We start from the raw sequence: 57,671 nt of genomic DNA on the forward strand, positions 1-57,671 counted from the left end.
GTCAATGCCAATTAGGAACTGGGGCATTATTTTAAATCAGTTCCTTACGATCTATGAAAAAAGGGTCAGACTTTAAAAAGTCCAACCCCTGTTATTTTAACTTTACACACTTTGCGGGATAGTGTCTAATAAATCTAATTTTTTAAGTTTTTCGGAAAAAGAAAAACCCGTTTCCATAAAGAAACGGGTTTTTAATATTTGTTATGGCCGGGCCATTACATCATTCCGGGCATTCCGCCGCCCATTCCGCCTGGCATACCTCCGCCACCTTTGTCGTCTTCTGGAAGATCAACAAGAGCACACTCGGTAGTTAAGATCATTCCGGCAACAGAAGCAGCGTTTTCAAGCGCAACTCTTGTTACTTTCTTAGGATCTATAATTCCGGCTTTCATCATATCTACAAATGTGTCGGTTTTTGCATCGTAACCAAATTCTTTCTTGCCTTCAAGAACTTTATTGATTACTACAGAAGCTTCACCACCTGCATTTTCTACGATGGTTCTAAGTGGAGACTCAATTGCTCTAAATACAATTTGAACTCCGGTTGCTTCATCATCATTTTCAGTCTTGATCTTGGCAAGAACGGCTTGTGCTCTTACTAACGCAACACCACCACCGGCAACAATTCCTTCTTCTACAGCCGCACGGGTTGCGTGAAGGGCATCGTCTACACGGTCTTTCTTCTCTTTCATTTCAACTTCTGAAGCTGCACCTACATAAAGTACGGCAACACCACCGGCTAGTTTAGCCAAACGCTCCTGAAGTTTTTCTTTATCATAATCTGAAGTAGTGGTTTCGATCTGAGCTTTGATCTGGTTTACACGTTCTTCAATTTGCTTGTTGTCTCCAGCACCGTTTACAATAGTAGTGTTATCTTTATCGATAGCTACTTTTTCAGCAGTACCTAACATATCAATAGTAGCGTTTTCTAAAGAGAATCCTCTTTCTTCAGAAATAACAGTACCACCGGTTAGAATAGCGATATCTTCTAACATTGCTTTTCTACGATCTCCAAATCCTGGCGCTTTAACAGCAGCGATTTTAAGAGAACCACGTAATTTATTTACTACTAAAGTTGCAAGGGCTTCGCCATCTACATCTTCAGCAATAATTAAAAGTGGCTTTCCAGATTGTGCTACCGGTTCAAGAACAGGAAGCAAATCTTTCATAGAAGAGATCTTTTTGTCGAACAATAAAATGTACGGATCTTCAAGATCTGCAGTCATTTTCTCTGAATTTGTTACGAAATATGGAGAAAGATAACCACGGTCAAACTGCATACCTTCAACTACTTCAACGTGAGTCTCGGTACCTTTTGCTTCTTCTACAGTAATTACACCTTCTTTTCCAACTTTCCCAAAAGCCTGGGCGATAAGATCACCAATATGCTCGTCATTGTTTGCAGAAATAGAAGCTACCTGCTTTATTTTTTCTGAAGAATCACCAACTTCTTTGGTTTGTTTCTCTAAATCTTTAGTGATTGCAGTTACAGCCTTGTCTATACCTCTTTTAAGGTCCATTGGGCTAGCGCCTGCTGCAACGTTTTTAAGGCCCTCTTTTACGATAGCCTGGGCAAGTACAGTAGCGGTAGTAGTACCGTCTCCTGCAAGGTCATTGGTTTTAGAAGCAACTTCTTTTACCATTTGAGCGCCCATATTTTCTAAGGCATCTTCCAGTTCAATTTCTTTTGCTACAGTAACACCATCTTTAGTTACGGTTGGTGCACCAAAAGATTTGCTTATTACTACATTACGTCCTTTAGGACCTAAAGTTACTTTTACGGCATTTGCCAATGCATCTACACCGCGCTTAATTCCGTCGCGGGCTTGAATGTCAAACTTTATATCTTTTGCCATTGTAAATTATGTTTTGTCATTTCCGTGAAGACGGAAATCTAATTAATACTATTATTTATTTTGAAAGTTTCCCCGGGAGTGGGGAAAAGAAGTCTTATACTATTGCAAGGATATCGTCTTCTCTCATCATTAGATAGTCTGTACCCTCAAGTTTTAATTCTGTACCGGAGTATTTTCCGTAAAGCACAGTATCACCAACTTTCACAGTCATATCGTGGTCTTTATTACCCTTACCTACAGCTACAACTTTTCCACGTTGTGGTTTTTCTTTAGCTGTTTCGGGAATGTAAATTCCAGATGCCGTTTTAGTTTCGGCTGCTTCAGGCTCAATAAGAACCCTGTCTGAGAGCGGTTTAATGTTTAGTCCCATTTTTTTATAAATTTATTTAGGTTAATTAATCTTTGAATAAGCGACTAAGCCTATTTCTAAAATTATGCCACCCCGCTTTTACTGCCAATTACAAACAAAAAATGCCAGCTTGTCATAAGCTGGCATTTGTAAATTTTATAAAGAAAGAAGCGATTATTGATCGCTGTCAGATCCTGATTGTTGTCCTGGCATTTGTGCCGGTGGGGTAGCGGTATTTTCAGGCATTGCATCTTCGTCAAAAACCCTTGATTCGCCGTAGCTTGAATCGTCCATAATAGTTACATTAGAAAGTAAAATAAGGACTAATAAAAGTGTTGCTAAAGTCCAGGTACTTTTATCTAAAAAGTCTCCGGTCTTCTTTACACCACCTACTTGTTGTCCACTACCACCAAAAGAGGAAGATAGGCCACCGCCTTTAGGGTTTTGTACCATAATTACCACTACCAGTAAAAAGGCTACAATAACTATTAATGCTAAAAAAATCGTGAATGTGCTCATTCTTGCTTTGTATTATTTTCTTGTAATTTTTCGATTGCCCGAATTTGGTCAGCAAAGAAACCACTTTTTTCGGGATTTTTCAAAATTAATATTTTATATGCCTGGATTGCTTTTTTATAATTTTTTTGTTCCAAATAAACCCGTGCTAAAGTCTCGGTCATTAACGACTCTGGCGGGGTTGTGCTTACTTCTGCCAGGTTGGATTTATTGCTGGGTTTGCCCGGTTTTATTTTCGGACTTTTGGATATGAACCTGTCTATAAGTTCAAACTTTTTATGCTGAACCTCATCTTTCGGATTTTCTTCTTCCGATTCTTCTCTTTTTATAGGTTTTGCTGAAGTAAGTCGCAACCATTCTGAAAAAGAATGTGATTCTGAAGCATCAAACTCTAAAGGTTCACCCAATTTCAATTGGTCTTCAGATAAATTTTCTTCGGTATGTTCCTTTGCTTCCTCACTTTTCTCAGAAAACAAGTCGGGATCCATCACCTGTTCAGATTCAGATTGCCTCATTTTTATGGCTTCATCTATGGCCATACTTCTTTTGGCAAAAACTTCTTCCGGTTCAAAAACGGTAATATTTCGCAATTGTTCTTCCTGCTCCTGGATTTGCCTTGCAATTTTATTCTGATTAAATTCTATCGAGGTTATAAAATCAAAAAGTACACTACGATTAGTGGTATAAGCGGCAGTTTTTTTTAGTGCACTGTTGTAGCTGAATTCCTGATGCTCTTTTAAACCTTTAAGCCTTACTGCACGTGCCGTCTGGAAATATGGTGCTTTCTGAATAAGTTTTTCCAGAGCACTGGTTTGCTCGGCAGTGATTTCGGCTGGGTTTTGCAGCAGTTGTATGAATTCGTTTGCTTCCATATTACCAATCGGTTAAAGCGGCATTAAAAATATCCTGGGTTAACCTGTTGTAAATTTCATCTAAGGCAGTGGCCAACACATCACCAACTAATTGCGCATTGGCGGGATAATCGTAATAAAAAGAAAAGCGTCTTTCAAAATCTTTTTCGGGTTCCAGGGTGTTATAATAACGAACATTCACTACAATGGTGAGTCGGTTTTGTGCCGCCGTATTTTCAGCGGTAGCGGTAATAGGTGCTACATAAAAATCAATAATTTCTCCTTCAAAAATAAGATCGGCGTTATTGTTGGCCAGGCTTAAACTGGTTTGATTCTGAATAAGGTCCTGTAACTGTAAAGTGAAAGTCCTGTCTATTCCCGGTTCTACTAAATCGGCCTGGTTTTGAAAGAAATTCACCTGGAACGATTCAGCATCACCAGTATCTGCGCCCGTAAAAGAGTAAATTCCGCAAGATTGGGTGCTAAGCAGGAGCACAAAACATAAAAGAAAAGCAGTTTTTTTCATATAAGCGGGCTAAAATTACAGGTTGTATTGTTTTATTTTTCGGTAAAGTGTGCGTTCACTTATCCCTAATTCCTCAGCGGCAGCTTTGCGTTTTCCGCTATGCCTTTCTAAAGATTTTTTTATAAGTTCTAATTCTTTATCCTGCAAAGAAAGGGTTTCTTCTTCCTGAATCTCTTCTGCAAAATAATATTTATCCTTTTCCCTGCTAATTTCAGATTTCGGACTGTTCTGCGGAATTTGAAGTACTTCCAGCCTTTCATCATTTAAAGCTTCTAATTCTTCTGCATCAACATCTTCCCCATCATCGTCGCCATAAAGTTTTTGAATTAAGCTTTCGTTTTCATCCTGAACTTTTTGCGTATTCCCACTCTCCATAAGTTTTAGGGTGAGTTTTTTGAGATCGGTCAGGTCGCTTTTCATATCAAAAAGCACTTTGTAAAGAATTTCCCGTTCGTTGCTAAAATCGCTTTCTTTCTTTTTTTCTGAAATAACTGCGGGTAGATTACTGCCAATATCGGGTAAATATTCTTTTAAACGCTCGGGGCCAATAATACGCTCCTGCTCTAAAACTGAAATTTGCTCGGCAATATTTCTTAACTGCCGAATATTCCCGCCCCATCGGTATTTTTTTAATAAACCTACCGCATCATCCTGAAGTTTAATGGTTGGCATTTTATATTTCAGCGCAAAATCTGAAGCGAATTTTCTAAACAATAAATGAATATCGTCCTTACGATCCCGCAGTGGCGGAAGGTTAATTTCTACTGTGCTTAATCTATAATACAGGTCTTCACGGAAGCGTTCTTTTTTAATAGATTCCTGCATATTAATGTTGGTAGCCGCGATAATGCGAACATCAGATTTTTGCACTTTGGAAGATCCAACTTTTATAAATTCGCCGTTTTCTAAAACACGCAATAATCTAACTTGTGTGGGAAGTGGTAATTCTCCAACTTCATCTAAAAAAATGGTCCCGCCATCGGCAACTTCAAAATAACCGCTTCGGGTTTGGGTGGCACCGGTAAAAGCGCCTTTTTCGTGACCAAAAAGTTCAGAATCTATAGTGCCTTCTGGAATTGCACCACAGTTTACTGCAATATATTTCCCGTGTTTTCTATGAGATAATGAATGGATTATTTTTGGAATACTTTCTTTCCCAACCCCACTTTCCCCTGTTACCAAAACCGAGATATCTGTAGGCGCAACCTGGATTGCTTTTTCTATAGCGCGGTTAAGGCGTTGATCGTCGCCAATTATTCCAAACCGCTGTTTTACTGCCTGAATTGATTCCATATATAAATCCTGTTATTTCAGAAGGAATTAATCTAGTTACTAAACCTGATTCCTTTAGACTGAATAACTATTTTTTAATTATTTTCACTATATCCAACGGCTTCACCAATTAGGGTTGCGCTGGTACAGTCATTAATTTTTACGTTTACAAAGTCACCAATCTTGTAATTCTTTTTTGGGAATACCGCCACGGTGTTTTGAGTGATTCGGCCGCTCCAGTGTTCGCTAGACTTTTTAGATTCTTTTTCAACTAAAACTTCTACGGTTTCTCCAAGAAATCTTTGCGTCCTAAAATGATTATGTTCACGCTGAAGCGCTACTATTTCGGCTAATCTTCTTTGTTTTGTTTCTGCAGGCACATCGTCTTCCAATTTACGGGCCGCCATAGTACCAGGTCTTTCAGAATATGCATACATATACCCAAAGTCATATTTCACATATTCCATTAATGATAAAGTATCCTTATGATCCTCTTCAGTTTCAGTTGGGAAACCAACAATTAAATCCTGGGAAATAGAGCACTCTGGCATTAATTCTCTTATATAGTCTATAAGTTTAAAATATTCTTCGCGGGTGTGCAGCCTGTTCATCTCTTTTAAGATTCTATCACTTCCGCTTTGAACCGGTAAATGAATATGCTTGCAAATATTGGGATAAGCGGCTACAACTTCAATTACCTCCAAAGTCATATCCTGCGGATTTGAAGTTGAAAACCTAATCCTCATTTTTGGTTGTGCTTCGGCGACCAGTCTTAAAAGTGCGGAGAAATCTGTGGCTGTAGCTTTTTGAATTTCAGAAGCATTTTTAAAGTCTTTTTTAAGTCCGCCGCCATACCATAAATAGCTATCTACGTTTTGGCCCAGAAGCGTAATTTCTTTGAAACCTTTATTCCAAAGATCGTTTACTTCCTCTACTATACTTTGTGGGTCGCGGCTTCGCTCTCTTCCCCGGGTAAAGGGTACCACGCAAAAGGTACACATATTATCGCAGCCCCTGGTGATAGAGACAAATGCTGAAACTCCATTGCTTTGTAATCGAACAGGAGAAATATCACCATAAGTTTCTTCTTTAGAGAGAAGAACATTTATTGCATCCCGGCCTGCTTCAACTTCATTTATAAGATTTGGAAGGTCTTTATAGGCATCTGGCCCAACTACAAGATCTACTATTTTTTCTTCTTCCAGGAATTTTTCTTTAAGACGCTCGGCCATACAACCTAATACGCCCACTTTCATCCCGGGATTTATTCTTTTTACTGCGTTATATTTTTCAAGCCTTTTACGAACGGTTTGTTCAGCTTTTTCTCTAATAGAACAGGTGTTTACCAAAACCAGATCTGCTTCTTCTAAGTTTTGAGTAGTATTAAAACCTTCTTTTGCAAGAATAGAAGCAACAATTTCGCTATCGCTAAAATTCATTGCACAACCGTAACTTTCAATAAAAAGCTTTCGGGTATTTTCTTGCTTAGGCTCCATTACGAGCGTGTTTCCCTGTTGTTTTTCGTCTATTGTCTTCTCCATAATTCAAATCTTCCTTTTCAGGATTAAGAAATGCAAAGATAAGGGTAAAACGAACTTCTGACAAAGTGACAGCAATATTTTTAATTTTCTCACGCAACCTTTTTGTAATTATTGCATCTATATAGAAACCAACCAGATAATTATGAGATTTTTCTACAGTTTAATTACGTTGCTTCTTCTGGCTTTAATGGCTTTGTTCACTTCTTGCGAGAAAGACGCAACCGAAGAAGAATTTTATAATGTAGCCGTTCCCGTAGTAAAGCCTATTGAAGAATTTAGGGCTATGGTTAAAATTTCTGAGCCAAGAGCAATTACCGAAGCTGGCAAGATCTATTCTTATGGAGATTATGTTTTTATAAACGATGATCAAAAAGGTGTGCATATTATAGATAACAGTGATCACCGAAACCCTGTAAAAATGAAATTTCTTGAAATTCCGCAAAATACCGATATCGCTGTAAAAGATGATATGTTATTTGCAAATTCTGCTATGGACCTGGTGGTTTTTGATATTAGTGATATGAATAATATAACACAAGCGGAAAGAATGAAAAACGTTTTTCCCAACCATAATAACCGTATTCCTGCAAGTGCATCTTTTGTAGATAGCGATAATTTTAATGCTGAAACCGAAGTAGTGATAGGTTACGTTATGGAAACCCGAAAAATTGAAATGGCAAACGATACAGAATGGTTAACTAATGATAGGGCATCTTTTTCTGAATCAGGGAATTCATCAGGCGGTTCCGGTACCGGAGGTTCTTTGGCTCGTTTCAATATTCATGAAGATTATTTATATGTAGTAGATCAAAATAATTTATCGGTTTTCAATATTGCAGGATTAAGTAACCCCGAATTATTAAAAACTGAATGGATTGGGCCAGATATAGAAACTATTTTTTATAAAGAAAATCATTTATACCTGGGAAGTTCTACCGGTATGTATATCTATAGTGTAGAAAATCCAGCTACGCCAGAATATAAATCTATGTTTAGACATATTCTTGGTTGCGATCCCGTTGTAGTAAAAGGGGATATGGCTTATGTAACTATTAGAGGAGGAAATATATGCGGGCAGGAATGGAGCCAGTTGGATGTAATAGATGTAACCGATAAGTCCAATCCGCAGTTATTGCAATCTTACCCAATGAAAAATCCTTACGGCCTTGGCGTAAAAGACGACTGGCTTTTTGTTTGCGATGGTACTGCCGGATTAAAAATATATGACACAAAAAATACCCCCAACCTGGAACTTATAGACCATTTTCAGGACATTAACACCTATGACGTCATCCCTTTAGAAGATGTGCTCTTAATGGTTGGGGATAATACACTTTTCCAATATACTTATAAAGGTAATGAGATCAATTTACTAAGCACTTTCAGCCTTAATTGATTTTATTTTGTTTGGTTTTTTAAGGATGCCCCGCAATACTGCGGGGTTTTTTTATAAATTATTGAGAAAAGAATTTTTTTATACGTGAAGCCGTGAATGTGGCTGTTTTACAAGCTATTTCTACTTGTTTTGTAAAATCATTTAGGATGTTAAAAAAAAATTGATATACTTTTGCAGCTAGAAAAAAGAGAGTTATGGCAAAGAATTTAGTGATTGTAGAGTCCCCTGCCAAGGCGAAAACCATCGAAAAATTTTTAGGAAAAGATTATAAGGTGGCTTCCAGTTTTGGACATATTGCCGACCTGCCTACAAAAGAATTAGGTGTTGATACCGAAGGTAATTTTAAACCAAAATATATAGTTTCTAAAGACAAAAAAGATGTAGTTAGAAAACTAAAAGGTTTTGCAAAAGATGCTGATATGGTATGGCTGGCAAGTGATGAAGACCGGGAGGGAGAAGCTATAGCCTGGCACCTTGCCGAAGAGCTTAATCTTAAAAGTGATAAAACCAAAAGGATTGTTTTTCACGAGATCACTAAATCGGCTATTCTTAAAGCTATTGACAATCCCAGGGATATTAATTATAACCTGGTAAATGCCCAGCAGGCCCGTAGGGTTTTAGACAGGTTGGTAGGTTACGAACTTTCGCCGGTTTTATGGCGAAAAGTTAAAGGAGGTCTTTCTGCCGGGAGAGTACAATCTGTTTCAGTGAGACTTATTGTAGAAAGAGAAAGAGAAATTCAAAATTTTACTGCGGAAGCTTCCTTTAGAATAGACGCCGAATTCACTACAGAAGACGGTAAATCTTTTAAAGCAAAAATCCCGAAAAATTTTGATACCCGTAAAGAAGCCGAAGCATTTCTTCAGCAAAACTTAGGATCAGATTTTAAAGTAGCAGAACTTACTACCAAGCCTGCAAAAAAATCTCCTGCACCACCGTTTACCACTTCAACTTTGCAACAGGAAGCTGCCAGGAAGTTGTATTTTTCAGTAAGTAAGACCATGACTATGGCGCAACGTTTATACGAAGCAGGTCATATTACTTATATGAGAACAGATTCGGTAAACCTTTCAGAAGATGCACGAAAAGGAGCTAATGAAGAAATTTTAAAGGCTTACGGAGATAAATACGCAAAATCAAGACAATTTAAAGGAAAAACTAAAGGCGCTCAGGAAGCTCACGAAGCAATTCGCCCAACAAATTTTGCCAGCCACTCGGTAAGGGCAGATCGGGACGAACAACGCTTATATGAGTTGATCTGGAAGCGAGCTATCGCTTCACAAATGAGTGAAGCCCAATTAGAGCGTACCAATGTAAAAATTGAAGCTTCTAAACACGATAAGCAGTTTACTGCAAATGGAGAAGTTTTGAAATTTGACGGTTTCCTGAAAGTTTACCTGGAAAGTACCGATGATGATGAAGATGCAGAAGAGCAAAACGGAATGTTACCGGCTTTAAAGGAAAATCAGCCGCTTAATAACAAATATATTACCGCAACAGAAAGATTTACAAGACCGCCATATAGATATACTGAAGCTTCTTTAGTGAAAAAACTGGAAGAATTGGGAATTGGACGTCCTTCTACTTACGCACCTACAATTTCTACTATTCAGAATAGGAATTATATAGAAAAAGGGTCGGTTGAAGGTACAGAGCGCGAGTATTTGCAATTTGTATTGAAAGGTTCTGACATCAAAGAGAATAAATTAACTGAAACCGTAGGAAGTGATAAAGGAAAATTAGTGCCAACTGCCGTAGGTATGGTGGTGAACGATTTTCTTGTGAATCATTTTTCAAACATTCTTGATTATAATTTTACCGCGAGAGTTGAGCAAAGTTTTGATGATATCGCGGAAGGAAATGAAGAATGGACGCATATGATGAAAGAATTCTATGAAGACTTTCATCCGCAGGTTGTAGATGTAGCCAAAAATGCCGACCGAGAGGTTGGAGAAAGAATTTTAGGTGAAGATCCTGAAACCGGCAAGCCTGTAAGTGTAAGGTTAGGAAAATTTGGGCCTATGGTTCAAATTGGTTCCGTAGAAGATGATGAAAAACCAAAATTCGCCAGTCTTGGTCCAGACCAAACTTTAGATTCGGTTACTTACGAAGAAGCGATGGATCTTTTCCAGCTTCCGAAGGAATTAGGAGAGTATAAAGATGAAAAAGTTGAGGTAAATAATGGCCGTTTTGGTCCTTATGTGAAATTTGGCAAGAAATATGTTTCGCTTGAAAAAGGCGAAGACCCATTAAACGTAGATTTTGATCGCGCAATGGAGCTGATCAAGGAAAAAGAAAAGGCGGATGCTCCAATTCACCACTACGAAGATATGCCGGTGCAAAAAGGTGTAGGCCGTTTTGGTCCTTTCTTAAAATGGAATGGTATTTTCATTAACGTAAATAAAAAATACGATTTTGATAATCTTTCTATTGAAGATATTGAAACCCTAATTGAAGATAAAAAGCGTAAAGAGCGTGAGAAGTTGATCCACAACTGGGAAGAAGAAGGAATTAGGGTTGAAAAAGCACGTTGGGGAAGGTTTAATATTATAAAAGGCAAGACTAAAATTGAGTTGCCAAAAACCACAGATGCCGAAAACTTAAGTTTGGAGGAAGTAAAAGAAATTCTTGAAGAGAAATCTAAAAAGAAAAAAAAGACTACTAAAAAGAAAGCTCCGGCTAAAAAAACGACTGCTAAGAAGAGCACGGCAAAAAAGAAAACCACTACAAAAAAGAAGAAGTAATATATGGATTTAGATTTTCTGAGTCCCCTTTCTGAAGAGTTGCTTAGGGAAATTGCCGGTTTTGGTGAACATTCCCTGGGAAATTCAGTAAAAAAACATACCGCCTCTCACGGTTTGCCAGATTTAGATGGCGTACAAATGGCAGTGGTGGGTATTAAAGAAAACCGGCTGGGAGAAGAAATAGACTTTCTTGATTTTGTAGATGTAAGAAAGGCTTTTTATAGTTTATTCCCGGGAAACTGGCACATTAATATTGCCGATTTGGGGGATATTGAAAAAGGCGAGACTGTAGAAGATACTTATTTTGCAGTGCAAACCCTGGTGGCGCAATTAGTGAAAAAAGATTTGATTCCCGTGCTTTTAGGCGGAAGTCAGGATTTGGTTTACGCACAATACCGGGCTTACGATACTTTAGATCAAATGGTGAATCTTGTAAATATAGATAGCCGTTTTGATTTAGGGGATGCCGAAAACCCTATAGGCAATCGCTCTTACGTGGGTAAGATAGTGGTTAATCAGCCTTATAATTTATTTAATTATTCCAATATTGGCTATCAAACCTATTTTAATTCGCAAGATGAAATAGAATTAATGGAGCGCCTGTTTTTTGACGCTTATCGTTTAGGAGAAGTTAGTAATAATATAAAATTAGTAGAACCGGTAATGCGAGATGCAAATATGGTGGCTATAGATTTAGCAGCTGTAAGTGCACCTTCATCGGGTTCTCGTGATATTGCTTCCCCTAATGGATTTGATGGGAAGGAAATTTGTGCGCTTTCACGATATGCGGGGATTAGCGACAAAGTAAGCTCTTTCGGGATTTATGAATATGATAATTTAAAATTCGGAAATTTGGGCGCCATGTTAATGGCACAAATGATGTGGTATTTTGCCGAAGGGGTAAATTACCGGACTAACGAAAATACTATTTCGGCAAAAAAAGAGTTTATAAAGTATCAGGTTCCTATAGATGATGAGGTTTTAGTGTTCTACAAAAGTCCTGTTAGCGGGAGGTGGTGGATAGAGATTCCGTTTCTTGAACATGTAGATACTAAATTAAAAAGGAGTACGTTATTACCTTGCAGTGAGGAAGATTACCTGGAAGCTTGTAATCAGGTAATTCCAGAAAGATGGTATAAAGCAAAAAGAAAAAACGAAGTTTAAAATAATTTCAGGCATTCTTGGTATTTACTGTATTTTTACCTAAAATATTGTTTTTTAAAAAATAATTAGATAGGTTTACTGCCGTAAATTGAGATGTCTTAACCTAAGAGAAACTATGAAGAAATTTATTTCGCTAATAGCTGTTCTGGCCTTGCTTTCAAGCTGTGGGCGTGGAGATCGTGGACAGCTGGTTGGTGCGAAAGGGGAGAAGTGGAATCCGGAGAAACCACTTGGGATGACATTAATTCCTGGAGGTTCATTTATAATGGGAAAGTCTGATGATGATATCGCAGGCCAACGCAATGCCCCGCCTAAAACGGTGACCGTGCGTTCTTTCTATATGGATGAAACCGAAATTACCAATGCCGAATACCGTCAATTTGTTAATGATGTAAAGGATTCTATTGTTAGAACCGAATTAGCAATTATGGCTGAAAACATGGGCGAAGCAGAAGGCTCAGGCGGAATTGGAGATTACGCTTTTATGGATGCCGATGAAGGTGACATGACGCCTTATGAAGAATATATGCTGAATACCTACGGCCAGGGTGGCCCATCTGATACCTACGAGAACCGCCGTTTAAATAAGGATATTGATATTATTTGGGATACAGAAGATTATCCAGATGTATATTATGCGGAGGTTATGGATATGATGTATATCCCCATGGAAGAAGTTTATAACGGCCAGCGTACCATAGATGTAGAAAAATTAAAGTTCACTTATACCTGGATGGATGTGCAGGGTGCAGCTAAAAAGCAAGGAAATAGAAGTGATTATATAAAAAGAGAAGAAATTCAAATTTATCCCGATACTACAGTTTGGATAAGAGATTTCAACTATTCATATAATGAGCCTATGCATAATGATTATTTCTGGCATAGTGCTTTTGACGATTATCCTGTAGTAGGAGTTACCTGGAAACAGGCAAGGGCTTTTACTCAATGGAGAACCTTATATCATAATTATTACCGAAGAGAAAAAGGTGAGCACAACGTGCCTTCATACCGTTTACCAACCGAGGGTGAATGGGAATACGCAGCTCGTGGTGGTTTAGAAGGAGCTACTTACCCGTGGGGAGGTCCTTACGCCAAAAACGACCGTGGTTGTTTTATGGCCAACTTTAAGCCATTAAGAGGGGATTACGCCGCAGATCAGGCGCTTTATACTGTTGAAGCTCAATCTTACGATCCAAATGATTATGGTTTGTATAATATGGCCGGAAACGTGGCAGAGTGGGTAGATTCGTCTTATGATCCCGCTTCTTACGAATACATGTCTTCAATGAACCCAACGGTTAATAATCCCGACGATATGCGAAAAGTAGTGCGGGGAGGTTCCTGGAAAGATGTAGCTTATTTCCTTCAGGTAAGTTCAAGAGATTATGAATATGCAGATTCTGCAAGAAGCTATATTGGCTTTAGAACAGTTCAAGATTACCTCGGAACAGATGTTACCCTAAATCAACCAAACAGATAATTAACAACAACCTATTTAACCAGTAGAAAATCTAAATCTATTTTATTATTATGGCAAAATCGAATTCAACAAAGAGAATAACTAACATGGTGTACGGTTTAGGTGCATCAGTTGTAATATTAGGTGCGCTTTTTAAAATTATGCACTGGCCATTTGCAAACCCAATGCTTATTGCAGGTCTTGTAGTAGAGGCTTTTGTATTTGCATATTCTGCATTTGAACCTACAGATGACGACCTTGACTGGTCTTTAGTTTACCCTGAATTAGCCGGTGGACAAGGAACTCGACGTAGCGCAACAGTAATTGAGGAAGACAAAGAAACTCAGGGCCAACTTTCTAAGAAATTAGATGAAATGCTTAAAGAAGCTAAGATAGATGCTAATTTAATGAGCAGTCTTGGAGACAGTATCCGTAATTTTGAAGGAGCGGCAAAAGGAATTGCTCCTACTGTAGATGCTATGGCTTCTCAAAAGAAATACAGCGAAGAGCTTACAACAGCTGCTACGCAAATGGAAACCTTAAATAATATTTATAAAGCTCAGGTAGAATCAGCTTCACGCCAGGCAGAAATCAACCAGGAGGTTGCAGAAAATGCCGGTAAATTAAACCAGGAAATGGGATCTCTTGCAGCTAACCTTTCTTCTTTAAACGGAGTTTATGGAGGTATGCTTACAGCTATGAACGGTACCCGCAGTGGTGTGCCAACTAATTAGTGAATTTATTACCCCTGAAAACCTAAATTATTAAAGAACAAAACTAATTAGCACATGGCGTCTGGAAAACAAACCCCAAGACAGAAGATGATTAACCTGATGTATCTGGTGTTCATAGCAATGATGGCACTAAATATGTCTAAGGAAGTATTGACAGCCTTTGGTCAAATGAATGAAGACCTTGAGGAATCTAATGCTACTACATCTCAACGTAACGATATGGCAATGGCCGGTTTAGCCGCCAAAGCCGAAGAACAACCTGCAAAATATGAAGAATTAAAAGCTAAAGCCGAACAAATTGGTGTGCTTTCAGATAATTTATACAATACGGTAGGTAATCTTAAGGATGAATTATTAGCCGATTATGAAGGTGAAGATAGAAACAATTATGAATCTATGGATCGCTCTGATAAGTTAGACAACTTATTTTTTGCGAGTGGAAGAGTAACACCAAGAGGAGAAGAGTTTGTTGCAGCTATAGATACTTATAGAAATGAAGTACTTAATATTCTGGGAGATGGTTTTCCGCAGATTAGAAGTGAAGTTGCAAACGATTTTTCTACGGAAGAAATTACTGATAACGAGAATGTAACCAAACCCTGGTTGATGTACAACTATCAGGGATTTCCGTTAATTGCTTCTCTTACAAAATTAACTCAGATACAATCTGATGTTAGAACAACAGAAAACGATATTTTATCTTCAATGCTTGAAGGGCAATTGCAAAGTGACGTTTCCTTAACTAATTATCAGGCCATAGTAGTGCCAGACAAAACGGCCTTTTTTAGTGGTGAAAACTTTAAAGGTAAAGTAGTTTTAGGTCGTGTAGATCCTACTTTAAAATTTGAAAATGTTACTATAAACGGCAATAATGTAGAGAGCACACAGGCGGGACAGGTTATGTTAGATTTCCCTGCAGGTAATGTAGGTGAAAAAGAAATTAACGGAGAGCTTCAGTTTAAAGAAGGTGACTCTATTGTGAGAATCCCTATTAATAGTTCTTATGCTGTTATTCCAAAGCCTAATTCAGCAGTTATTTCGGCTGATAAAATGAATGTACTTTATCGCGGAGTTCAAAACCCAATGACGATTTCTATTCCTGGTGTAGGTAGTATTAGTGCTCAGGCTCCAGGACTTTCACCAGCTGGTGGTGCGGGACAATACGTGATGAACGTTACTAATTTACAGGCTAGAGAAGTAGCAATTAATGTAAGTGGTAAGCTTCCCGGTGGAGAAACCGTTTCAGATAGCAAAACATTTAGAATTAAAGATATTCCAAGACCGGCAGGTACGGTTAGGGGAGAAGATGGATCGGTGCAAATGCAACGTAATAGTTTAGAAGTTTCTACTATTGGTGCAACACTTCCAGATTTTGATTTCAATCTTGATCTAAACGTAACAGGATTTAGTTTTAAAGTACCGGGACAACCAACTATTCAGGTTAATGGTAGTAGGTTAGACGATAGAGCAAAAGCTGCTCTAAGAAGAGCAGGACGAGGAGAATCTGTGCAAATTTTTGATATTCAAGCGGGTATCTCTGGTAACTCTGGATATAAACTGAAGAAAGTTTCTCCAGTTGTTATAGAGTTAACAAATTAATAAAATTTAGAAGATGAATTGGAGAGGATTTTTATTGAATGCTTTGGTGTTTTCTTTCACAATAACATCTTTTGGGCAGGCGAATATTTTAAACGCTAAAGACCCTGAAGATATTGGCAGGAAAACCGAAGCCCAGATTCAAAGTGATATTAATGATAAACCACTTGAATATGGATACATTGAAGATCGTGATGTATTATGGTCTAAAAACGTATGGGAAAAAATAGATCTTGATGAAAGGGTTAATTTCCCATTGTATTACCCAATAGATACTAATAATATTGGGAATAACCGTAGGGCCCTGTACGATGTTTTGGTTTCTGCTATTAAAAGTGGTAAAATTCAAAACATTTATGCCGATTCTTACTTTAAAGAAAAGAGAACCCTTAAGGATATTGAAGCAACCTTATCTAAAGTAGATACTACAGATCTTGGAATTGAGCAGTATAATGCCGGGGAACAGGTTGAGGAACAATTTATAGATAGGCGGGATTTAAGTGCCGCTGATATCGCAGAATATCATATTCGCGGAATGTGGTATTTTGATAAACGCCAGGCAGAATTGAAGTATAGAATACTCGGTATAGCTCCCGTAGCTCCCGATGTAAACTTTATAGATTCTGGTCAAACCGATCTGGTAGAATTATTTTGGGTTTGGTTTCCCGATGCCAGGCAGGTTTTGCATGATAATAAAGCCTTTACCGGCAGTAGTTCGGCGCAAACCGTCACCTTTGATCATTTACTGAATTCCAGAAGATTTGATGGGATGATCTATAAAGAAGATAACGTTTATGGAGATCGTGAAATTGATGAATACATTGTAGATAATGCGTTTATGGAACTTTTAGAAGCCCAGCGTATTAAAGAGCAAATAAGAAACTTTGAGCTGGATATGTGGAATTACTAATTCCTTTAAAAGCTTCAAAATTTATTAGAAAAGCGTTTCTTATGGAGCGCTTTTTCATTTTTAATAGGGAGGTTAACTATAAATTTTTAATTTTAAACTATGTTAGATTATATAGTAGTTGGTTTAGGCCTAAGCGGAATTGCAATAAGTCAAAGGCTGGAAGACAGAAATAAGAAGTTTGTAGTTTTTGAAGATAATTCTCAAAAATCTTCCCTGGTTGCCGGTGGGCTGTTTAACCCGGTAATTCTTAAACGTTTTACCCTGGCCTGGAATGCGAATGAGCAAATGAAAATCGCACTTCCGTTTTATAAAGAAATGGAAACAAAATTACAGGCTAAGATTCTTTATCCTGTAGAAATTTATAGAAAATTCTTTTCAGCTGAAGAGCAGAACAATTGGTTTGGAGCAGCCGATAAACCTTTACTTTCAGAATATTTAGATACCGATCTGGTTAAAAATATTAATCCTTGCATTCCTTCGGAATACTCCTTTGGGAGGGTTCGGCAAACCGGGGTAATTGATACCGATGTGCTTATAAAAGAATACCGAAATTATTTGAAAAATAATAACAAAATTCAATTTGAAAGATTTGATTATTCGGCGCTTCAGATTAATGAAGATTCCGTTAACTATAATGGAGTTTTAGCCAAACAAATCGTTTTTTGTGAAGGATTTGGAATGCAACATAATCCTTTCTTTAATTACCTTCCGCTACGCGGAAATAAGGGAGAATATATCACTATTTATTCAGAAGAATTAAAATTGGAAGAAGCAGTAAAGTCTTCGGTTTTTATTATTCCGCTAGGGAATAATTTATATAAAGTTGGGGCCACTTATAACAACAAGGATACAGATCCGCAACCCAGTAAAACTGCACGGGAAGACCTGGAAAATAAAATTAAGAAGTTAATTACCTGTAAGTTTGAAGTTGTAGATCAGTCAGCAGGAATTAGACCTGCCAGCAAAGACCGCAAACCAATGTTAGGAAGACATCCTGAATATAAAAACCTGTATTGCTGCAATGGATTTGGCAGTAGAGGCGTGCTTATTTCTCCAATGGTTTCAGAACAATTAATCAGGTTTATTGAAGAAAATGTTCAGCTTCCGCAGGAAATAGATTTACAAAGATTCAATAAGAAACATTATGAGGCTTAGCGTTTCCCCGCATTGGGTTTGTAGTTAAGAAAGAAATTAATCCAAATATTTCTGGAAAGCCTTATAATAATAGGCATAAATACCACTAGCGTTCCTATTATGGCCCAAAAGGAGGTCATTAATCCACCTCCAAAAAAGAAATAGGCAATCACAAATGCAGCTACAGAAAATGCGATGCCTACCGCATAGCTTACATACATAGCTCCAAAAAAGAAAGAAGGCTCTATTTTATATTTTGTTCCGCAGTTAGAACAGTGCTCGTGCATTTCAAAAATACGTCCTAATTTATAAGGATTGCTTTCAACATACATACTCTCTTCGTGGCAAACAGGGCAGGTTCCTGTAAGTATACTGTAAAGCTTGGTTCCTTTTAAAAATTCCATAATTGATAATCAAGGGGTTATAAGTTTCGTTGCGGCTTTAGATTGGGAGTAAACATATTTTTTTCACGTTGTAAATTTAGGCATATTTGCAAAAATAAAATCAACAAATGCTTAATATTCATAATCTCTCTGTTTCCTTTGGCGGAGAATATCTTTTTGAAGAAATAACCTTTAGACTGGGCGCGGGAGATCGCGTTGGTTTAATAGGAAAGAATGGTGCCGGAAAATCTACAATGCTTAAAATTCTTGCCGGCGAGCAGGAATACGATGGTGGGCAGATTGCGCGTGATAAAGAACTGAATATTGGTTTTTTAAAGCAGGATATAGATTTTGAACAGGGTCGCAGTGTTTTAGAAGAAGCGCAACAAGCTTTTGTTGAAATAAAGAAACTTGAAAAGCAAATTGATGAAATTAACCATCAATTAGCAACCAGAACCGATTACGAAAGTGAATCTTACACCCAACTTATTCAGGATTTAAGTGAGATTACACATACTTACGAAATAATTGGCGGGTATAATTACGAAGGCGATACTGAAAAGGTCTTGCTGGGGCTTGGTTTTCAGCGGGAACAATTTGGTAAACTTACCGAAACTTTTTCGGGAGGTTGGAGAATGCGAATAGAACTCGCTAAACTTTTACTTCAAAATAACGATATTCTATTGCTGGATGAGCCTACCAACCACCTGGATATTGAAAGTATTATCTGGCTGGAGAATTTCCTTAATAATTATTCAGGCTGTGTGATTATTGTTTCGCACGATAAAATGTTCCTGGATAATGTTACCAATAGAACCATAGAGATTTCGCTTGGCCAGATTTACGATTTCAATAAGCCGTATTCAAAATACCTGGTGCTTAGAGAGGAATTAAGAGAGCAACAACTGGCCGCACAGAAGAATCAGCAACGTGAAATTGAGCAAACCGAAAAACTCATCGATAAATTTAGGGCAAAAGCTTCAAAAGCTTCTATGGCACAGTCGCTCATCAAAAAACTTGATAAAATAGATCGGATTGAGGTGGATGAAGATGATAATGCGGTGATGAATGTGAGTTTCCCTATTTCTATTCAACCTGGGAAAGTAGTTATAGAAGCAGAGGGAATTGGCAAAGCTTATGGTAATAATCAGGTTTTAAAAGATATTGATCTTTTAATAGAACGTGGAAGTAAAATTGCTTTTGTGGGGCAAAACGGGCAGGGTAAAACCACGCTTGCTAAAATTATTATTGATGAAATTCCATATGAAGGACATTTAAAACTGGGGCACAATGTTCAGTTAGGATATTTTGCGCAAAATCAAGCCGATTACCTGGACGGTGAGAAAACCGTTCACGATATTATGATTGATGCTGCTAACGAAAAAAACCGAAGCAAAGTTCGAGATATGTTGGGCTCCTTCCTCTTTAGAGGTGATGAAGTAGAGAAAAAGGTAAAAGTACTCTCTGGTGGTGAAAGAAACCGTTTGGCGCTTTGTAAGTTAATGCTGCAGCCTTTTAACGTGCTTATAATGGATGAGCCTACCAATCACCTTGATATTAAATCTAAGAATGTATTAAAGGAGGCTTTGAATAGGTTTGAGGGAACTTTAATAATTGTTTCTCACGACAGGGATTTCCTTCAAGGACTTTCTAATAAAGTTTATGAGTTTAAGGATACCAAAATAAAGGAATATCTGGGCGATATAAATTACTTTTTAGAGCAGCGTAAGCTTGAAGATATGCGCAGCGTAGAGAAAAAAGATAAAGCAGCCAAAGTGCAAAAGGATGCTGCCGGTTCTAACAACAAAAAAGCCTACAAAGACCAGAAAAAGGTAAAATCCTTAAAAAATAAATTAAACAATACCGAATCTAAAATCACTAAGTTAGAAAAAGAACTCGAAACGCGTGATATGGAATTAGCTACAAATTACGATGAAGTTGCAGCGAAACCAGGATATTTGGAGAAATATAAAACAAAGAAAAAAGAGCTAAACTCTCTTATGAAAGAATGGGAAGAAATTCAGGAAAGCCTGGATAGTTTAGCATAAACAATTCTTATAATTTCAAGTTTAAATTAAACCAATTGGGCAAATAGGTGTCTTACACACATGGATAAACGCAAAATTATACTTTCTATACTTGGAGTATTACTTATTGTTTTAGCAGTTTTTGGCGCAAAAGCAATTATTGATAGTAATGTGAAAGAAGTTCCCGAGACTACCAAAGTGGTAAAAAATGTATTTGTAGAAACTGTTGAAAACCGAAGGGTTCCCATAATAGTTCCCGCCAATGGTAATGTTACCGCGCTTAAAAAAATGGAGCTTTTTTCTGAAGTAGAAGGAATTTTCCAGTACAGCAGTAAAGATTTTAGACCCGGGCAGCGTTATAATAAAGGCCAGGTGCTATTAAGTATTAATTCAGAAGAATATGCTGCAAGTGTGCGTTCGGCTAAAAGTGAATTATTCAATAATATCACTTCCATTATGCCCGATCTTAGAATGGATTATCCAGATTCTTTTCAGAAATGGCAAGATTACCTGAATAATTTTGATGTAAACAGTACAACTAAACCTTTGCCTGAGCCAGATTCAGATAAAGAAAAATATTTTATTACCGGCCGCGGAATCCAATCGGCTTATTACGAGATAAAGAACCTGGAAGAACGCCTTAGAAAATTCAATATAGTTGCCCCATTTAATGGAGTTTTAACTGAAGCTTCCGTAAACCCGGGAACTTTGGTAAGACCCGGCCAGAAACTAGGTGAATTTATAGATCCTTCGGTTTACGAACTTGAAGTTGCTGTTGGGAAAAAGTTTTCAGATTTATTAAAAATCGGAGAAAATGTAGCGCTCCAGGATCTTGACGGGAATCAGACATACACAGGTACTGTAAGCAGGATAAATGCCCGGGTAGACCGCACCTCACAAACCATCCAGGTTTTTATAAGAATTGAAGATCCCGATATTCGGGAAGGAATGTACCTGGAAGCAAAATTAGATGCTCGTGATGAGGATAATGCCATTGAGATTGCCAGGGAGTTGTTGGTAGACCGGTCTAAAGTTTACGTGGTAAAAGATAGCGTGATGGTTTTAGAAGAAATTAATCCTGTTTATTTTTCTAGCAATAAAGTGGTGATAAAAGGCCTCGAAGATGGCGATAAGCTTGTTTCGGCCCCTGTTCCCGGCGCACATCCTGGAATGAAAGTGCAAATACAGGAAGAGAAAGATACTGCTAAAGCCGAGGAATTTTGAGAAAATTAATTAGTTATTTTATAAAATATGAGGTAGCCGTTAATGTGGTAATCCTCGCTTTTGTAATTTTTGGCCTGGTAGGTGTATTCAGCTTAAATTCTTCCTTTTTTCCTTTAGAAGAATCTCGCATCATCAATATTAGTGTAAATTATCCGGGTTCAGCTCCAGAGGAGATTGAAGAAGGGATTATTCTCAAAATTGAAGATAACCTTAAAGGCCTGGTGGGTATAGAACGAGTAACTTCTACAGCACGGGAGAGTGGCGGTTCAATCACAGTAGAAATAGAGCAGGACGAAGATATAGATGTCATGCTCACCGAAGTAAAAAACGCAGTAGACCGCGTGCCTACTTTTCCTGGCGGAATGGAGCCTTTAGTGGTTTCTAAAGAAGAAAGAGTGCGCCCATCTATTAGTTTTGCTATTAGCGGCGATGGCGTGCCGCTAGTAACGCTGAAACGTATTAGCGAGCAAGTAGAGAACGATCTAAGGCAGCTTGACGGAATTTCGCAAATAGAAATTTCTGGATTTCCTGAAGAAGAAATTGAAATTGCAGTTAGCCAGGACGATCTTTTAGCTTATAACCTAACTTTTGAAGAAGTTGCCAGAACCGTTGGCGCAGCAAATATCTTAAGTACCGGCGGAACTATTAAAACCGAAGCAGAAGATTATTTAATTAGGGCAAACAGCCGTAGTTATTATGCCGATGCTTTAAACGATTTGGTTATAAGATCTTCAGCTACCGGTCAAACTACCCGCTTAAGCGATGTGGCCGAAGTTAGGGATCAATTTGGTGAAACTTCTAACTCTTCATATTTCAACGGCAATATTGCTGTAAATGTGGCGATAAGCAATACCAATAATGAAGACCTTTTATCGGCTGCAAAAAAGGTAAAAGAATACGTAAAAGATTATAATGCGAAAAGCAGTAATATTCGCCTGGATGTAGTATCAGATTCTTCAATTACATTAGGTCAAAGAACCCAACTCCTGCTGGAAAATGGGGCAATGGGAATATTTCTCGTATTATTGTTCTTGTCGATTTTTCTAAATACAAGGCTGGCATTTTGGGTGGCTTTTGGGCTTCCTATTGCGTTTTTGGGGATGTTTATGTTTGCCGGTCAGTTTGGGGTAACTATAAACGTACTTTCTTTATTTGGGATGATTATCGTAATTGGGATCCTGGTAGATGATGGGATTGTAATTGGGGAAAACATTTATCAGCATTATGAAATGGGGAAAACTCCCGTTCAGGCAGCTTTAGATGGTACAATGGAAGTTATTCCTCCTATAATTTCGGCTATTTTAACTACGGTTTTAGCTTTTTCGACATTCTTATTTTTAGACAGTAGAATTGGTGAATTTTTTGGCGAAGTTTCCACAGTGGTCATCCTTACTTTAGTGGTTTCATTGGTAGAAGCACTTATTATCTTACCGGCCCACATTGCTCATTCAAAAGCATTACAAGCCAGAAATGTTGAAGAAGATAACAAGAAAACTGGCCTGGCTAAGTTCTTTGTTAAAATGCGGGTAGTAAACCGCACCGGGGATAAGGTTATGAGCTATTTAAGAGATAAATCTTATAGCCCCGTATTAAAATTTGTGCTTAAACAACAAATGCTTTCTTTAGGAATTTTGGTTGCTGTTTTAATCCTAACCATTGGCGCAATTGGTGGCAATTGGATTAGGATAACCTTATTCCCAAGTATTGCCAGTGACAGGGTGAGTATAGATCTTTTAATGGCTGAAGGAGTGAATCCCGAAAAAACAGACTCCATTATTTCTATGGTTGAAGCAGCTGCCTGGCGCGTAAATGAAGATTTTAGCAGTCGCCAAAGCGGAAATAAACAAGTTGTAGAAAATACTATTAAAAGAGTTGGCCCCGGAAATAATAAAGCTTCTCTACAGGTAAATTTACTACCCGGAGAAGAAAGAGATATTGGATCGCCAGAAATTACAAATGCTATTAGAGATGAAGTAGGGCCTGTTTTTGGTGTAGAGAACCTTACTTTTGGCTCTGGTGGTAATTTTGGAGGAGATCCGGTTTCGGTGTCTTTACTGGGGAATAACCTCCAGGAACTGGAGGCTGCAAAAGAAGAATTAAAAGATAATTTTGAAAATAATGCGCTTTTAAAAGATGTTAAGGATAACGATCCGCAGGGTATAAAAGAGATTAATATTAAACTGAAAGAAAGTGCTTATGCACTTGGCCTTGATCTTAGTGAAGTGATGCGCCAGGTAAGAAACGGTTTTTTTGGAACTCCGGTGCAGCGTTTTCAGCGGGGCCAGGATGAGATTAGGGTTTGGGTTCGCTACGATCTTGAGAATCGTTCTTCTATAAACGATTTAGACGATATGCGATTAACCACACCAGATGGTGCCCGTGTACCGTTTAATGAAATTGCAAATTATGATATTGTGCGCGGTACCGAATCTATAAGCCATTTGGACGGACTTCGGGAAATTAGGGTGAGTGCAGATATGGAAGATCCCAACGGAAGTTCTACCGAAATTTTAGCAGACATCAGAAGTAACGTAATGCCCGATTTGCTTGCAAAATATCCCAGTCTCTCGGTTTCTTATGAAGGGCAAAACAGGGAAGCCAACAAGCTAACCGATTCCGCTAAGGGAGTATTACCGGTGGTGTTATTCCTTATTTATGCGGTAATAGCTTTTACCTTTAGAAGTTACAGCCAGCCATTATTATTAATGATAATGATTCCTTTTAGTATTATTGGGGTTGCCTGGGGACACTGGATTCACGATTTTCCGGTAAATGTACTTTCCGCTTTAGGAATTATTGCTTTAGTAGGAATTATGGTGAATGATGGGCTGGTGCTTATAAGTAAATTTAACGGAAACCTGCGAGATGGGATGAAGTTTAACGATGCACTTTACGAAGCCGGCCGGGCAAGATTTAGGGCTATTTTTCTAACCTCGCTTACCACTATTGCGGGAATGGCACCATTACTCCTTGAAAAAAGCAGGCAGGCGCAATTCTTAAAACCTATGGCAATTTCTATTTCTTATGGAATCGCTATCGCAACGGTACTAACCTTACTGCTTTTGCCATTACTTCTATCTATCAGTAATAATATTAAAGTGAGTGGAAAATGGCTCGCTAGCGGAAACAAAGTGACGCACGAAGAAGTAGAAAGAGCTATTAAAGAACAAAAAGAAGAAAAAGCACATGGGGAGATCGGTTAATTTAATACTTGTGGTCGCTATTTTTTGTATGGGCAGTATGGTTGCCCAGGAAGAAAATGTCTTAACCAAGGAAGAAGCTATAGCACTGGCGTTAGAGCGTAATTACGGTATTAAAATGGCTAATAACGATGTGGAAATCTCCGAAAACAATCAGGGAATCCTTAATTCTGGCTATTTACCATCGGTAACCGGGCGAGCAGGTGCCGGTTACGATCTTAACAACAGGCTTACTGAGCCCGAAGAAGGTGAACCGCTAGATCAACAAGGCATAGAAAGCAATTCTTATAATGCATCTATAAATTTAGATTACACTTTGTTTGATGGTTTAGGTAGGTTTTACAACTACAAAAGTTTAAAAGAACAATACGATTTATCTAAACTACAGGCCCGGGAAACCATAGAAAATACTATGCTTCAGTTGTTAACCGTTTACTATGAAATTGCACGGCTAAGCGAAAATGTTGAAGTATTAATAGATGTTCTGGAAACTTCAAAAGAGCGTGTAACCAGAGCACAATACCAGTTTGATTACGGGCAAAGTAATAACCTGGCGGTGCTTAATGCCAGGGTAGATGTAAATAACGATAGTGTGAACCTGCTGCAAACCCGTCAACAACTGGATAACACCAAACGAGATTTAAATGTTTTGGTAGATAGACAAATAATGAACAAGGATTTTGAGGTAGATACCACGGTTACTTTTATTCCAAAATTACAATTAGAAGCCTATATTGATGAAGCCGAAGCTAATAACGTTTCCTTGCTTCAGCTGGATAAAAATTTGGCTATTACAGAATACGATATTAAAATTAGCAAATCTGGTTATTTGCCTACTATAGATCTTAACGGCTCTTATGGGTGGAATTTTAATAGAAGTGCTGCAACAGCTTTCTTTCCCGGAAGCCGCCAAACTACTGATGGTATTTCTGGAGGTGTAAGTTTAACCTGGGATCTTTTTGATGGTGGTACTACTTCTGTGCAAATTCAGAATGCTAAAATAACCCACGAGAACCAGGAGTTGCAAAAGAAACAGGTAGCTCTGGGAATTAGGAGGGATATTGCTAATGCTCTGGGAAATTATGAAAACCGGTTATATATTTTAAGGGTTCAGGAAGAAAACGTAGCTACAAACCAGGATAATTTTGAGCGTTCCCAGGAACAATTTAACCTTGGAAGAATTACTTCTATTGAATTTAGACAGGCCCAGGTGAATTTACTGGATGCAAGAACGAGTCTTAATCTCGCAAAATATGATGCAAAGATTGCTGAATTGGAGTTGCTACAGCTCACCGGCCAATTGTTGAATATTGAATTGTAATTTATGTTTGAACACTTTTTTCAATGTCCCTATTGCTGGGAAGAAATCTCTGTACTTCTAGATCCATCGGTTAGCAGCCAAACCTATATTGAAGACTGCGAGAATTGCTGTAACCCTATAGAAATACGTGTCTCTTTTGAGAATGGAGAATTAACATCCTATGAGGCCGTGAATATTGAACAGTAAGCTTCTAAATTACTTTTCATCTACTTCCAAATTCATTTTCTTTTTTTAACTTAGGGAATATACTAACCATTCTATAACCCAATGGAAAAAACTTTTGAGTTTGCCGATAATGTTGTCGGTTTCATGATTAAAGAAGAAATTGATCAGGAAAAAATGAAAGAGATCCTTTCAAAAATAGAAAATCGTTTAGAAAAAATAAGGCCAATATGTCTTTATTTAGAGGATGAATCTGATGAAGGAATCTCACTGGGAGGTTTTTTTAAGGCAGTAAAATTTCATTTTTCACATCCTGAAGATCTAAAAAAAATAGCTATTGTTACTGATGATAAGATGTTTAAGAAATCTATGAAAATAAAAGATTTTATTGTTCCTGCAGATGTAGAAGCGTTTAAAAAAAAGGAGCGAATGAAAGCTATGAATTGGGTAATGATTTAATTGAAAAAAAGCTTTGGAGAAACAAAAAATGACTGTATATTTGCAGTCGATATCGCGGGATAGAGCAGTAGGTAGCTCGTCGGGCTCATAACCCGAAGGTCACTGGTTCGAGTCCAGTTCCCGCTACTAGCAATGACAAGGCTTTACAGAAATGTAAGGCCTTTTTTTATGGACTGGGTACAACATAGGTACAACATTTTTGGAAAGCCAAATTTGAATAGAAAATAATGTTAATTAACATTATTTGGGGATATTTCCTATCTCATTCGAAGTGTAACTTAGTAATTTGAAGGATTTGTATAATTCTCTATTTCATTAAATAGCTTATTAAAAAACAATGTTCTAATTCTTCAGTATAAGATCTTGGTAATTTTTTAATTGAAATTATTATCAAATTATGTGATAAACCTTTTGAAATCTGTTCCTATTCTTTTTGCACAATCTGTGCATTGATTTTTTTTTATCTTTGTAGTGTGAAAATTATCGCTGTCATATTATCTCTATATATATTCGGGCTTAACTTATTAGCCTGTAATGATAGTGACACTTCACAAGTGATTTCTGATTCAGAAGTAACAGTGGTTGCTACGCAGAATTTAGATATCGACTATTCACATGATAAAGTAGCAGATTTATGCCCTCCTTTTTGTAGTTGCCATTGCTGCCATGTGCATACAGTAGATTTCGGTTCTTCAAATTTCAAGGCTTTGATTATTGAAATTCCATCAAAAGCCTTTGTCCATTTTGACAGCTCAGTGGAAGAACCTATTCTTTCCTTTTTAGATCCTCCAAAAGTTTAATTCAGTTTTTTTAAAGGATAATTATATCCTTTTTTGACCAAATCCTGGTTCTCATACTAGATCCTTGGTCCTATTGATAGATTTTGTTAGGCACAAAATTATTATCAAGAATTTTAACTGAATTAAATTTTTATTTATATGATTAATAAGATAATCGCATTTTCCATTAATAATAAATTTATTATTGGACTACTTACCTTAGCGCTGATAGGGACGGGTATTTGGTCCATGATGACCGTCAACCTGGGATCGGTGCCAGATATTACTAACAACCAGGTTCAGGTGATCACCCAATCACCTAATCTTGCAACAGAAGATATTGAACAATTTGTAACCTATCCTGTAGAACTCTCAATGGGGAACCTGCCCGGGGTTACGGAAATACGATCTGTTTCCCGATTTGGCCTTTCCGTGGTTACAATTGTTTTTGAGGACGATATGGGCATTTACAAACCCCGTCAACTGGTTCAGGAAAAACTAAACGAAGTCAGGGACCAAATACCTGAAAAATTTGGAAGTCCCGCTATGGGACCCATTACTACAGGTTTGGGTGAGATTTATCAATATACGATAAAGCCCCAAAAAGAGTATGACACCGTTTATTCCCCTACGGAATTGCGTACCATCCAGGATTGGATCGTAAAGCGTCAAATGACCCTCGTCGAAGGTGTAGTAGAGGTAAATTCATTTGGGGGCTCTATAAAACAATATGAAATTGCCATTAATCCCGAAAAACTGAATGCGTTAAACGTTTCTATTTCCCAAGTCTTCGATGCCCTGCAAAAAAATAATGTTAATACAGGCGGTGCATATATAGAAAAAAATAATATGGCCAATTTTATCCGTGGTGAGGGTTTAATCAGGTCACTAGATGATATAAAATCTATTGTTATCAAGAATGAAAATGGAGTGCCTGTAACAATTGGAGATGCAGCTGAAGAGGTCCAGTTTGGTAGCCAGGTACGCTATGGTGCTTTTACCCAGGATGGCCGTGAAGCTGTTGGCGGTATGGTGCTCATGTTGAAAGGTGCAAATCCTAATAAAGTAATTGCAAATGTTCAGGATCGTATGGAGACGGTAGAACAATCTTTGCCTGAAGGTTTATCAATAGAACCCTTCCTTGACAGAAGTGTTTTAATTGAAAGAACTACGAGTACCGTGACCCAGAATCTTCTGGAAGGTGCTTTAATCGTGATTTTTGCCTTAGTAATATTATTAGGTAGTCTGAGAGGCGGTCTTATAACTGCTACTACCATTCCATTATCACTTCTTTTTGCTTTTATATTGATGAAGCAATTCAATGTCTGGGCCAATCTAATGAGTTTGGGAGCTATTGACTTTGGAATTATTATAGACGGTGCTGTGATCATCATTGAGGGTACGGTATATGAAATACAAAAACGGATGCGTTCCGGCAAAATAAAATTTAATAAGGCTAAAATGGATGAAGTAGCCTATGATGCCGGAAGTACGATGATGGGTTCCGCCTTTTTTGGACAAATTATCATTCTTATCGTATTTGCGCCCATTCTTTTTCTAACGGGGGTAGAAGGGAAAATGTTTCGGCCAATGGCATTTACTTTTGGTTTTGCCATGATAGGTGCTATTTTCTTATGCCTTACCTATGTCCCTATGATGTCTGCTTTATTTATGAAACCAATTCAGAATAAAAAGAACTGGTTTGGAAAGTTTGAACGCTGGCTGGAAAAAGTTAGTGATAAAATTATTGGAGGGATTCAAAAAGGATACATGCCTTTATTAAAAGGAGCTTTAAGATTGAAGTTCATAGTATTGGGGTCTGCGGTTGTCTTACTTATAGTAGCCGGTTTTATCTTTTCCAGAATGGGAGGGGAATTTGTCCCTCAACTTGATGAAGGGGATATCGCCATGCAGGCTTTAATAAGACCTGGAAGTGGTTTGAGTGAAGCAATTGATGTTTCCACAAAAATAGAAGATATCCTTCTTGAGAATTTCCCGGAAGTAGAAACCGCCGTAGCGAGGATTGGGGTTGCCGATATCCCTACTGATCCAATGCCTATGGATATTGCCGATATGTTTATTGTATTAGAGAAGGATATGGATAATTGGACTTCGGCAAGTTCTAAAGAGGAATTGATAGAAAAGATCAAAGAGAAACTTAATGAAGAACTTACGGGAGTCAACCTGGTTTTTAGCCAGCCTGTAGAGCTTCGTTTTAATGAACTGCTTACCGGGGTCAGGGAAGATGTTGCGGTAAAATTATATGGTGAAGATTTAGACCTTCTTGCTGAAAAAGCTGATAAAATGGCTGAAATAATACAGACTATACCGGGCGTAGGAGATGTGAACCCTGAACGAACATCTGGTCTTCCACAAATGACGGTGCGGTTTAATCGTAAAAAAATTGCGCAATATGGATTGGACATTGAAAAGATTAACGATTATATAAGTGCAGCTTTTGCTGGAGGAACGGCCGGAGTGATCTTTGAAGGGGAAAAGCGGTTTGATATGGTAATACGTTTTGATGAGGCGCACCGCCAAAGCATTGATGATTTACGTACCCTCTATATAGATCTGCCGGATGGCACTCAGGTTCCGATTAAGGAAGTAGCTGATATTAGTTATGTACCGGGCCCTATGCAAATTTCCAGGGATAACACCTTTAGAAGAACCTATGTGGGAGTTAATGCCCGCGGGAGGGATGTGGAATCTGTGGTAAATGACATCCAGCAAAAATTGGATGAAGAGTTAGATTTACCTCCAGGATATTACATTACTTATGGTGGGGAGTTTGAAAACCTTCAAAGAGCAAAAGGGCGTTTACAAATAGTAGTGCCCATCGCTCTATTTCTGATATTCGTGCTTCTGTACTTTGCACTCCAATCTTTTTCCCAATCAATTATGATCTATATAGCCATTCCACTGGCGGCTATTGGAGGAATATTTGCTCTTTGGTTAAGAGATATGCCGTTTAGTATTTCAGCTGGTGTAGGCTTCATTGTATTGTTTGGGGTTGCCGTTTTAAACGGGCTGGTGCTTATTAACAGGTTTAATTCCTTAAAAGAAGAAGGGGTAACCAGTATAAAAGATAGAATTTTTACAGGAACCAAAGAACGAATACGTCCCATTATGTTAACAGCAACAACAGATATTTTTGGATTTCTGCCGATGGCTTTTTCATCGTCAGCAGGAGCTGAAGTACAACGACCCCTTGCTACGGTTGTTATTGGTGGCATGCTTACAGCTACCTTACTTACGCTGGTTGTTCTTCCTGTCCTTTATACATTTGTAGAGAAGAGACGAGAGAAAAAGGAACAGAACAAGCTTGGTTCTTCCAATTCACGATCTTTAGCCACAATTTTGATAATTGGCTTGATGTTAGGCGGAACCTTTTCCGTAAATGCACAATCTGATGAAATGTCATCGGAAAATCCAATACAGGATTCTTTACAAACTATTAGTTTGGAAGAGGCTAAAGAAATGGCAATCCAAAACTTTCCACAATTAAAAGCTGCCCAACTTGAAATTGAAAGTGAGGAAGTATTGCGTAAAACCGCCTATGATTTTGGGAATACCCAAATCTTTACAGGAAAAGAAGAGGTAGGAAATGGCTCTGATGGGATCTATACCCAAATTGGTGTTCAACAACAAGGCATAGATGTTTTTGGAATAGCTCCCCGTTTGAAATTACAGAAAGAAAGGGTGGCCCTTGCTGAAAATGCTTTAGAACTAAATACCTTAGAAGTGGAACGTGAAGTAAGCAGGGCCTGGGCTTCAGTTTATACAAGTAAAAAGAGGTATCGGGTATATAAGAAAATGGATTCAATTTTTGAAGACATTGAAAGAGCAGCACGAATCAGGTATGAAACAGAAGCTACCTCTAAACTGGAGTATCTTGCTACTTCAAATCAGGGGAATGAGGTGAAAATACAGTTAGAACAAGCTTATAGAGATTACCTGAAATCATTACAGCGTCTAAATTTATGGTTTGTTAGTGATACGATCTATGATGTACCAGATTTGCCTGTTGAAACTTTAGACGAACCTTTAAACTTTCTGGTAGAGTCGCTTGAAAATCATCCGTTGCTGCAGGTTTCGGAACAAAGGATAGATGTTGCCAAAGCGGTTACCAGAGAACGAAAATCTGAATTTTTGCCCAAATTTCAGGGTCAGTACGGTAGGCAGGAAATAGCCGGGCAATCGGGTTTCTTCCAATATCAAATAGGAATTCAAATTCCGCTGTTTTTTGGGCCGGAATTAGGCCGTACACAGGAAGCACAAGTAAATAGACAGATTGCAGAGCAAAACTTTTATCAGGATAAAATCGAACTGGAAACCGCCTATAAAAATATGCGTGAAGACTACATCAAATGGAGAAACTCATGGAATTATTATAGGGATGAAGCACTTCCGCTGGCCAAAGAGCAACAAGGTGGATCAGTGCTGGCCTTTAAGGAAGGCGCTATCGATTATGTGACATTTCTCCAAAATATAAGAGATGCCATTAGAATCGAGGTAAATGCCTGGAGTGCTTTTAACGATTATCTCGACAGCCGCTACCAACTGGAATATTACCTTAAGAATTCAAATTAAAAATTAAAATAAGAAAATCGATATGAATACAAGATCAATAAATATTCTAATGCTTGCCTTAACGCTCAGCATATTCTTTGGATGTAAAGAAAATCCTGCGGCAGGGGAAGATGCTTCCAGTGAAACTGCAACTACTAATACCGAAGAAGGTGAAAATCACGGTGAGGAAGGAGATGAAGAACACGGTGAAGAAGAAGGTGGGATGCGTTCGGTACATCTTTCAGAAATGAAATTCAATAGTCTGGGGATTAAAGTAGATACCTTGCCTAAAAAAGCTTTGTCGGGTATTGTGGAAGCCAATGGCCAGTTAGAAGTGCCGCCACAATATGAAGCTACCGTTACGGCAATTTTAGGCGGTAATATAACTTCTATAAAGGTTATTGAGGGGGATAAGGTAAATAAAGGTCAGGTGTTGGCTTATCTTTCTCACCCAAATTTAACCAGAATGCAGTCTGATTATATTAATGCATATAGTAGGATGCAATTTTTGGAAAAGGAATTTGAAAGACAGAAACGTTTATATGAAGCAGAGGTAGGATCTGGAAAATCTTTTCAACAAACCCAATCAGATTACCAGTCTGTACAAGGTGAAGTGCGGGGGTACGAATCGCAATTGCGCCAGTTAAACCTAAATGCTTCCCAGGTTAGAGACGGTGAATTATATGAATATATTCCGGTAGTAAGCCCAATTGGAGGTTATATTGAAAAAGTACTGGTACAGGTAGGACAATATGTAGACCCTCAGACCAGTATGTTTATGGTAGTTGATAATGAACATGTTCATGCCGATCTAATGGTTTTTGAAAAAGATATTTATAAGGTGAAAGAAGGCCAAAAGATTGCGTTTACACTGGAATCGGTTCCAGGCAGTAATTTAACCGGGGAAATTTATTCAGTGGGGAAACAATTTGAACAAAACCCCAAAGCGGTACATGTGCATGCAGAAATCGATAATAAAGAAGATTTTCTAATTCCGGGGATGTATATAAACGGAAAAATCAGGACCGGTGAAGAAGCTGTTCCTGCCTTACCGGAAGAAGCAATAATTGAAGAAGAAGGAAATCCCTACATCTTTACGGCCCAAAAACACCAGGAAGATGGTGAAACCGAATGGGAATTGAAACCAGTGCAGGTTAGAACGGGAATAAATGAAGATGGTTGGGTTGAAATTAAACTGCTGGAGCCTCTGCCTGAAGGTACGTTGGTTGCCTATAATAATGCCTATTATCTGGTTTCTGAAATGCAGAAAAGCCAGACTTCCCATGGTCATTAAATTAAAAAAATTAGATGGATGGACTCTCTGTTAAATGTTTGTCTTAATTAAAATTCCAGAGGGTTCATCCTTAATACTAAAATTAATATTACAGCAATGAAAGAAATAAAAGCATTTATAAAACCGAAACGAGTTCAAAATGTAATTGAAGCTCTTAGTGAAAGCGGATTTAAAAGTATGACCCTTTCCCAGGGAGAAGGAACGGGGGCTTTTAAAGCAAAAGGCGCATCACCTTCTTTAGATTTCCGTGTAACAGACAGTCCGGTTGTAAAGTTAGAACTGGTATGTCAAAACGAAGAAGCACAATCAGCAATAGATATTATCCTTGAGAATGCAAAAACAACTGAACCCGGTGACGGAATAATTTATCTTTCCGATATTGAAGATGCCTTCCAGATAAAAACCGGGGAATCCATAAAGCGTTACGACCCCTAAATACTTTTATAGCAAATGGAAAAAATAGTAAAAAAGTTGGAAAGCAAAGGCATCCGCCCTACGGCAATGCGCTTGATGACCTATAGACGGCTGGCACAACTGAATGTGGCCGTTAGCTTAGGCGACCTTGGAAAGGATTTCGAAAGCTCGGAAAGGAGTACGCTTTTCCGTACTATGAAGACATTTGAAGAAAAAGGAATCGTGCATCAAATTGAGGATGGCACCGGCATCATTAAATATGCCCTGTGCGAAGACAATTGTGAATGTGAGGTGGGAAACGACCTTCACTTACATTTTCATTGCAATAGTTGCGGGGAAACCGTGTGCCTTACAGAGCACAAAATCCCTCAGATAAACCTGCCCGACGGCTATGTGGCAGAGGATATCAATCTGGTGGCCAAGGGAGTCTGTGAGAAATGTAGCAATGACTTGGATTAAGTTTTTTGATTTAAAAAATTGGAACAATGATGAAAATTTATAAAAAAGAAAACAAGGTATATATGGTAGCTCAAAATAGATTGGATGCTACCGATTATGACAATTTGATATCTCAATTAAAAAACCATATACAGGCAAACCATAAAGTATACTGGTATATTGAAATGGAAAATTTTGAGGGGTGGACTGCAAGTGCGTATTGGAAAGGCATTGAACTGAAACTTCCGAATGAAGAACGCGTTAAAAAGGTTGCATTGGTGGGAATTACAAAATGGCAGGAACAGTTTACCGAAGTTTTGATACCCTTTACAAAGGCACATATTAAATTCTTTAGCCCTGAAGAAAAACATTTGGCCAAGGAATGGATGGAGAAAGGAAATCATTAAAAAAGTTAAGTAAATTTAAACAGAAAGATTATGATGGACAACTGGAATTTTGGGGGAATGCACTGGATATGGTGGGGGCTTTGGATAATCCTCATCTTTTGGATATTCTTAATTCCTTATCCCACCCCGGGACAAAACAGACGGAAGGATAAGGCTATGGAAGCCCTGAGAGATCGATACGCCCGGGACGAGATAAGCGATGAGGAATTTGAACAAAAGAAGAAAGTCCTTCAGGATAAGAAGAAGTAGTTATAAGGCACAGGCATCGAAAGCGATGGCACCTATGGTATATAAAAGAAGGTAAAAATGAAAAAACGGAAAGTATTTGTTTTTATATTCATTGGATTAGCCCTTGGCTTATTTATAATACAGCCCCTGGCTATTTCACTCCACATGTATGACATGCAGGGAGATAATGGCGAATGGTGGAAATACCTGCTTGCTTCATATCAGCAGGAATTTAGAGTATGGGATTTGGATCAAGCCATAATCAAATTGCTATTTGGACTGCTGGGCATTGCCTTGTCGCTTATGTTTATGGTCAGGCAAAGAATATTTCAATTGACCGGAAGAAGAGATAAGCTGGAGGAGATCAGAGAGCTGATTGCGGCAGGAGAAAACCAGCAAGTAGAATTTAAATCTACCTTGAGATGGGATTTGAGGCAGTTTAAACCGAATAAGGCTTTGGAAGACGTAATAGCAAAAACAATTGCCGGGTTTATGAACACCCAAGGAGGGCATTTAATTATCGGAATTGATGATGAAGGTAGTATTCTGGGGCTGGAACAGGATTATGGTACTTTAAAAAAACCTGGCAAGGACGGGTTTGAGCAATATATAATGCAATTGGTGTCCCTCAAGTTGGGTACCCATTTTTGCACTTTGGTTAAAGTGTCTTTTCACCAATTTGAAGAAAAGGATATCTGTTATGTAAGGGTTCACAAATCACAAAAACCTGTGTATTTGAATTTGGGCGATCGTTCGCATTTCTTTATCAGAACAGGGAACGGAACCCGCGAGTTGGATATGCCCGAGGCGTTGGAATATATGGAAACATACTTAAACTAAACAATATGGGATTTTTAAAACATTTATTAAGAGGAAATTATGGTCATCATTCCAACAAGCATCAACGTAAAAATAATGACCCAAGATTTAATGAACCCAAGGTTGTTGTGAGATGTACAAAATGCGGCAAAGACAATCCTGAAAATGCTTCTTTTTGTCAACATTATGGCGAGCCTTTAGGTAAAGTAAAATGCATAAGTTGTCAAGAACCAATACCTATGGATGCAAAATTTTGTTCTAAATGTGGCAATGAAGTATAGTTTACATTATGAGAATAAGCAAACAACTTATTGAACGGACTTAAATAATTTTTAAATATGCTCTTAAATAAGCGGATATCAATTTTTGACTTCTTGAAAACCATAAAATTTGACCTGATATTTATCGGTAGTTATTCAATTCTGGTTGGCTATATGGACCAATATGGTTTTTTGTCAAAAATCTCTATTCCAATTGCAATAACCGGCGTTTTTGGTACTGCGGTGGCTCTACTTTTGGGTTTTCGAACCAATCAAGCCTATGAACGGTGGTGGGAAGCCCGTATTATTTGGGGGGCTATTGTCAATGATTCCAGAACACTGGTCAGGCAGTGTGTGTCTTTTTTTGCAAGGGATCAAGGAGGCTATCAAAAGATGGTGAAAGAGATGACCGATCGTCAGGTAATCTGGTGCTATGCCCTAGGGGAATCGCTGAGGAAACTACCCTTTTCCACTCGGGTTAAGGTATACTCAGAATCCTATGGGATTAAAGCATTTAATATTCCTAATGCTTTATTGTCACAACACTCTGAAACTTTGTTAAAGGCAAAAGAAATTGGTATGGTCAATGATTTTCAGCAGGTACAGATAGACAGTACTATAGCCAGGTTATGTGATTCAATGGGCAAATGCGAACGTATAAAAAATACTGTCTTCCCCAAAGCACACAGCTTATTGATTCATTTGATCATCTACGTTTTTGCTACAATGTTGCCTTTTGGATTGGACGATAAAAATATAGCAGTTGAAATCGCTATAACATTTATTATACCAGTCATTTTCATTGCCATTGAAAAAACATCCATACTCATGCAGGATCCCTTTGAAAACGACCCTTTGGATACACCCATGACTGATTTGGCCGAAACGATAGAAATAAACATTAAACAAATGATAGGTGAAACAGATGTTCCTGTAAAGAAAGAGCCAACAGATTATTATATTTTATAATACAAGATGAATACAATGGATTTTCAAACTGAAATAACACTGATACCGAGATTATTTGTCGCTCTTTTACTAGGTGTCCTGATAGGACTCGATAGGGAAATTGACGGAAATGCGGCAGGAATTAGAACGTATGCAGCCGTTTGCCTTGGGGCCGCATTAATTACAATAATCAATACTCATATTGAAGTAACTGACCAAACCCGCATTGTCGCCAATATTGTTTCTGGTATTGGGTTCCTTGGTGCAGGAATTATTTTTAGGGATAGCGCGAAAAATTTAATTTCCGGTTTGACTACCGCAGCTACAATTTGGGCCACTGCCGCGGTTGGTATATCAATTGGGTTTGGTATGTACCTCATTGGAAGTGTTACATCCGCTTTTCTTATTCTATTATTGGTTTCACATCATTTCCCTTTTTTGAAAAAACATAAAATAAACAACACCTAAAATGAAAAAATTACAACTGAAAATTCCGGTACTGTTACCTCAGGTGCCAAATGAAAAAGACACTTGTGTGCAAAGGCTCATTGAAGAATTAGAAGCCAAAGAAGGTCTTGATAAAGTGCATATAAAAGACGATCAGGAAGATACGGTGCCACAATTGTGCTTTCATTACGATCCGGATATAATTTCTATTGACCGCATTCAATCATTGGCAGAAAGAACCGGGGCTGAAATTACCGCGAAATATGGACATTTGCTTATAGAGGTTGAGGGGATTAGACATACCCGGCATGCAAGGACTATAGAAAAGAGTCTGTTGAATATCAATGGTGTTTTGGAAGCTTCCGCCAATGCCGGAGGAATGATCCGTTTAGAATATGATAAACGGGAAACAAGTTTTGATGAGATAACTACAAAGCTCGAAAAAGAAAACCTACAAGTTAAAAAAAGCTCCTCTGCTGAGAATAAGGGCTTTAAATCTGCCGAAAAGAATCCTCAAAATTTAAATAAAGAAAAGGTAAGGGATATAGAAGAACAAAAGCATAAAGATACTGATCTCCAGAATCATAGAGAAGCGGATAGCCACGGGGCCGGGGAAGAAAATTCCCACGCCCACGGAGGTATTTTTGGGAAAAACACCGAACTTATTTTTGCTATTATTTGCGGTGCTCTTTTGGGTATTGGTTTTGGTTTGTCCTACGTAACATCAATACCGGAATGGGTCAGCTTATCCCTATACATAGGTGCCTACTTTTTTGGAGGTTACTTTACAGCAAAAGAAGCCATACAGACCGTAGCCAAAGGTGGATTTGAAATTGATTTTCTTATGTTGGTCGCAGCTATAGGAGCGGCTATTTTAGGGGAATGGGCTGAAGGAGCTTTGTTATTATTTCTCTTCAGCCTGGGGCATGCCCTGGAGCATTATGCAATGAACAAAGCGCGCAAATCTATAGCTGCACTGGCAGAACTGGCGCCAAAAACAGCCTTACTCAAAAAAGATGGTAAGACGGAAGAAGTTGGTATCGAAAAACTCAATATTGGCGATATCATCGTGGTAAAACCAAATAGTAAAATATCTGCAGATGGCGTAGTGGTAGATGGGCAGAGTAGTGTAAACCAGGCTCCAATAACCGGGGAGAGTGTACCGGTAGATAAAGTTCCCGTAGAAGATGTTGAGAAGGATTACTCAGAGGTAGATGATATTAAAGATGAAAACCGCGTTTTTGCCGGAACGATCAATGGGAACAATACTTTGGAGATTAAAGTTATCAAAGCAGCCAAAGATTCAACGCTTTCCCGATTGGTGAAACTGGTTAACGAAGCTCAGACTCAAAAATCGCCTACCCAGTTGCTCACCGATAAATTTGAAAAATATTTTGTGCCGTCCGTCCTTATTTTGGTCGGGATTCTTTTGTTTGCTTTTTTAGTTATTGACGAACCCTTTAGCGCCAGCTTTTACAGGGCGATGGCCGTATTAGTAGCTGCAAGTCCCTGTGCGTTGGCAATCTCGACCCCAAGTGCTGTATTAAGTGGAGTGGCCAGAGCTGCCCGTGGCGGGGTATTAATTAAAGGAGGGCGCCCTCTGGAGGACCTGGGGGTTATTACCGCCCTAGCCTTTGATAAAACCGGAACTCTAACGGAAGGAAAGCCAAAACTTACCCAAGTGGTGCCACTTGGGGATATTTCAGACAATGAACTTCTCAAAATAGCAGTAGCCGTGGAAGGTCTTAGTGATCACCCCCTGGCCAAAGCTGTAGTTCGTGATGGAAAAGAGCGTCTGGAAGGCGAGGAAATCCCAAATGCCTCTAATTTAGAGGCAGTTCTGGGTAAAGGGATTAAAGCATCATTTGGCAATGATAAAATCTATATAGGTAACCTCGACCTGTACGAAGGGCTTGATGAGAGTACACCTTCCGAAAAAATAGCTACGAAAGTGCGTGGTCTTGAAGGTGGTGGAAATACAACAATGCTTATACGAAAAAATGAAGAATATATAGGCATCATTGCATTAATGGATACCCCTCGTGAAGCCGCCAAGGGAACCCTTAAAAAATTAAAAGAAATAGGAATTAAACGAATGATCATGCTTACTGGTGATAACCAGAAGGTAGCAGACGCAGTAGCAGAAGAAATAGGATTGACCGATGCCTGGGGTAGTTTATTACCGGAAGAAAAAGTGGATGCTATAAAAGAATTAAAAGAAAAGGAATCCAAGGTGGCAATGGTGGGCGATGGCGTTAATGATGCCCCTGCCATGGCAAACAGCACTGTAGGAATAGCTATGGGTGCTGCGGGAAGTGATGTAGCCCTGGAAACGGCGGATATTGCGCTAATGGCCGATAAGTTGGAAACCCTGCCCTTTGCCATAGGTTTAAGCAGGAAGGCAAAGGCGATTATCAGGCAAAACCTTTGGGTTAGCCTTGGTATTGTGGCCCTGCTTATACCTTCAACCATATTCGGCTTGGCAAATATTGGAGTGGCGGTAGTAATCCATGAAGGTTCGACGCTTCTGGTGGTTTTTAATGCGTTAAGGCTTTTGGCTTATAAAAAAGATTAGATCCGGACTTAGACTGTTTTTCGAAAGAATATAAAATGACAAAAACGGAAAAAAAATTATCGTCAAAAGGGATACGTCCCACTGAAATGAGGTTGAAAATTTACAAATACCTCAAAAGGAAAACTTATGCAGTAAGTTTAAATGAAATGCAAAAAGTCTTTATCAATAAAAATATCAAAACAGCCAATAAGACCACTTTCTACAGGGCGATAAAGCTCTTTGAGAAAAAAAGCATGGTGCACCAAATTGACGATGGAACTGCTTTTGCAAAATATGCGATTTCCGATGAAAACGCCAAAGGTAAACACAGTACAGATTTACATATGCACTTTCATTGTACCAATTGTAAGAAAACAATCTGTTTACCAAATAAAATATCGGAAGAGAGTTTGCCAAACCAGTATGAGGTGAACGATGTGAACCTAGTTTTAAAAGGGATATGTAAAAACTGTAGTAAAAAATAATAGGTGGGAGTGCCTTAAGCCTGAATCCCAGCCCCCAATGGTCAAGCTTAAGGTTTTTTCCACCGTAACTAACTTAAAAAAATGTGAATATGGAAAAATTTGATGTAACTATAATAGGATCTGGCCCGGGCGGGTATGTAAGTGCGATCCGTTGCGCCCAATTAGGATTAAAAGTAGCCATTATTGAAAGGTACAACACGCTTGGCGGCACCTGCCTTAACGTGGGCTGTATCCCGTCAAAAGCCTGGTTGGAAGCCTCTGAGCATTATTACAAACTCAAGCATCAATTCGAAAATTTTGGGATTGATGTTAAAGAGGCCAATGTCGATATCCTGAAAATGAACCAAAGGGTTCAGGATGTGGTACAGGAAATCATCAATGGTGTTGATTATCTGATGAAAAAGAACAAGGTTGCCGTCTATCAAGGCCACGGCACCATCAAGGACAAAAACACGATTGAGATTAAGGGCGGGGACAAAACGGAAACCATAACAACCGATAAAATCATCATTGCCACAGGGTCCAAACCCGCTTCACTGCCCAATATTAAAATAGACAAAAAGCGTATCATCTCTTCCACCGAAGCCCTTGCCCTACAGGAAATCCCCAAGCACTTAATGGTCGTTGGGGGTGGCGTTATCGGTGTTGAGATAGGTTCCGTATTCGCCCGCCTGGGTTCAAAGGTTTCCATAGTAGAATATTTTGATAGCCTTATCGCCACTATGGACGGCGCACTGGGACATCAATTGCACCGTTCCCTTAGAAAACAGGGAATTGATTTTTATTTGGAACATAAGGTGACAAACGCAACGGCAACTGAGGATAAAGTAGAATTGAAAGCGGAAAATCTTTCCGATAAAGAAGAAATGAGTTTAGATGGCGATTACTGTCTTATGGCCATTGGCCGAAAACCATACACCGCCAGTTTAGGGCTTGAAAATATAGGAGTGGAAACCAATGAGAAAGGACAGATAACGGTAGATAAAAACCTTGAAACCAATGTCAAGGGTGTGTATGCCATTGGGGATGTAATCCGGGGGGCAATGCTTGCCCATAAAGCCAGTGAAGAAGGCGTTTTTGTAGCCGAAAGCATAGCAGGTCAAAAGCCACATATCAATTATTCCCTTATCCCAAATATCGTGTACACCCAGCCTGAGGTCGCCGGTGTAGGCTTGACGGAAGAAGAACTGAAGAAGACCAATAGAAGTATAAAAACGGGCTCTTTTCCCTATAAGGCAAACGCACGGGCGAAGATAAGTATGGATACGGATGGTTTTATCAAGGTAATCGCAGATAAGGAAACCGATGAGATATTGGGCGTGCATATGATAGGCCCTCGCATAGCAGACAGTTATACCGAAGCGGTGGTAGCGATGGAATTTAGGGCGGCTGCCGAGGATATTGCAAGAATGTCACACGGTCACCCCACATTTTCCGAGACCTTTAAGGAGGCCTGTCTGGCAGCTACCGAAGACAGGGCGTTGCATATTTAAAGTTGACCTAACAGTAAGTTCTTAAAAATTAAGACGCTACTGAGCTTTTTGAAATATTAAGGTTTAAGTAATGAACTCAAAAAACAGATAAGATAAAATGGGGCAATCAGTTCGAAATCAATCCACTATTGGGTATATCAGGGAAACGGCAACAAAGTTCCTCGACAGGGAAACAGCTGGGGGGATTTTTTTAATAATTGCTACTATAGTTGCCCTTCTTTTAGCTAATTCAAAGTGGGCAGGTGCCTATCATCATTTTCTTGGCGATGAATTGCTTTTTGAATTTTCCGAGCATCTTAGTTTTGGGCTAACAATTGAAGAATGGATCAATGATGGCCTAATGGCAATTTTCTTTTTGGTTGCCGGCCTTGAATTGAAGAGGGAGGTTATGGTGGGGGAATTATCTTCAATTAAAAAAGCCTCAGCCCCATTGTTGGCAGCTTTAGGTGGCATGGCAGTTCCGGCCCTCATTTTTATTAGCCTAAATTTAGGCACTGAAAATATAAAGGGTTGGGGCATCCCTATGGCTACCGATATCGCATATTCACTAGGGATTATTGGCCTACTGGGAAAAAATGTCCCCAGGCAGTTAAAAACATTTTTAATAGCCCTCGCTATTGCTGACGATATAGGTGCCATATTGGTGATAGCATTGTTTTATAGCAACGAGTTGAGCTGGATATACCTTGGATCGGGCATGGGGGCATTTGGGTTATTATTATTAATGAATTGGACTGGGATCAAAAATTTGATTTGGTATATTATTATTGGGATCATCTTATGGTATTGCTTCCTTAATTCGGGGATCCATCCAACTATTGCGGGAGTACTTTTTGCCATTACCATTCCAATAGTGCCCAAATTAGACAGTAAAATATTAAAAGAAAGGACCGCCACAAACGTTACTAATCTTGAGAAAACAGAGCTGGAAAAATTAAATCCTCTTCAGGATAAAAAACAACAAATAATTTTAAAAGCTATTAAAACAGATACTGAGAATTCAAGGCCTCCTTTGCTCAAACTGGAAAATTCCCTTGTTGATTTCAATGCTTTCTTTATCATTCCAATTTTTGCAGTCGCGAATGCGGGAGTAAAGCTCGATGTAAATTTAATTGAGGTTGTTTCCGGTTCTTTAGGGCTGGGGATCCTTTTGGGATTAGCTATTGGGAAAGTAACAGGGATTGGTATTTTTACATTGATCGGGCAAAAACTTGGAGTTTCCGAATTACATATTACACTAAACTGGAAACATATAATTGGAATTGGTATGATCGCGGGAATTGGCTTTACCATGTCCCTTTTTATTACCAATCTCGCATTTAATGATCAGGAATTGATTAAAATTTCGAAAATAAGCATTTTGATAGCTTCATTACTTGCAGCTATTGGCGGTGCGGTAATTCTCTTATTAACTTCCAATAAAGGAAGGAAAAATATAGTTAAGTGATATGGGAGAAATGAACAAAAGTACTTTTATAGTAAGTCAAATGGACTGTCCTTCAGAAGAACAGATGATCCGGATGAAATTGGAATCTTATGCTCAAGTGAAATATTTGGATTTTGATATACCCAATCGAAAACTTGAAGTATATCACCTTGAAGGGAATGAGGAAATCAAAGCCTCGATTTCAGAATTAAAATTAGGTGATAAATTTATGGGGACCGAAGAAGCCGAGCCTCCCGTAATAGAAGACCAATCCAAACAGAAAACAATCCTTTGGTGGGTCCTGGGGATAAATTTCGGCTTTTTCATTATCGAAATGACCACGGGGTGGATTTCTTCTTCTATGGGCCTAATTGCAGATTCTTTGGATATGCTGGCAGATTCGATAGTATATGCGCTAAGTTTATTTGCAGTAGGTGGTGCCATTTCCAGAAAAAAGAAGGTGGCAAAATTCAGCGGCTACTTTCAAATTGCATTGGCAACACTTGGTTTTGCAGAGGTATTAAGAAGGTTTTTTACAAGTAGTGAAACACCAATGTTCGAATGGATGATCATAGTTTCCATTTTAGCCTTACTGGGGAACCTTATTTCGCTCTGGTTGATAAATAAGGCCAAAAGTAAGGAGGCGCATATGCAGGCCAGTGCTATTTTTACGTCCAATGATATCATCGTAAACGGCGGGGTGATACTGGCCGGGGTGCTGGTCTATTTTCTGGATAGCAAATGGCCCGATTTGGTAATTGGCGGCATCGTTTTCACGTTTGTAATGCGGGGCGCCATAAGAATTTTAAAATTATCTAAATAATGCAAATATATGTTGCACAAGACGTTGGGCAAGAATAAGGAAATTATGAATAAAAGTAGTGTAGCATTATTAATTTTACTGTTGTTGGTAATAGACCAGGCCATAAAGATTTATGTGAAGACCCATTTTTATTATGGCGAGGAATATTTTGTGTTTGGCCTGGATTGGTTTCGCTTACATTTTTTGGAGAATGCCGGCATGGCCTGGGGCTTTAAATTTGGCGAAGGTTATCTGGCCAAATTTGTTTTAATACTATTTCGCTTCGTAGCCGTTATTTGGGGGACCTTTTATATCAAAAAGATGATACGTGAAGGATATGCAAAAGTCTTTATAATCTGTGCCGCATTTATATACGCAGGTGCATTGGGCAATTTGATTGACGGTGCATTTTACGGACTGATTTTTGAAAAAAGTGATCCCGCACTTCGCAATATTGCAGAAATATTCTCCTCAGGCGGTGGTTATGCCGGATTTTTAAATGGCAATGTGGTGGATATGTGGTACTTCCCTATTATTGATACAAGGCTTCCGGAATGGCTGCCATTATGGGGAGGTAATGAATTTACTTTTTTCGACCCTGTATTCAATACCGCAGATGTTTGGATTAGCACGGGAGTGATTTTACTCCTGATCTTTCAAAGCCAACAAAAAAAAGACCAGAAAATATCGGATAAGAAAAAGTTGAAATATACTGAAAGTAACAGGACAATTATAAAAATCGATTAGTTATGAACGCTTGGCTTTGGGTAGTAGTATTGGGATTGGCAGCTTGGGCTGCCCATTGGGGTGCTGATCAACTCCTTACCCCTTTAAAGATGCTGCGCAAACAATGGGGGCTTACTGCTTCTGCAGGGGCAGCTTTCCTGGCTATTGTAACAGCGAGCCCTGAAGTGGCGATAAATATTACGAGCGCCGCCCGTGGGGTATCTGATATCGGGTTGGGGAATTTGCTTGGTTCCAATATCATTTCCATTCCGCTCATGGTAACCATTGCATACTTTGCTTCCAGAAGAAAGTTTAAAAACAATAAGGAGCATCAAAAACATTTGGATGCCAACCTGCTGGCCCTGAACAAACGTTCCGTCTCGGTATTATCTATCCCCTATCTGGTAATTATCGGGTTGGTGGCTATATTAACGCTTCCCAAAGCCTGGCGTGGATTACAACCCATTGATGGGTGGATCATGCTGGCTGCCTATGCGGCTTTTTTAACGCATGCCATTATAAAAGGCAGGGAAAAGGGTCAGAAGGTAGAATGGGATAAAAAGAAAATATGGCTTTCGGTTGCAGGGGCCCTGGCCATAGCCGTGGGGGCTTTTTTTATTGTAAAAGCTACCGAAAATATTGTTTCGGCACTGAATATTTCCGAAATTGTTGGAGGGTTGTTTATCACCGGAATTATGACTACCGCCCCTGAAATATTCAAAACATGGAGTGTGGTAAAGGGAGGTGAAGTGACTGCGGGTACCACCAGTGTGATTGCAGATAATGCCGTTACCATGACAGTGGCATTTTTCCCCCTGGCACTGGTAACGACCCCAATCGAAGATTTCCAGTTGTTTTGGGTCAACCTGGCTTTTGTAGGACTGATGCCGCTTTTATATTCAGTATTTGTCCATCAAAGCAAGGAACTTCACGGGTTCAGCAGATGGCAGATATTCGTTTTCGATGCAGCGTATATTGTATATCTTTTAACTATGGTGTTTTTTGTTCTAAAACTATTTTAAAAAATGAAGGAGGATTTATTTAAGGATTACCAGGAGAGGCTTAATGTGCTGGATGAAAATATTAGAGCAGTAGGATTAAAATATGCAAGGGATTTCTATTTGAACAAAAATTGTTCAAAAGAAGAGGCTATTGAGCGTGGCATCGTAAAGGCAGAGATGGAAAAAAGGAATTTAGATAGAAATGGATAATATATTACTAATAGTATTATGGCAGAATTAAAAAAATCTCTGGGTACTCTTCGCCTTACTTTTTATGGTGTAGGTACCATTGTTGGTGCTGGAATATATACTGTAATTGGTGCAGCCGCTGGACAGGCGGGAACAGACCTTTGGTTGAGTTTTATTTTTGCCGCCATTGCGGCCAGTGTCTCGGCAATGTCGTATGCAGAGCTGTCCTCTACCTATCCTAATGCCGGTGCAGAATTCATTTTTGTACGGAAAGCTTTTCCAAAAATCGACATTCCATCTTTTCTAACAGGTTGGACGATTGCATTTCACAGTTCGGCCACCATCGCCGCGGTGCTACTTGCTTTTTCAGGGTATTTCAATACGTTTTTTAACATCCCTTCCTTACTGGTTAGCTATGCTGTGCTACTGATTCTTGCATTTATAAGCATTACGGGCATCAAAAAATCATCTACCGCCAATATCATTATGGTCAGTATTCAGCTATTGGGATTGTTTATTCTTATTGCGGTCGGACTTTTGGAAACAGGACCACCAAAATCAGAATTTTTTAAAGTGGAGTCCTTTTCCGGCACCCTGGCAGCGACTGCTACCTTATTTTTTGTTTATACCGGCTTTGAGCATATGGCAGCATTGGGTTCCGAGGTAAAAAATCCGGGCAAGACGATTCCGAGGGCATTTTTATTGACAATGGTGTTTACCACAATTATATACCTACTAATATCTTTTACGGTACTCAATATAAGTGACCCCGCAGAAATAGCAAAGGTAAATTCCCCATTGTCGCTGGCCGCTTCAAATTTAAATTCCTGGTTGCCCGTAGCCCTGGCAGTTGCGGCACTTTTTGCTACGGCTAATGCGGCTTTTAGTGGCATTATTTCCATTAGCAGGTTGCTTTTCGGTATGGCAAGCGTGGGCGAGCTTCCAAAATTTATGACCAAGACCAATGCACAGAAAGTACCCTGGGTAACTACACTGGTGGTTATGGCTGCGGTAGCGGCATTTTTGTTATTGGGAGATATTAAAATTGTCGCAGGAATGTCCTCTTTAGGGGCGTTACTCGTTTTTGTAGCTGTGAATATTGCACTCATCGTTTTGCGTTATAAAGCACCTGACAAAGAAAGACCTTTTAAAGTTCCCCTTTCCATAGGGAAAGTACCTATCCTACCCATTTTGGCCATAATTATTAGCCTGTCTCTGGTAGTTCAGTTTAACTGGCAGGTGTATGTTGCTTTTGTGGGAGCAATTATAGTGGGCATCGTGCTGGATTATTTTTTGGACAAAAAGTCAAAGAATGAGATGGATCCCGAAAAAGAAAAAGAACTGTTCAACCATTAAAATGAAGCTATGGAATGGACCTTTGAAGAATTTAAAACCAGTTTGGATGGCCTCCATCCTGCAGTGAAGCAAAAAGCCCTGGAAATTGCTAAAAGTCTGGTTATAGAAAAGAATTATACTAAGGGAAATGCCATAAAAGAAGGAATTATGAAAGCTGAAGAATGGTTTTACGATTTAGGCGGTTAATAATTAATAAAAATAGATATGTTACAAATTATAGAGATTTCAGGAGATAATATTATTGCAACCAGAGCATCGGGAGATTTATCCGAAATGGATATTGAGAAGGTACATCCCATTATTCATGCTATTTTGGACAAAGGATTAAACGTACGCTGGTATTTTGAAATGGAGAATTTTACCGGCTGGGATTTTCCAGGCCTGTGGGAAGATCTAAAAATGGATACTGCCCACGCAAAAGATTATGAAAAAATCGCCATGGTAGGTGATAAAAAATGGCAGGACTGGATTACAAAGTTCATGAAACCTTTTACCAATGCTGAAGTAAAATATTTTGACTTAGAGGAAAAGGAGATTGCCAAAAAGTGGATTAAACAATAAAGCTTTTATTTAAACAATTAATTGAAAAACTGAATGTATAATTAAAATTAAAAAACCATGAAAATAATAGTTCCGATTGATTTTAGTCAAAGTTCCAAAATTGGAGTTGAGTATGCCATAAAGGTGGCCGAATCTTTAAATTCAGAAATTATCTTTGTTCATGCCTATTCTGAAGGTTATCAATATGCCGGATACGGGGCTATAGTTTATCCGGTTCCCGACAACTTTAGTTCTTATCAGAAATTGTACAAAGAAAAAATGCTGGAATTTCTCGAAAATTTTCCACGTCTGGCGACAATAAAATATAAGAGTATGGTAGCCCCAGGAAGACCTTCAGATATAATTTATCAATTAGCAACAGAAGAAAAAGCAGGTTTGATAATTATGGGGACAGAAGGTGCAGGTGAGGTAGAAGGTTACCTTGCAGGAACTACCAGTGAAAAAGTGAGCAAGGATGTACCCTGCCCTGTGCTGGTTGTACCTGAAGATTTAGAAACTTTTGGTTTAAAAAGAATTTGTCTGGCGCTGGATTCAGATAATCTGAAACCTGATAGGGAACTAAAGGTTCTGGCTGATCTATTAAAGGCATTTAACGCGCGCCTTTTTATATTTCATTTTGCTAAAAGTAAAGATGAAGTTATTAAAGAACAGGAGATAAAAAACTATTATGAGGAGTTTTTTAATCTACAGAATATTTCTGTTCACCTTTTTTCCGAAGGGAAAACTGAAGATAAAATAACCGGTTTTTTGAAAGATAATGCCATAGATATTTTGGCGCTACTTTACAGGAAACATGCCTTTATAGAAAAACTAACTGAACTGGGGCTGAGACGGAAAATGATTTTCAAATCAGAAGTTCCTGTACTTATTTTAAAATGATAGTAGGATTGAAAACAAATCTGCATTTTTAAGTTTATGAAGTCACTATTTTTTAGAAATTAACTGAATTCCTGAGCTTCATACCTTCAGTAAGACCACAGAATTATTTGTGAAATATTCCTATGGTATCCTAGGTGCCCTAAATTAAGGCAATTGTAAGACTACAGTACAATGAATTTTTATCTAATTAGAGGGAATAAACCCTTTTTAAAGCGATAAGTTTGCAATTTACCCAAAAGAAAGTGTAGAAGAAAAATGTCAAAATATAGGAGAAATAGAAGAAAGAAGAAGGGTCAAAAATCTTCCCGGAATAAAATAACTAAAAAAGAAAAGCTTTTTGGAATTTTTTCATTAATCCTTTTGGTCATTGCATCATTTTTATTGTATTTTTTTGTCTTAAAAGACTTTATTCATAAGCCCTGATTATTTAAAAATGTTTACCTACCAACTTTTTCTTAATCTAATGATTCTATGGAATTCATTATTTTTCTTTTTAAAAGTTGAAGTTTTAAGAGGCGTAGAAAATTGACCTTTTGTAAACAAAATACTTCAATTAAAAACCGATTCCCTGTAATATAAGGAATCGGGAGTTCTCTGGTATTTCAATTCAAGTACTTCTAAAGGAGGGGCGACCAGAATTATACTCATATTATTGAGAACCTTCATAATACTCCTAATAGGTAGGCTGTCTCATAGGAGTAAATACAAAGCTTCCAAGTTAGAAACTTTAAACGTACAAACGAGGTTTTCGCCGTTGGTAAATCTTTTAAGAAGCTTAATACTATATATTCCTACAACTTTAAAAATATATTCTTAAGATAATAACTTTCAATATTTAGATTATTAAAAAATAAATTTTAGATTTGTCTAAATAATATTTTAGGTAATGAAAATAGAATGGTTAAGTCTAATTATTTTTATCGCTTTTTTTACATCCTGTGAAAAATTAGCTGATGAATATGGTCCTGTTCCTCCAAAGGAAAATGAACTTCTTGATGGCCCTGTAGAAGGATTATCAGTTGAAGAGCAGATTCAGTTCTTGAATGGGGATATAGCGTTCAATGATGAAGTATTTACCGCAGAAACTGGACTCGGCCCCGTTTTCGTAGGTACTAGCTGTGTTAGTTGTCATTCTGGGGATGGTAAAGGTCACCCGTTTAATCAATTTATAAGATTCGGTCAAAGTGATACTTTAGGAAATCCTTTTGCAGACTTTGGGGATGGTAAAAATCAATTACAGAATAAAGCAATTCAGGGGTTTCAGCCTGAAAAGCTACCTCCAGGAGCACCCTTCACAACCTTGGTTGCGCCTGCGGTCACAGGATTAGGTTTTTTGGATGCTGTTCCAGATGAAAGTATACTTTCTCTAGCCGATCCTTATGATGAGAATGGCGACGGAATAAGTGGTAGAGCTCATTTCGCATATCCTCCTGAATATGTTCAAATTCGGCCAAATAGTATTTCACGTGGAGGTAAATATATTTTTAGGTTTGGTAAAAAGGCAATTAGTTATGACTTATTGCATCAAACAGTAGGTGCGTATAATCAAGATATAGGTATTACATCATTATTTGAACCTATAGATCCTTATAGCGGGCTGGAAGAGGACCCGGAAATCAGTACTCAGGTAGTTAACGAGGTGGTTTTTTATTTAAAAACCTTAAAAGCTCCGATACCTCGAAATCAAAATGATCCTGATGTTGTATCTGGCAAACAAATTTTTTCCCGAATTCAATGTGCTGCCTGCCATACCCCAAGCATGAAAACGGGATATTCGCCTATCGAAGCACTATCTAATAAAGGATTTCATCCCTATACAGATTTACTACTTCATGATATGGGTCCTGGTCTGGACGATGGATATACCGAAGGTTTTGCTGAAACATCCGAATGGAGAACCCCTCCGCTATGGGGAATTGGCCTTTCTGAAAACTCACAAGGAGGAGGTTTGTTTCTTTTACATGATGGCAGGGCAAGAAGTATTGAGGAAGCCATTTTGATGCATGGCGGTGAAGCCAAAAATTCAAGGGATGAGTTCAATGCCCTATCGAATCAGGAAAAAAAGCAACTACTTGAATTTATAAATTCATTATGATGAAAAGAAAAAAATTTATCCAAACCCTTTCCTCTGTTGCTATAACAATACCAAGTTTAGGTTTTTTACATTCATGCAGTGGAATTTACTATGCTACAGCAAAGGAAGAGGTAGATAAGTTAACCATAGCGAAGCATGAGTTTATTCTTGAAAAAAATAACAAGGTGTCTAAAAGAGAGTTTGTCCTTATACAAAATAACAAATACAGATTCCCTATTTGTCTATATAAAGTTGGTGAAGACTATATAGCTTCCTTACTAAAATGCACTCATCGAGGGTGCGAGCTTAATGTTGGTGGGGGTATCTATAGTTGTCCTTGCCATGGAAGCCAATTTTCCAATGAAGGAACCGTATTACAAGGACCTGCTGAACAAAAACTAAAAACATTTCCAACGAAAACAGACGATGAAAACATCTATATTTTATTCTCCTAATTATTTGATCATTACCTTAATATTGTTCACCCTCAGTGGAAATTTAATAGCCCAAAACGAGGATGATATACTTAAAAGAACGAAGTCAGATACAACAGATACTCAACTTAACATGGATGCGGTATACAATCGACCAGCTCTAACAATAAATAAAGCTCCGGTATCTATTGGGGGATATCTTGAAGCCAATTCGATATATGCAGTGGAAGATGGATTGACAGAAGGATTATCTTTTCAAGCACGACGTTTAACATTATTTCTGTCTGCCTCAATTAACAAAAGAATTAAATTTTTAACGGAAGTAGAGTTTGAAGAGGGAGGTAAAGAGATTGCCATAGAATTTGCTGCTATGGATATCTCCTTTGATCCTCTTCTCAATTTACGAGGTGGAATAATCTTGAATCCAATCGGTGCTTTTAATCAAAATCACGATGGTCCTAAATGGGAGTTTGTAGAAAGACCTGATGTGGCAGTAAAATTACTACCCGCCACTTTTTCTAATGCAGGTTTTGGAATGTATGGTAAAACAAATACTGGAGATTGGATTATCGGATATGAAGCATACCTCTCAAATGGATTTGACAATAGTATAATTAATAATTCAAAAGATCGAACCTCTCTTTCATCCGTTAAAGAAAATGAAGAGCGTTTTGAAGAAAATTTCAGCGGTGACCCTTTAATTACTACAAAACTCGCTATAGGAAATAGAAATATAGGTGAGGTTGGTTTTTCTTATATGGGCGGTACATACAATCGTGTAATGGAAGATGGACTACAGATAGATGAAAAGAATAGGAGGGTGGATGTCTTCGCTATTGATCTTAGCACTACTATTGAATCAACCGGCACTTATATTGTTGGAGAAGGCGCTTATGTGTGGGTGGATGTGCCAAAAACATTTACGCAACAGTTTGGAAATAAACAAGCAGGATTTTTTCTGGATGTAGTTCAACCAGTGTTGCAAAAGAAAATGTTCGGTTGGGAAAATGCATCCTTAAACGTCTCCGTTCGGACAGATTATGTTGATTTTAATATTGGTAACTTCACTCAAACTAATACAAATATAGGGGATGATTTAATTGCGGTTACTCCTTCCATAAGTTTTAGACCGTCACCTGCAACGGTTTTAAGGTTGAATTATCGTTATCAGTGGCAGAATGACATTTTAAATAATCCAGCCACAAAAACGGCCACCTGGTACCTAGGTTTTAGCACCTATTTTTAAGAATGATATGCTTTTTTAACTAATGGAGTGGGCTGCTCGGGGTAGCATGATTAGTTTATCTTTCGGATAATTACAATATTACGAAGCAGAAGGCTTAAAATTTCTCAGTTTTTTAGAGAAGTTGGAGAAAATGTTCCAGGCGCAAAGCTTAGTCAATAAAATGCTTAACATGAGTCTGCAGCCATATTTTAAAAGAAAATTCAATTTAAATGTATCTTTTTAGAAAATTAAAGGTCTCCGTAGTAAACAATAAAATTTATAAGTATGAATGATTGTAAATGTACTAATTGTGATTGCACTAAATGTAATTGCATAAATTGTTTAGATAACAATTGCCCTTGTACAAAATGTGAATGTGGTAAATGCGATTGTTGCTGAATTGAATAAAGGTTGGTTTAAAAGCTAACCTTTATTTATTTTTGAACTATGGAGACTCAAAAAGTTTGGCACAATTTCAATGAAGAGTTATTCTTCTTTATTCTCAAAAAAGTAAAAAATGAAAGTGCTACAAATGATATTTTTCAAAATACATTTTTAAAAATCCATAAAAAATTACATCAACTTGAGAATGATGAAAAAGTAAGAGCCTGGATTTTTCAAATTGCTCGAAACGAGATAGCAAACTACTTCAATAAAGAATCTGTTTATTTACCGAGTGTTAATTTACAGAATGAAACTGCTTTAGAAAAATATCAGTCAATATGCTGTTTTGATAAATTCGTATATGAACTACCAGATATTTATAAAAAGATAATTGAATTGATTTATATCAAAGGACTAAAACAAAAGGAAGCGGCTGAAATCTTAGAAATAAGTCTTACAAATGTCAAGGCTAGAACACGAAGAGCTAAAGATATTTTAAAACAAAAATTCAATGAATGTTGTAAATACGAGTTTGATAAAGATGGCAAATTAATTGGAGAATCCAATTGCTCTATTTGTAAATCATAATTAAAAATACATCCGCCCACAAATCCATCGCAGATAACAGGTATTGTTAAATAATAGGATTTTAGCATTTCATAATGAAACGATTAAAAACTGAGAAAGGGATAGAATGGTAACTTTAGTTGTTTCCCAATATCATATTTTTTATGCCAATCCTTTTTGAGTAAAAAATTGCTTTTAATCATTATATTAAATCAAAAAATAATCTACCAATTATCTTCAAGAGGGCTGTGATCACTCCACTCCACTCCATTGAAAAAAATCAAATTTTCTTGGTGTAATTAAAAGAGGCTTCTATATTTGCATTTATTTTTAATAAATCTAAATAAGAATAATGAAACACATTACTTTTCTCGCCTTAATGGCCTTAAGCCTCTCTGCTTTCTCCCAATCAGGATTAAAAGGGGAAATAAAAAATGAAACAAATGAACCTATTGCCGGTGCCTCTATTTATATCGAGGAATTACAAAAAGGAACTACTACAAATTTTGACGGGTTTTATAAACTCCAGGAGGTTCCCCCTGGAAACTGGAAGGTAACGGTCAAAATGTTGGGTTATCAAACTATAGAGCAAATTATAGAAATTGGACGAGATTCCTTAACAACCTATAGTGTGAACCTTCAGGATACGTATGGAAGTTTGGATGAAGTGGTGATTTCTGCAAGCAGGAACCCGGAATATCTTTCAGAAATTCCAGCTTCTGTTACTGTGGTGAACTCAGAAAAGCTGCGGGAATTTACTAAAATCTCCTCCAATATTAACGAGATTCTAGCATATACAGTGCCCGGTCTTGCTGTAAGCACAGGAACATTTTCCAATTGGGGACAAACATTAAGAGGTAGGTCATTACTCGTTATGGTAGATGGAATCCCTCAATCCACCCCGCTACGTAATGGACAATTGGGAATTAAAAGTATTAATCCTAACGATATAAGCAGAGTTGAAGTAATCAAAGGAGCTACTTCAATATTTGGAAATGGTGGTAGTGGAGGCTTTATCAATTATATCACCAAAAATCCAACCACTTCAGAAAAATTGAGCGGCACTACTGATATTTGGGGAACCTCCCAACTTTCCAATAGCCAAGATGCCTTGGGATATGGGGTATATCAATCCTTTTCCGGACAATTTAATAAGTTTAGTTACTATATAAGCGGAAGTATAGAACATACCGGGAATAAATACGATGCTGAAGGGATTCCCTTACTTCCTACTTATGGATTAGATAATACCGATATTTACAGCACGTATGGAAAACTGGAATATCTCCTTTCTTCTAATCAAAAAATAACCATTAACGGGAATCTTTATAAATCACTTCAGGATTCTCCTTTTATTCCGGTTTTTGCAAATATTCAGGTGTTTAATGACCAAGGGGATTACTCTTTAGAACCGGGTTATGGTATCGAAGGATCAATTCCTGGACAGGAACCAACTGGTTCCGAATTGATAAATGGGAGGTTAAAATACAATTTAAATAATATTTTCTCCGGTACCACAGATTTTGAAACCGATCTATATTATTCCAAAGCCAAAAGTATTTTCTTTTATTCTGATAAATTCGAAGACGGAGGGCAATCCGTGATCAATTCAGAAAAGTATGGCTTAAGACCTAATTTTAATACTCAGTTCAATTTGTATGGCGATATGAATATATCTCTGATCTATGGACTGGATCTTTTAAGGGATAAGACTAATCAGGGGCTGTTAGATGGAAGGCTTTGGGTGCCGAATATCGAACTGATGAGCGTAGCACCGTATTTACAAACCACTTTAAAACTAGATAAAAAATGGGCCTTTAAAGCTGGATTACGATACGATGATTTAAAAATGGATATTGCCAATTATAATACACTTCCCTATTCACCTAAAGGAGATGGTAACTTTAATCCTTCGGTCTCCGTTCAGGGCGGAGAGTTGGCGTTCGATAATCTGGCATTTAATATGGGAGTCCGGTATATTGAACATCAGGAATTCATTCCCTACATTAGTTATTCCCAGGGTTTCTCCATAGCTGATTTAGGTTCTATTTTAAGATCTGCAAGAGCTGAAAGTATAGACAACATTCAACTGGAGCCCGCAGTTACCAATAACTATGAATTCGGGTTTATTTCAAAATTTAATAATTTTCGTTTAGAGGCTGTAGGATACTACAGTACCTCTAATTTAGGTACTGGTGTTGTATTTAGTGATGAACTAAACTCGTTTATACCTTCTGAACAACCTCAGAAAATATTCGGTGGAGAGGTAGCAATAGATTATGCTCTCCCAAGCAATAAACTACTTATTGGGACTTCTTATTCGTATGTGGAAGGGCTTAAAAACCCAAACGATGATGAAAATAATTTAAGTTATGTTGGTGGTGATGTCATTTCTGCTCCAAAATTAACGGCCTATGTTACCTGGAAGCCAACAGAACAGTTTAATACTTCATTGAATGTTATGAGTTTAGGAGATCGAAACAGGTTTTCTCCTTTTCAGGATGGGGAAGGAAATTATGCTTTTAGGCATACGGAATTTCCTGTAAATGGATATACCCTGGTAAATCTAACGGCCACCTACCAAATTAAGAGTAATATTGATGTTTTCTTGGGTATCAATAACCTTCTTAATGAGTATTATTTACCGGCAAGATCTCAATGGGCGGCGCCATTAAGGTCTTTTACTACAGCTGGGGAGGGAGCGAATGCCCGTCTTGGTGTAACTTATAATTTTTAAAAGGGGTGGTAGTCGTTATTAAGAATTGATATTCAGAAGTAACGACTACCATCTTACACTAAAATTTATTGCTTGAAAGCATTTTCAAACATAGTTAAGAAAGTACATCTTTTTTTAGGAATAACATGTGGGGTTTTGGCATCCATTTCAGGTCTTACTGGTTCCATGTATGTATGGCAGCCGGAAATAACGTCGGCCTTAAATCAACGCTTACTACAAAGGGAATCTACTAATACTCTTTCGGAAAAGACATTATTAAAAACTTCCTCAGAACTTTATAGGAGTCAGAAAGATACTATAGCAAAGATATTCCTACCTTATCGAGAGCAGGAGACGGTTTCCATTATTTATAAGAATGGTCAAACCCTTTATTATCACCCGGAGACGGGAGTACCTTTAGGAAAAAAATCAGCTTCCATAAAATTGTTTGAAGATTTGTTGAAGATCCATCGAAGCCTTGGAATTCCTAAGATTGGCAAATACATTGTAGGTAGTAGTGCTATTATATTTTTCTTGTTTCTTCTTACCTCCGGTTTATTTCTATGGTGGAAAAAGTATAAATCAAATTTTAAAAAGGGAATTAAAATTAAATGGAAACGAAATAGAAAAAGATTTAACTACGATGTACATAAGTCACTTGGAATATTTTTTTTCCTTCCTTTGGCTGTAATGGCCTTTTCTGGTGGATATTTTACTTATAACAGCTACTATAAGGATGGTTTGAAGTTAATAGATGGTTTTATAGGCAATAAACAACCTGAAAAAAAGATTGAAGCAGGTACCGGGATCGATATACTGCACTTATTGGAGACTCCAGACAACCAATATGCACTCCGGGCAATTTATTTTCCTCAAGATGGAAATGAAGTGTATCAATTTAGATATATCAAAAACCGATTTATAAACCCCGGTCTAAGAAAAACCAGGGAATTAAAATTAGATAATAATAGTAATACCATTTATTCCTCATCCTTTAACGACGACCCGGTTAGCGAACAGATAGCAGCACAATTTTATCCGATTCATATTGGAGAAATGGCAGGCATGCTGGGGAGAATTTTAGTTTTTATCTCCGGGTTTGTCCCCCTAATATTATTTATTACCGGTCTCAGATTTTATTATTTTAGAACGGTAAGATAACGTCGAACAGGTGTTTAGTTTCAATTTTTTTAAACTTTTAATCTTAAAAATTCCCCGATAGCTTCGCCACGGTACTGCTAGCCGGACAGGCGGATATAGTTGGTTTTAAATTTTTTTTCCTCTGTCGAACAGCTCAATTAGAATCTTATATGATGAAAAAAATAAGTTTCATTTAACCATGTATTAACAATCCATCGAAACCATATGT

51 protein-coding genes and 1 tRNA gene are annotated in these 57,671 nt (G+C 38.0%); 44 read left to right on the forward strand and 8 right to left on the reverse strand.

Features of this window, described 5'->3' with window-relative positions; translation table 11 throughout:
- Positions 1–215: 215 nt before the first annotated feature.
- The 7 genes from groL to miaB all read right to left on the reverse strand — a co-directional run bounded on the left by groL (position 216) and on the right by miaB (position 6,911).
- Positions 216–1,856: a chaperonin GroEL gene (groL, locus tag J0871_RS06195; RefSeq protein ID WP_075325729.1), complete on the reverse strand. Its 1,641-nt coding sequence runs from the start codon at positions 1,854–1,856 to the stop codon at positions 216–218.
- Positions 1,857–1,950: 94 nt separating this feature from the next.
- Entirely contained in the window at positions 1,951–2,226 is a 276-nt protein-coding gene (locus tag J0871_RS06200; RefSeq protein ID WP_057482963.1) for a co-chaperone GroES, read from the reverse strand.
- A 153-nt stretch (positions 2,227–2,379) separates the two neighbouring features.
- A complete protein-coding gene (gene secG, locus J0871_RS06205) occupies positions 2,380–2,724 on the reverse strand; it encodes a preprotein translocase subunit SecG (protein WP_075325730.1) in 345 nt (114 codons plus the stop codon).
- Positions 2,721–3,593: a hypothetical protein gene (locus J0871_RS06210; protein WP_208224277.1), complete on the reverse strand. Its 873-nt coding sequence runs from the start codon at positions 3,591–3,593 to the stop codon at positions 2,721–2,723. Before J0871_RS06210 ends, secG begins: the two co-directional genes overlap by 4 nt.
- Before the next feature lies 1 nt (position 3,594).
- Positions 3,595–4,098, reverse strand: a complete 504-nt coding sequence (locus J0871_RS06215; protein WP_208224279.1) for an LptE family protein — start codon at positions 4,096–4,098, stop codon at positions 3,595–3,597.
- Positions 4,099–4,113: 15 nt separating this feature from the next.
- On the reverse strand, positions 4,114–5,391 hold the full coding sequence (locus tag J0871_RS06220) for a sigma-54 dependent transcriptional regulator (RefSeq protein ID WP_093304958.1): 1,278 nt from the start codon (positions 5,389–5,391) through the stop codon (positions 4,114–4,116).
- 74 nt (positions 5,392–5,465) lie between these two features.
- Complete coding sequence (gene miaB / locus J0871_RS06225) at positions 5,466–6,911, reverse strand: tRNA (N6-isopentenyl adenosine(37)-C2)-methylthiotransferase MiaB (RefSeq protein WP_208224280.1); 1,446 nt, start codon at positions 6,909–6,911, stop codon at positions 5,466–5,468.
- A 142-nt stretch (positions 6,912–7,053) separates the two neighbouring features.
- On the opposite strand from miaB, the gene J0871_RS06230 reads away from it, so the two are divergent.
- The 8 genes from J0871_RS06230 to J0871_RS06265 all read left to right on the forward strand — a co-directional run bounded on the left by J0871_RS06230 (position 7,054) and on the right by J0871_RS06265 (position 18,069).
- Positions 7,054–8,307 (forward strand): hypothetical protein, encoded by a 1,254-nt coding sequence (locus J0871_RS06230; RefSeq protein ID WP_075325735.1) that lies wholly within the window; start codon positions 7,054–7,056, stop codon positions 8,305–8,307.
- A 194-nt stretch (positions 8,308–8,501) separates the two neighbouring features.
- Entirely contained in the window at positions 8,502–11,051 is a 2,550-nt protein-coding gene (gene topA, locus J0871_RS06235; RefSeq protein ID WP_075325736.1) for a type I DNA topoisomerase, read from the forward strand.
- 3 nt (positions 11,052–11,054) lie between these two features.
- Entirely contained in the window at positions 11,055–12,215 is a 1,161-nt protein-coding gene (locus J0871_RS06240) for a formimidoylglutamase (RefSeq protein WP_075325737.1), read from the forward strand.
- Positions 12,216–12,330: 115 nt separating this feature from the next.
- The gene (gene gldK, locus J0871_RS06245) at positions 12,331–13,695 is read left to right on the forward strand and encodes a gliding motility lipoprotein GldK (protein ID WP_075325738.1); all 1,365 of its coding nucleotides are present in this window, start codon (positions 12,331–12,333) and stop codon (positions 13,693–13,695) included.
- A gap of 50 nt (positions 13,696–13,745) precedes the next feature.
- Positions 13,746–14,408, forward strand: coding sequence for a gliding motility protein GldL (gldL, locus tag J0871_RS06250; protein WP_093305755.1), 663 nt, complete (start codon positions 13,746–13,748; stop codon positions 14,406–14,408).
- Positions 14,409–14,462: 54 nt separating this feature from the next.
- The gene (gldM, locus tag J0871_RS06255; RefSeq protein ID WP_208224282.1) at positions 14,463–16,007 is read left to right on the forward strand and encodes a gliding motility protein GldM; all 1,545 of its coding nucleotides are present in this window, start codon (positions 14,463–14,465) and stop codon (positions 16,005–16,007) included.
- 13 nt (positions 16,008–16,020) lie between these two features.
- Entirely contained in the window at positions 16,021–16,914 is an 894-nt protein-coding gene (gene gldN / locus J0871_RS06260) for a gliding motility protein GldN (RefSeq protein ID WP_075325741.1), read from the forward strand.
- A 99-nt stretch (positions 16,915–17,013) separates the two neighbouring features.
- Positions 17,014–18,069, forward strand: coding sequence for an FAD-dependent oxidoreductase (locus J0871_RS06265; protein ID WP_208224284.1), 1,056 nt, complete (start codon positions 17,014–17,016; stop codon positions 18,067–18,069).
- Here J0871_RS06265 and J0871_RS06270 read toward each other — a convergent pair.
- The gene (locus J0871_RS06270) at positions 18,066–18,452 is read right to left on the reverse strand and encodes a DUF983 domain-containing protein (protein ID WP_093305750.1); all 387 of its coding nucleotides are present in this window, start codon (positions 18,450–18,452) and stop codon (positions 18,066–18,068) included. The two genes, J0871_RS06265 and J0871_RS06270, sit on opposite strands and share 4 nt — an antisense overlap.
- A 107-nt stretch (positions 18,453–18,559) precedes the next feature.
- Here J0871_RS06270 and J0871_RS06275 point away from each other — a divergent pair, with 107 nt between their 5' ends.
- The 36 genes from J0871_RS06275 to J0871_RS06450 all read left to right on the forward strand — a co-directional run bounded on the left by J0871_RS06275 (position 18,560) and on the right by J0871_RS06450 (position 57,463).
- Positions 18,560–20,479, forward strand: a complete 1,920-nt coding sequence (locus tag J0871_RS06275) for an ABC-F family ATP-binding cassette domain-containing protein (protein WP_208224286.1) — start codon at positions 18,560–18,562, stop codon at positions 20,477–20,479.
- A 60-nt stretch (positions 20,480–20,539) separates the two neighbouring features.
- Positions 20,540–21,682 carry an efflux RND transporter periplasmic adaptor subunit gene (locus tag J0871_RS06280; protein ID WP_208224288.1) on the forward strand — a complete coding sequence of 381 codons (1,143 nt, stop codon included), beginning with the start codon at positions 20,540–20,542 and terminating at the stop codon, positions 21,680–21,682.
- Positions 21,679–24,885 carry an efflux RND transporter permease subunit gene (locus J0871_RS06285; protein ID WP_208224290.1) on the forward strand — a complete coding sequence of 1,069 codons (3,207 nt, stop codon included), beginning with the start codon at positions 21,679–21,681 and terminating at the stop codon, positions 24,883–24,885. The genes J0871_RS06280 and J0871_RS06285 overlap by 4 nt, the downstream gene beginning before the upstream one ends.
- Complete coding sequence (locus tag J0871_RS06290; RefSeq protein ID WP_208224292.1) at positions 24,869–26,203, forward strand: TolC family protein; 1,335 nt, start codon at positions 24,869–24,871, stop codon at positions 26,201–26,203. The genes J0871_RS06285 and J0871_RS06290 overlap by 17 nt, the downstream gene beginning before the upstream one ends.
- 3 nt (positions 26,204–26,206) lie before the next feature.
- Positions 26,207–26,389 (forward strand): CPXCG motif-containing cysteine-rich protein, encoded by a 183-nt coding sequence (locus tag J0871_RS06295; protein WP_075325748.1) that lies wholly within the window; start codon positions 26,207–26,209, stop codon positions 26,387–26,389.
- 81 nt (positions 26,390–26,470) lie between these two features.
- Entirely contained in the window at positions 26,471–26,824 is a 354-nt protein-coding gene (locus J0871_RS06300; protein ID WP_208224293.1) for an STAS/SEC14 domain-containing protein, read from the forward strand.
- Positions 26,825–26,877: 53 nt separating this feature from the next.
- A tRNA-Met gene (locus tag J0871_RS06305) sits at positions 26,878–26,950 on the forward strand.
- Between the two features lie 347 nt (positions 26,951–27,297).
- Complete coding sequence (locus J0871_RS06310) at positions 27,298–27,624, forward strand: DUF6660 family protein (protein WP_225573949.1); 327 nt, start codon at positions 27,298–27,300, stop codon at positions 27,622–27,624.
- A gap of 138 nt (positions 27,625–27,762) precedes the next feature.
- Positions 27,763–32,196 (forward strand): CusA/CzcA family heavy metal efflux RND transporter, encoded by a 4,434-nt coding sequence (locus tag J0871_RS06315; protein ID WP_150545106.1) that lies wholly within the window; start codon positions 27,763–27,765, stop codon positions 32,194–32,196.
- A gap of 22 nt (positions 32,197–32,218) precedes the next feature.
- Positions 32,219–33,469 (forward strand): efflux RND transporter periplasmic adaptor subunit, encoded by a 1,251-nt coding sequence (locus J0871_RS06320; RefSeq protein WP_190324899.1) that lies wholly within the window; start codon positions 32,219–32,221, stop codon positions 33,467–33,469.
- 96 nt (positions 33,470–33,565) lie between these two features.
- Positions 33,566–33,904: a P-II family nitrogen regulator gene (locus tag J0871_RS06325; protein WP_009778856.1), complete on the forward strand. Its 339-nt coding sequence runs from the start codon at positions 33,566–33,568 to the stop codon at positions 33,902–33,904.
- A 15-nt stretch (positions 33,905–33,919) separates the two neighbouring features.
- Positions 33,920–34,342 (forward strand): transcriptional repressor, encoded by a 423-nt coding sequence (locus tag J0871_RS06330; RefSeq protein ID WP_128766680.1) that lies wholly within the window; start codon positions 33,920–33,922, stop codon positions 34,340–34,342.
- Between the two features lie 26 nt (positions 34,343–34,368).
- Positions 34,369–34,728 carry an STAS/SEC14 domain-containing protein gene (locus tag J0871_RS06335; RefSeq protein WP_128766681.1) on the forward strand — a complete coding sequence of 120 codons (360 nt, stop codon included), beginning with the start codon at positions 34,369–34,371 and terminating at the stop codon, positions 34,726–34,728.
- 30 nt (positions 34,729–34,758) lie between these two features.
- Positions 34,759–34,977 carry an SHOCT domain-containing protein gene (locus J0871_RS06340; RefSeq protein ID WP_208224295.1) on the forward strand — a complete coding sequence of 73 codons (219 nt, stop codon included), beginning with the start codon at positions 34,759–34,761 and terminating at the stop codon, positions 34,975–34,977.
- Positions 34,978–35,034: 57 nt separating this feature from the next.
- Entirely contained in the window at positions 35,035–35,796 is a 762-nt protein-coding gene (locus tag J0871_RS06345; RefSeq protein WP_011709087.1) for an ATP-binding protein, read from the forward strand.
- A 5-nt stretch (positions 35,797–35,801) separates the two neighbouring features.
- Complete coding sequence (locus tag J0871_RS06350) at positions 35,802–36,056, forward strand: zinc ribbon domain-containing protein (RefSeq protein WP_008613749.1); 255 nt, start codon at positions 35,802–35,804, stop codon at positions 36,054–36,056.
- A 57-nt stretch (positions 36,057–36,113) separates the two neighbouring features.
- Entirely contained in the window at positions 36,114–37,004 is an 891-nt protein-coding gene (locus J0871_RS06355; protein ID WP_008613747.1) for a bestrophin family ion channel, read from the forward strand.
- Between the two features lie 15 nt (positions 37,005–37,019).
- Entirely contained in the window at positions 37,020–37,451 is a 432-nt protein-coding gene (locus tag J0871_RS06360) for an MgtC/SapB family protein (protein WP_228249894.1), read from the forward strand.
- A gap of 1 nt (position 37,452) precedes the next feature.
- Positions 37,453–40,005: a heavy metal translocating P-type ATPase gene (locus J0871_RS06365; protein ID WP_208224297.1), complete on the forward strand. Its 2,553-nt coding sequence runs from the start codon at positions 37,453–37,455 to the stop codon at positions 40,003–40,005.
- Between the two features lie 35 nt (positions 40,006–40,040).
- Positions 40,041–40,469, forward strand: a complete 429-nt coding sequence (locus J0871_RS06370; protein WP_057482988.1) for a transcriptional repressor — start codon at positions 40,041–40,043, stop codon at positions 40,467–40,469.
- A gap of 89 nt (positions 40,470–40,558) precedes the next feature.
- Complete coding sequence (gene lpdA / locus J0871_RS06375) at positions 40,559–41,962, forward strand: dihydrolipoyl dehydrogenase (protein WP_057482989.1); 1,404 nt, start codon at positions 40,559–40,561, stop codon at positions 41,960–41,962.
- Between the two features lie 97 nt (positions 41,963–42,059).
- A complete protein-coding gene (gene nhaA / locus J0871_RS06380) occupies positions 42,060–43,409 on the forward strand; it encodes a Na+/H+ antiporter NhaA (RefSeq protein ID WP_057482990.1) in 1,350 nt (449 codons plus the stop codon).
- A gap of 10 nt (positions 43,410–43,419) precedes the next feature.
- Positions 43,420–44,211 carry a cation diffusion facilitator family transporter gene (locus J0871_RS06385; protein WP_217806691.1) on the forward strand — a complete coding sequence of 264 codons (792 nt, stop codon included), beginning with the start codon at positions 43,420–43,422 and terminating at the stop codon, positions 44,209–44,211.
- Between the two features lie 9 nt (positions 44,212–44,220).
- Positions 44,221–44,937 carry a lipoprotein signal peptidase gene (locus J0871_RS06390; RefSeq protein ID WP_049771489.1) on the forward strand — a complete coding sequence of 239 codons (717 nt, stop codon included), beginning with the start codon at positions 44,221–44,223 and terminating at the stop codon, positions 44,935–44,937.
- A gap of 2 nt (positions 44,938–44,939) precedes the next feature.
- Positions 44,940–45,938 (forward strand): sodium/calcium exchanger protein, encoded by a 999-nt coding sequence (locus tag J0871_RS06395; protein ID WP_013073444.1) that lies wholly within the window; start codon positions 44,940–44,942, stop codon positions 45,936–45,938.
- A 3-nt stretch (positions 45,939–45,941) separates the two neighbouring features.
- Complete coding sequence (locus J0871_RS06400; protein ID WP_208224299.1) at positions 45,942–46,127, forward strand: hypothetical protein; 186 nt, start codon at positions 45,942–45,944, stop codon at positions 46,125–46,127.
- Positions 46,128–46,145: 18 nt separating this feature from the next.
- The gene (locus J0871_RS06405) at positions 46,146–47,462 is read left to right on the forward strand and encodes an amino acid permease (RefSeq protein WP_013073442.1); all 1,317 of its coding nucleotides are present in this window, start codon (positions 46,146–46,148) and stop codon (positions 47,460–47,462) included.
- 9 nt (positions 47,463–47,471) lie between these two features.
- The gene (locus J0871_RS06410; RefSeq protein ID WP_013073441.1) at positions 47,472–47,648 is read left to right on the forward strand and encodes a hypothetical protein; all 177 of its coding nucleotides are present in this window, start codon (positions 47,472–47,474) and stop codon (positions 47,646–47,648) included.
- 18 nt (positions 47,649–47,666) lie between these two features.
- Positions 47,667–48,023: an STAS/SEC14 domain-containing protein gene (locus tag J0871_RS06415; RefSeq protein ID WP_008615606.1), complete on the forward strand. Its 357-nt coding sequence runs from the start codon at positions 47,667–47,669 to the stop codon at positions 48,021–48,023.
- A gap of 57 nt (positions 48,024–48,080) precedes the next feature.
- A complete protein-coding gene (locus J0871_RS06420; RefSeq protein WP_013073440.1) occupies positions 48,081–48,902 on the forward strand; it encodes a universal stress protein in 822 nt (273 codons plus the stop codon).
- Between the two features lie 886 nt (positions 48,903–49,788).
- Positions 49,789–50,997 carry a di-heme oxidoredictase family protein gene (locus tag J0871_RS06425; RefSeq protein WP_013073438.1) on the forward strand — a complete coding sequence of 403 codons (1,209 nt, stop codon included), beginning with the start codon at positions 49,789–49,791 and terminating at the stop codon, positions 50,995–50,997.
- On the forward strand, positions 50,997–51,431 hold the full coding sequence (locus J0871_RS06430) for a Rieske (2Fe-2S) protein (RefSeq protein WP_228482292.1): 435 nt from the start codon (positions 50,997–50,999) through the stop codon (positions 51,429–51,431). Before J0871_RS06425 ends, J0871_RS06430 begins: the two co-directional genes overlap by 1 nt.
- Positions 51,403–52,656, forward strand: coding sequence for a hypothetical protein (locus tag J0871_RS06435; RefSeq protein WP_208224301.1), 1,254 nt, complete (start codon positions 51,403–51,405; stop codon positions 52,654–52,656). Before J0871_RS06430 ends, J0871_RS06435 begins: the two co-directional genes overlap by 29 nt.
- A gap of 426 nt (positions 52,657–53,082) precedes the next feature.
- The gene (locus J0871_RS06440; RefSeq protein ID WP_013073435.1) at positions 53,083–53,607 is read left to right on the forward strand and encodes a sigma-70 family RNA polymerase sigma factor; all 525 of its coding nucleotides are present in this window, start codon (positions 53,083–53,085) and stop codon (positions 53,605–53,607) included.
- A gap of 331 nt (positions 53,608–53,938) precedes the next feature.
- Complete coding sequence (locus J0871_RS06445; protein WP_041579150.1) at positions 53,939–56,323, forward strand: TonB-dependent receptor; 2,385 nt, start codon at positions 53,939–53,941, stop codon at positions 56,321–56,323.
- 72 nt (positions 56,324–56,395) lie between these two features.
- A complete protein-coding gene (locus J0871_RS06450; RefSeq protein ID WP_208224303.1) occupies positions 56,396–57,463 on the forward strand; it encodes a PepSY-associated TM helix domain-containing protein in 1,068 nt (355 codons plus the stop codon).
- Positions 57,464–57,671 lie beyond the last annotated feature (208 nt).

It is taken from the genome of Salegentibacter sp. BDJ18 (assembly GCF_017579965.1).
Taxonomy (GTDB): domain Bacteria; phylum Bacteroidota; class Bacteroidia; order Flavobacteriales; family Flavobacteriaceae; genus Salegentibacter.

Excerpts from the sequence above, each read along its gene's own strand:
- groL (WP_075325729.1), bottom strand. The coding sequence starts at position 1,856 with ATGGCAAAAGATATAAAGTTTGACATTCAAGCCCGCGACGGAATTAAG.
- J0871_RS06200 (WP_057482963.1), bottom strand. The coding sequence starts at position 2,226 with ATGGGACTAAACATTAAACCGCTCTCAGACAGGGTTCTTATTGAGCCT.
- secG (WP_075325730.1), bottom strand. The coding sequence starts at position 2,724 with ATGAGCACATTCACGATTTTTTTAGCATTAATAGTTATTGTAGCCTTT.
- J0871_RS06210 (WP_208224277.1), bottom strand. The coding sequence starts at position 3,593 with ATGGAAGCAAACGAATTCATACAACTGCTGCAAAACCCAGCCGAAATC.
- J0871_RS06215 (WP_208224279.1), bottom strand. The coding sequence starts at position 4,098 with ATGAAAAAAACTGCTTTTCTTTTATGTTTTGTGCTCCTGCTTAGCACC.
- J0871_RS06220 (WP_093304958.1), bottom strand. The coding sequence starts at position 5,391 with ATGGAATCAATTCAGGCAGTAAAACAGCGGTTTGGAATAATTGGCGAC.
- miaB (WP_208224280.1), bottom strand. The coding sequence starts at position 6,911 with ATGGAGAAGACAATAGACGAAAAACAACAGGGAAACACGCTCGTAATG.
- J0871_RS06230 (WP_075325735.1), top strand. The coding sequence starts at position 7,054 with ATGAGATTTTTCTACAGTTTAATTACGTTGCTTCTTCTGGCTTTAATG.
- topA (WP_075325736.1), top strand. The coding sequence starts at position 8,502 with ATGGCAAAGAATTTAGTGATTGTAGAGTCCCCTGCCAAGGCGAAAACC.
- J0871_RS06240 (WP_075325737.1), top strand. The coding sequence starts at position 11,055 with ATGGATTTAGATTTTCTGAGTCCCCTTTCTGAAGAGTTGCTTAGGGAA.
- gldK (WP_075325738.1), top strand. The coding sequence starts at position 12,331 with ATGAAGAAATTTATTTCGCTAATAGCTGTTCTGGCCTTGCTTTCAAGC.
- gldL (WP_093305755.1), top strand. The coding sequence starts at position 13,746 with ATGGCAAAATCGAATTCAACAAAGAGAATAACTAACATGGTGTACGGT.
- gldM (WP_208224282.1), top strand. The coding sequence starts at position 14,463 with ATGGCGTCTGGAAAACAAACCCCAAGACAGAAGATGATTAACCTGATG.
- gldN (WP_075325741.1), top strand. The coding sequence starts at position 16,021 with ATGAATTGGAGAGGATTTTTATTGAATGCTTTGGTGTTTTCTTTCACA.
- J0871_RS06265 (WP_208224284.1), top strand. The coding sequence starts at position 17,014 with ATGTTAGATTATATAGTAGTTGGTTTAGGCCTAAGCGGAATTGCAATA.
- J0871_RS06270 (WP_093305750.1), bottom strand. The coding sequence starts at position 18,452 with ATGGAATTTTTAAAAGGAACCAAGCTTTACAGTATACTTACAGGAACC.
- J0871_RS06275 (WP_208224286.1), top strand. The coding sequence starts at position 18,560 with ATGCTTAATATTCATAATCTCTCTGTTTCCTTTGGCGGAGAATATCTT.
- J0871_RS06280 (WP_208224288.1), top strand. The coding sequence starts at position 20,540 with ATGGATAAACGCAAAATTATACTTTCTATACTTGGAGTATTACTTATT.
- J0871_RS06290 (WP_208224292.1), top strand. The coding sequence starts at position 24,869 with ATGGGGAGATCGGTTAATTTAATACTTGTGGTCGCTATTTTTTGTATG.
- J0871_RS06295 (WP_075325748.1), top strand. The coding sequence starts at position 26,207 with ATGTTTGAACACTTTTTTCAATGTCCCTATTGCTGGGAAGAAATCTCT.
- J0871_RS06300 (WP_208224293.1), top strand. The coding sequence starts at position 26,471 with ATGGAAAAAACTTTTGAGTTTGCCGATAATGTTGTCGGTTTCATGATT.
- J0871_RS06315 (WP_150545106.1), top strand. The coding sequence starts at position 27,763 with ATGATTAATAAGATAATCGCATTTTCCATTAATAATAAATTTATTATT.
- J0871_RS06320 (WP_190324899.1), top strand. The coding sequence starts at position 32,219 with ATGAATACAAGATCAATAAATATTCTAATGCTTGCCTTAACGCTCAGC.
- J0871_RS06325 (WP_009778856.1), top strand. The coding sequence starts at position 33,566 with ATGAAAGAAATAAAAGCATTTATAAAACCGAAACGAGTTCAAAATGTA.
- J0871_RS06330 (WP_128766680.1), top strand. The coding sequence starts at position 33,920 with ATGGAAAAAATAGTAAAAAAGTTGGAAAGCAAAGGCATCCGCCCTACG.
- J0871_RS06335 (WP_128766681.1), top strand. The coding sequence starts at position 34,369 with ATGATGAAAATTTATAAAAAAGAAAACAAGGTATATATGGTAGCTCAA.
- J0871_RS06340 (WP_208224295.1), top strand. The coding sequence starts at position 34,759 with ATGATGGACAACTGGAATTTTGGGGGAATGCACTGGATATGGTGGGGG.
- J0871_RS06345 (WP_011709087.1), top strand. The coding sequence starts at position 35,035 with ATGAAAAAACGGAAAGTATTTGTTTTTATATTCATTGGATTAGCCCTT.
- J0871_RS06350 (WP_008613749.1), top strand. The coding sequence starts at position 35,802 with ATGGGATTTTTAAAACATTTATTAAGAGGAAATTATGGTCATCATTCC.
- J0871_RS06355 (WP_008613747.1), top strand. The coding sequence starts at position 36,114 with ATGCTCTTAAATAAGCGGATATCAATTTTTGACTTCTTGAAAACCATA.
- J0871_RS06360 (WP_228249894.1), top strand. The coding sequence starts at position 37,020 with ATGGATTTTCAAACTGAAATAACACTGATACCGAGATTATTTGTCGCT.
- J0871_RS06365 (WP_208224297.1), top strand. The coding sequence starts at position 37,453 with ATGAAAAAATTACAACTGAAAATTCCGGTACTGTTACCTCAGGTGCCA.
- J0871_RS06370 (WP_057482988.1), top strand. The coding sequence starts at position 40,041 with ATGACAAAAACGGAAAAAAAATTATCGTCAAAAGGGATACGTCCCACT.
- lpdA (WP_057482989.1), top strand. The coding sequence starts at position 40,559 with ATGGAAAAATTTGATGTAACTATAATAGGATCTGGCCCGGGCGGGTAT.
- nhaA (WP_057482990.1), top strand. The coding sequence starts at position 42,060 with ATGGGGCAATCAGTTCGAAATCAATCCACTATTGGGTATATCAGGGAA.
- J0871_RS06385 (WP_217806691.1), top strand. The coding sequence starts at position 43,420 with ATGAACAAAAGTACTTTTATAGTAAGTCAAATGGACTGTCCTTCAGAA.
- J0871_RS06390 (WP_049771489.1), top strand. The coding sequence starts at position 44,221 with ATGTTGCACAAGACGTTGGGCAAGAATAAGGAAATTATGAATAAAAGT.
- J0871_RS06395 (WP_013073444.1), top strand. The coding sequence starts at position 44,940 with ATGAACGCTTGGCTTTGGGTAGTAGTATTGGGATTGGCAGCTTGGGCT.
- J0871_RS06400 (WP_208224299.1), top strand. The coding sequence starts at position 45,942 with ATGAAGGAGGATTTATTTAAGGATTACCAGGAGAGGCTTAATGTGCTG.
- J0871_RS06405 (WP_013073442.1), top strand. The coding sequence starts at position 46,146 with ATGGCAGAATTAAAAAAATCTCTGGGTACTCTTCGCCTTACTTTTTAT.
- J0871_RS06410 (WP_013073441.1), top strand. The coding sequence starts at position 47,472 with ATGGAATGGACCTTTGAAGAATTTAAAACCAGTTTGGATGGCCTCCAT.
- J0871_RS06415 (WP_008615606.1), top strand. The coding sequence starts at position 47,667 with ATGTTACAAATTATAGAGATTTCAGGAGATAATATTATTGCAACCAGA.
- J0871_RS06420 (WP_013073440.1), top strand. The coding sequence starts at position 48,081 with ATGAAAATAATAGTTCCGATTGATTTTAGTCAAAGTTCCAAAATTGGA.
- J0871_RS06425 (WP_013073438.1), top strand. The coding sequence starts at position 49,789 with ATGAAAATAGAATGGTTAAGTCTAATTATTTTTATCGCTTTTTTTACA.
- J0871_RS06430 (WP_228482292.1), top strand. The coding sequence starts at position 50,997 with ATGAAAAGAAAAAAATTTATCCAAACCCTTTCCTCTGTTGCTATAACA.
- J0871_RS06435 (WP_208224301.1), top strand. The coding sequence starts at position 51,403 with ATGAAAACATCTATATTTTATTCTCCTAATTATTTGATCATTACCTTA.
- J0871_RS06440 (WP_013073435.1), top strand. The coding sequence starts at position 53,083 with ATGGAGACTCAAAAAGTTTGGCACAATTTCAATGAAGAGTTATTCTTC.
- J0871_RS06445 (WP_041579150.1), top strand. The coding sequence starts at position 53,939 with ATGAAACACATTACTTTTCTCGCCTTAATGGCCTTAAGCCTCTCTGCT.